This window comes from Bradyrhizobium valentinum (assembly GCF_001440405.1).
GTDB classification, from domain to species: Bacteria; Pseudomonadota; Alphaproteobacteria; order Rhizobiales; family Xanthobacteraceae; genus Bradyrhizobium; species Bradyrhizobium valentinum.
Genome location: NZ_LLXX01000239.1, coordinates 49,472 through 100,217 on the forward strand (window position 1 = coordinate 49,472; position 50,746 = coordinate 100,217).

Sequence of the window (50,746 nt, forward strand, 5' to 3'; positions counted from 1 at the left end):
TATTCGTGGTCTCGACGATCATCCGGTCGTGCATGTGGCCTTCAGCGATGCAGTCGCTTACGCGAAATGGGCTGGCAAGGATTTGCCGACCGAAGCGGAATGGGAATTTGCAGCGCGCGGCGGGCTCGACGACACCGAATTTGCGTGGGGCGATGAATTCACGCCGGCCGGCCGCCACATGGCAAACACCTGGCAGGGAGAATTCCCTCGCCAGAACGCCAATGCCGATGGCTTCGAACGTACCTCGCCGGTCACTGCATTCCCGCCGAATGGCTATGGACTTTACGACATGATCGGCAACGTCTGGGAATGGACTGACGACTGGTATTCGCCAAAGCATCAGGCGGATGCGGCGAAGGCCTGCTGCATTCCGAAGAACCCGCGCGGCGGGCGCGAGGATGGCAGCTACGACCCCCGAACGACCAACGTGAAGATTCCACAGAAGGTCATCAAAGGCGGCTCGCATTTGTGCGCGCCGAACTACTGCCGGCGATACCGGCCGGCTGCGCGTCATGCGGAGCCGATCGATACTTCCACGAGTCATCTTGGCTTTCGGTGCATCAGGCGAGAAGCCTCTGATGCATCATAAAACAGGAGAGCGTACCAATGTTGAGTTCCATATTGCCCGACAAGCCGCCCTTTACTGCAACGCCGCCACGCAAGACGTCCGGTTGGCACAAACGGTCCTGCGCCACGCTGCTCAGCGCGTCGATGATGATGCCGCTGGTTGGGCTGGCCAGCACGCAGGCAGCCGCACAGCAGCCGGCTCGGCAACCGGTTCAGCAGCCGGCTCCGCAGCCGGCTCAGCAGCCGGCCCAGAAACCCAATATCATTTTCATCATGGGCGATGACATCGGCTGGATGCAGCCGAGTATCTACCATCGCGGCCTGATGGTCGGCGAAACACCGAACATCGATCGCATCGGGCAGGAAGGTGCGATGTTCACGGACTACGTGGCGATGCAGAGCTGCACCTCCGGCCGCAATGCCTTCTTCACCGGTATGTATCCGCTGCGCACCGGCATGATCCCGCCTCAACTCCCGGGCAGCCCGTCCTACTTGCGGCCCGGCACGCCAGCGCTCGCGAAGTTCCTGCTCGATCTCGGGTACAACACCGGCGAATTCGGCAAGAACCATCTCGGCGACCACACCGATGCCCTGCCGACCGCGCACGGCTTCCAGGAATATTGGGGCTATCTCTACCACCTCGACGCAATGCAGGGGGTGAGCTTCCCCGACATCAACAAGACGCCGCTCCAGCAGACTGTTGCACCGCCTTGCAGGAACACGCCGATTCCCGGCATCCCGGAAGTGCCCGGTGCCGTGGATCCCAAGACCACGCTGTGCCTCACGCCCCCGCGCAATGTTCTGTCGTGCAAGTCCTCGGACGGCACGAGCAAGAACCAGATGTGCGCTGACGAGGGCCCGCTGACGCTGGATCGCTCGAAAACGGTGGACGAAGAGATCTCGACGAAGGTCATCGAGTTCCTCGACCGCAACGACCCGAAGAAGACCAACAAGCCATTCTTCGTCTGGTACAACCCGGCGCGCATGCACGTCGTCACCGTGCTGCCGCCGAAGTACGAGGCCATGCTGGGCGAGCGCGGCGGCAAGGACTGGGGTACCAACGAAGCCGGCATGAAGCAGATGGACGACAACATCGGTCTCGTCCTCAAGAAACTGGACGATATGGGCCAGGCCAACAATACGATCGTTGTGTTCACCACCGACAACGGTGCCGAGGCGATCTCATTCCCGGACGGCGGCGTGACCCCGTTCAAGGGCCAGAAGGGCGAAGCCTGGGAAGGCGGCTACCGCGCGCCGATGGTAATCAAATGGCCGGGCGTCATCAAACCGGGCACGGTGCACAACCAGTTGTTCGCCGCTCTCGACTGGGTACCCACGCTGACCGACATCGGCGGCGGGCCCAAGGGTGACGAACTGAAGCAGCAGATCGAGGCGGGCCGGTATCCCGGCATCGTCAAGACGACGTTGGACGGCGTCAACCAGCGTGACTTCCTGGAAGGCAAGTCGGCCAAATCGGCACGCGATTACTTCTTCTATTTCTCGGGTTCAACGCCGTCGGCGGTGCGCTACAAGAACTGGAAGATGTACTACACCATGTCGCAGCCCGGGCCGGCCGGCTGGATCATGCCGCTGATCCCCTTCCACTTCACCTTGGTCCAGAACATCAAGCGTGATCCCTTCGAGCAGAACGTCGGCGTCGACCAGAAGTCGGCTATGAGCATGGGCGGTGCGCTGGGCGCCCCGGCGACCGCTTTCCAGTACGACTGGAACATGCTGCCGATCGGCCAGCGGTTGTGGCTGGAGCACCTGCTGTCATACGAGAAGTATCCGCCGCTGCAGGCCCCTGAGTCCTACAACCTCTCTAGCATCCTGGAGCAGGTCAAGAACGGCAGCCGCCACGCCAGCGACTAGCTGCGCAAGGCAGGCGCAAGGTGACCAAGCGGACGCCCCACGGGGCGTCCGCCCACACACACGACAGGTAAGCGATAAATGCGCTGAATGTGCTGAGTGAATGGGGAGGTTACTTATCATGAGTATCGTCAGGAACGCTTGTGTCGGTCTTCTCTCATCGCTCGCTGCCGCGACGGCGCTGGTCTCGCCGCTGTGTGCGCAGCAACAGCAAAAACCCAACATCCTCGTCATCATGGGCGATGACGTCGGCTACTGGAACATTAGCGCCTACAATCGCGGCATGATGGGCTACCGCACGCCCAACATCGACCGCATCGCGAACGAAGGCGCAATCTTTACCGACTATTATGGACAGCAGTCCTGCACCGCAGGCCGTGCAGCGTTCATCACCGGCCAGAGTCCATTGCGGACTGGACTCTTGAAGGTGGGCCTGCCGGGAGCGAAGGAAGGCCTGTCGGGACAGGATCCGACCATTGCCGATCTGCTCAAGCCGCAGGGCTATGCGACCGGGCAATTCGGCAAGAACCATCTCGGAGATCGCAACGAGTTCCTGCCTACCGTGCACGGCTTCGACGAGTTCTTCGGCAACCTCTATCATTTGAATGCCGAGGATGAACCGGAGCACCCGGACTATCCGAAAAATCCTGCATTCAGGGCGCAGTTTGGTCCGCGTGGCGTCATGAAATGCGTTGCGACCACTATCGATACTCCGGGCGACGATCCGCGCTTCGGCCCGTGGGGCAAACAGAAGTGCGAGGATACCGGACCGCTCACCAAGAAGCGCATGGAGACAGTCGACGAGGAATTCCTCACCGCCTCAGTGGACTTCATCGACCGCGCGAATCGCGACAAGAAGCCTTTCTTTGTTTGGTTCAATTCGAGCCGCATGCACATCTGGACGCGTCTCAAGCCTGAGTCCCAGGGAAAAACCGGTCTTGGTATCTATCCTGACGGCATGGTGGAGCACGACGGGCAAGTCGGACAATTGCTGAAAAAGCTCGACGATCTCGGCATCGCCAACAACACGATCGTGATCTACACGACCGATAACGGTGCTGAAACATTCTCCTGGCCCGACGGCGGCACAACGCCTTTCCGAGGCGAGAAAAACACCAACTGGGAGGGTGGCTATCGCGTCCCGGCGATGGTGCGCTGGCCCGGACTGGTGCCGGCACGGACCGAAATCAACGACGTGTTTTCAGCGGAGGATTGGGCGACAACGCTGGTTGCGGCGGCGGGCGAGCCCGACGTCAAGGCAAAGCTGCTGGTGGGCTACGATGCCGGTGGCAAGAACTTCAAAGTCCACCTCGACGGCTACGACCAGCGCGACCTTCTCGCCCGCAAGGGCGCCAACAAGCGCCGCGAATTCTTCTACTGGACCGACGACGGCAATCTCGCCGGCCTTCGCTACGACCAATGGAAGGCGGTATTCATGGAACAGAAGGCCCATGGGTTCGACGTGTGGGCGCAGCCGATGATTCAACTTCGCTTGCCATCGCTGTTCAACCTCCGGTCCGATCCGTTCGAGCGAGCCCAGCACGAAGCCGGCGACTATGTCAGGTGGTTCGTCGAGCATGCATTTGTGCTCGTCCCGGCACAGGCGATCGTGGGGCAGCACCTCATGAGTTTCCAGCAGTTTCCGCCGCGGCAGCGGCCCGGCTCGTTCTCGGTCGAGCAGGCCATGGAGAAGCTAAGGAATCCACCGTCCAGCAATTGAATTCGACTTATTCCGATTGGAAGCGAGTAGCGAAATCCAAGGAGCCCATCATGACTATCAAGAGTCGAACTGGCTGCATGATTATCGCCCTCCTGCTCTGCGGGACAGCGCCGGCGCTGGCCCAGACCACGCCTTCGACGCCGCAGCACGCGCCGCTGCAGAAGACGATCGGCCAAGCCAGGCCGGAGATTGTGCCGTCGCTCATCGTCATGAACGCCCGCGGCGCCAGCCTGCAGGGCGGAAAATTGACACTCACCGGCGTGGCGCCCAACTCGATCGTTTTCGCGGACCGCCCGGTGCGGGCGGCAGGGCATTCGCTCACGACCCACCTGCTGGAGGAATGGTCGCCAAACAATGCCAGCGATGAGAGCTTTACCAAGGACCCGCCGAACGCCACCGTCTCGGTGTTCAGTACGGACGGCTCAAAAATCCGCGATGCCGTTGTGGTGCTAAAGACGGCGAAGCTCGAGGGCGACCGGCTGACCTTCGACGTGGATGTGCTCGAAGGTGATCTTTCCGGCGGCGACGGGCCGGCGGCGCTCTTCATCGACCGCTTCGGCTTCGGCGGCTTTCACGGTGGTGGCTTCCACGCGGGCGGCATGGGTGGCTTCCACGCGGCGGGCTTCCGCGGCGGCTACGCGCGGGTCGGGGGTCGTCCCTACGTCGCTCGTGGTGCCTGGTATCGCGGGGGCTACGGTGCTGCAGCAGTCGGTGCCGCCGCGGTGGGTGGAGCTGCGCTGGGTGCGGCGGCTGCAAATGCCGCCTATCCCTACTGCGGCTATTACCCTTATCCGCCGTGCTACTGAGGACTGCACGAGCCATGCATACGCCTTTGCACGCAGCATGATGATTGAAAACTGGCTCCGGGGAACGAACCTAAGGGGATCAACCATGAAACCGATCGTGCGATTTCCGTTTATCGACCGCCGCGTCCTGCTCTCGTCGTTGGCGCTGCTTCCGATCCTGTCCGCCCCGCTTCGCTCTAGTTCGGCCGTGGCACAGGCGCAGCGCGATCCACTCCCGTCCTGGAACGACGGCGCGACGAAAGCCTCGATCCTCGATTTCGTCGCGCGGGTCACGACGCAAGGCGGGCCCTTCTTCGTCCCAGTGGAGCAACGCATCGCGACGTTCGACAATGACGGCACGCTCTGGATCGAGCAGCCGATGTATATCCAATTGGCCTTCGCCCTCGACCGGGTCAAGGCGCTTGCGCCCATGCATCCGGAATGGAAGACCAAGCAGCCATTCGCGGCGGTGCTGGACAACGACCTGAAGGGGCTTGCGGCGTCAGGCGAGAAAGGATTGGTCGAAATCATCGCGGTGACGCATGCCGGGATGACCACGGCGGAGTTTGAGAAGATCGTCACTGATTGGCTCGCGACCGCGCGCGACCACCGCTTCAAGCGGCCTTATACCGAACTGGTCTACCAGCCGATGCTGGAATTGCTGGCTTGTCTGCGCGCCAATGGCTTCAAGACCTTCATCGCATCAGGCGGTGGTATCGAGTTCATGCGGCCCTGGACCGAGCGGATCTACGGAATACCTCCGGAGCAGGTCATCGGATCGTCGATCAAGACCCGATTCGAAATGAAAGACGGCGCGCCGACGCTTTTCCGGCTGCCCGAAATCAACTTCATCGACGACAAGACGGGAAAGCCGATCGGCATCAACGAGCACATTGGCCGCCGTCCGATTGCGGCCTTCGGCAATTCCGACGGCGATCTCGAAATGCTGCAATGGGCGACGCTCGGCGCCAGTGGCGCGCGGTTCGGCCTGATCGTCCACCACACCGATGCAGAGCGCGAATACGCCTACGACCGCCATTCGCATTTCGGCAAGCTCGACGCAGCGCTGGACGCGGCAGCGGTTAACAAGTGGACCGTGGTCGACATGAAGAAGGACTGGAAGCGGATCTTTGCCTTCGAATAAAGGGGCAATATAGCGATTGATTGAACCTTGGCGCACAGGCCATTTCCGGCGGTGGAATCCCTGGTGCAGGGACTCCGCGCATATGCGCCTTCGCCGACGAAGGAATGTGTGTGCACAACTCAACATCGAGGCGCAATGCACGCTAGATGGAATTCAGATTTGCCAGTTTTTGAGTAGCCTGTGGCCGCACAACCACAGACTTTAGACTTCGATTCTGATCTGCTCTGGTTGGTGTTGGCGCGTTTTGGGAGGTTAAGATGAAAATCGCTTCCTCGAATATTTGCCGGATCGCATTTACCGCCGCAGCGGCGTTGGCGCTTCATTCTCAGGCAGCCCAGGCGGACGAGAACGGTGTGTCTCTTTGGCTTCCCGGGTTTTTCGGAAGCCTGGCTGCCGCCCCGGCGGTTCCGGGATGGTCGCTTGGCACGGTGGCCTATCACACCAGCGTGGACGCTTCCGGCAACGTTGCGGCAGCACGACAAATCTCGATAGGCCAGGTGCCGGTGACGGCAAACGTCAATCTCAACGCCAATCTGGATGCCCGTGGCGATATGTTGTTTATTGCGCCAACCTACACCTTCCCGACGCCCGTGCTCGGCGGCCAGCTTGCTGTCGGCGTAATTGGTGTCGTCGGCAACCTTGACACCAGCATAGCCGGGACGCTGACCGCCCAGGTCGGTCCCATCGTCGCGACACGCAGTGGGTTCTTGTCGGATTCGTTTACCGGCGTCGGCGATCTCTATCCGTTGGTGACGCTGAAATGGAATCAGGGCGTCCACAATTACATGGTCTACGGGTACGGCGACATCCCGGTCGGAGCCTACGACTCCAGACGCCTATCCAACATAGGCATCGGGCATGGCGGCATCGACTTCGGCGCGGGCTATACCTACCTCAACCCGACGACGGGAATCGAATTTTCCGGCGTCGGCGGCTTCACCTACAATTTCGAGAATCCATCCACGCAATATCAAAACGGCATCGACTTCCATTTTGACTGGGGCGCATCGCACTGGCTGTCCAAACAGCTCTTCGTCGGCATGGTCGGATATGCCTACCAGCAGGTCACTGACGATATTGGCGCAGCAGCATTCCTCAACGGATTCAAATCGCGCGTTTTCAGCGTTGGCCCCCAAATCGGCTACCTATTCCCAATTGGCGACAAGCAGGGATATCTCAATCTCAAGGGTTACAAGGAATTTGCCGCAGAAAATCGACCCGAGGGTTGGAACGTCTGGTTAACCTTCGCCATCTCGAATGCCGCGCCGACATCAACGGTGACGCCGACAAGGCATGCGATCACGAAGTAGAGCCTTGAAACCGGTCGATGTAGCCTTGGGCCAGCTCCACACTCGGCGCGCAAAGCTGGTACCAACCTGTTTCAAAAAGCGGCCGTTCAAAAGAAACGACCCCAGCCTGGGGGCTGAGGTCCGCTGGGGTCGTTCTATGCCGGGCCGCGCCGATCCCCATGCCGTCCCGGCATGTGCGCAAACTAAAATCTGATTCCAGCCGCTGTCTGTAGGGAACCCGACGGTGACCTGATCTCAAAACGGTGCGGCCAGTACCCGTCAGGCCAGATGGCAGGCCACGAAATGCCCATCGCTGCCTTGCTTCAGTTCTGGCGCGCTTTCCCGGCAGCGCGCCTCGGCGATCGGGCAGCGGGTGTGAAAGTGACAGCCGCGCGGTGGGTTCATCGGGCTCGGCACATCGCCCTGCAGGCGGATCCGCTTGCGCTTGACCTTCGGGTCCGGCACCGGCACTGCGGAGAGCAGCGCCTGTGTATAGGGATGCCGCGGATGGCGGTAGAGGTCGCGCGCGCTCGCCAGTTCGACGATGCGGCCGAGATACATCACCGCCACATGGTCGGAAATATGCTCCACCACTGAAAGATCGTGAGCAACGAACAAATAGGTGAGGTTGAGGTCGGCTTGCAGATCCTCCAGCAGATTGATCACCTGCGCCTGAATGGACACGTCGAGCGCGGAAACCGGCTCGTCGCATACGATGAATTTGGGCTCCACCGCGAGCGCACGCGCAATTACGATGCGCTGGCGCTGGCCGCCGGAAAATTCATGCGGGTAGCGGCGCATGTGCTCGGCCTTCAGTCCCACCTTGACGAGCAGGCTCGCCACGCGGTCCTCCCGCTCGCTTGCCGAGGAAGCGAGTTCGTGGATGGTGAAGGCTTCGCCAAGGATCGCGCCGACCGTCATGCGTGGATTGAGCGAGGCAAAAGGATCCTGGAACACGATCTGCATGTTGCGACGCATGGCGCGCAGGTCTCCGCCGGAAAGGCCAAGCACATCGTGTCCGTCAAAGACGATCTTGCCCTCGCTGGGTTCGAGTAGGCGCAGCACGCAGCGTGCCGCGGTGGACTTGCCACAACCGGACTCGCCAACCAGGCCGAGCGTTTCGCCGCGATTGACCGCAAAGGAAACGCCGTCCACCGCGTGAACGCGCCCGACCTCGCGCGAAAGGAGTCCGCCCTTGACGGAAAAATGCTTCTTCAGACCGGTGACGCGCAGCAGGGGCTCGCTCATCGTGTCTCTCCCCGCGTGTCTCCAAGGTGACAGGCCATGCGATGGCCCGGTGCGACCTCGCGCAGAACCGGTTCCTGTTTGGAGCAAAGACCAAAGGCGTGGCGGCAGCGCGGTGCGAAGCGGCAGCCGGGCGCCGGATTGATCAGCATCGGCACGGTGCCGCCGATGGCTTCCAGCCGGGTCTTGTGCATGCTGTCGAGGTCGATGCGCGGGATCGAGCGGATCAGGCCCTGCGTGTAGGGGTGGCGCGGGCTTTCGAACAGGCTGTCGACATCGGCCTCTTCCACCACCTTGCCGGCGTACATCACCACGACTCGCTGCGCGGTTTCCGCCACCACGCCCATAGCGTGGGTGATCAGCATGACAGCCATGCCGAAGCGTTCCTTCATGTCCTGCAGCAGGTCGAGAATTTGCGCCTGAATGGTCACGTCGAGCGCGGTGGTCGGCTCGTCGGCGATGACGAGCTTGGGCTTGCAGGCAAGTGCCATGGCGATCATGACGCGTTGGCGCATGCCGCCCGAGAACTGGTGCGGGTAATCATGCACGCGGCCCTCGGCATTGGGAATCTGCACCAGCTTCAGCATCTCTACCGTGCGGGCAAGCGCGTCCTTCCGCGAGAGGCCCTCGTGACGGCGCAGGCTTTCGGCGATCTGCTCACCAACCGACAGCACCGGGTTGAGCGAGGTCATCGGTTCCTGGAAGATGAAGCCGATCTCCTTGGCCCTGATGTCGTCCAGGTCGCTGCTGGAGAGCGGCACGAGATCGCGGCCTTCGAAGATGATCTGGCCCTCGACGATGCGGCCTGGCGGCATTGCGATCAGCTTCAGGATCGACATCGCCGTGACGGTCTTGCCGCAGCCGGATTCCCCGACCACGCAGAGTGTCTCGCCCTTGTTGAGAACGATGTCGACGCCGTCGACGGCCTGAAGCATGCCGTCGTCGGTGGCGAAGTGGGTTTTCAGCCCCTTGATTTCGAGCAGCGGCGCCATCAGATCACCCGCCGCGCGTCGAGCGCGTCGCGCAACCCGTCGCCGATGAAATTGATGGCCACCACGGCGATGAAGATGGCGCCGCCTGGAAACATCGCCCAGTGCGCGGCAATGTCGAGATAGTCCTTGGCGTCGAACAATAGCCGTCCCCAGGTCGGGGTATCCGGCGGAAAGCCGAGGCCGAGAAACGACAGCGTCGATTCCGCGATGATCGCCGCCGCCACGTCGATGGTGCCCGCGATGATCACCGGCCCGACGGCGTTGGGCAGGATGTGGCGCACCACCTGCCGCATCGGGCTGGCGCCGAGCGCGCGCGCCGCCTCGACGAATTCCTTCTCGCGCAACGACAGGAATTGCGCGCGCACCAGGCGGGCGACCGGCATCCAGCGCAGCCCGCCGATGACGAGCACGATCAGGATGAAGATGCCGCCTTCGGGGCCGAACACGGCCTTCAGCCCATCGCGGAACAGATAGATGAGCAACAGCAGCAATGGCAGTTGCGGCAGCGAGAGGAACAGATCGGTCAGCCACATCAGCGCATGCCCAAGCGCGCCGCGCGACATGCCGGCGAGCGCCCCGATCAGCGTGCCGACGATGACGGCGACCGCCATGGCCGCAAGGCCGACCGCAAGCGATATCCGTCCGCCGTAGATCATGCGGGCGAGAATGTCCTGCCCGAGATCGTCGGTGCCGAAGGGATGGGCGAGCGAGGGGCCCTCGAGGCGGGCAGTGAAATCGATTTCGTTGATGCTGACGCGCCAGACGAGGGGGCCAAACACCACCACCGCGATCAGGGCGAGCAGCAGCAATGCGCTGACCACGGCAAGCCGGTGGCGGCGATAGCGCCGCCAGGTCTCGCGCCAGGGCGAATAGCCACGCCGCTCAGCGGAGGGAAATGCGAGGGTCGAGCCAGCCATACAGGACATCCGCGATCAGGTTGAAGAGCACCACGAGACAGGCGAACACGAAGGTCACGGCCATCACGACCGGCGTATCGTTGGAGAGAATCGATGAGATCAGCAGCGAGCCGATGCCCGGAATGCGAAAGATCTGTTCGGTGACGATGGCGCCGCCGAACACGGCCGGCATCTGCAGCGCGACCAGGGTGACGACCGGGATCATCGCGTTGCGCATCGCGTGCTTGACGATCACCCTTGTCTGCCCGAGGCCCTTGGCGCGGGCGGTGGTGACGTAGTCGAGGCGGATCACGTCCAGCATGGCCGAGCGCACGAAGCGCGTCATGGATGCCGCCTGGAACAGCCCAAGTACCATCACCGGCATGATGGCCTGCCGGACCTGTTCGATCACCCAGTGGATGCCGGTCGCCTTGATGTCGGTCGTATAGACAAACGGCAGCCAGTCCAGCTTGATCGAAAACACCAGGATGAACAAAAGGCCGGTAAAGAAGGTCGGCAGCGAGAAGCCGATGAAGGCGAGCGTGTTGGCGATCTGGTCGAAGATCGAATAGGGCCGGGTGGCGGCGAAGACGCCGACCGGGATCGCAATCAGCAGCGCCAGCACCTGCGCGGAGCCGATCACATACAGCGTCGTCGGCAGGCGCTGCAGGATGAGCGTATCGACGTTCATCCGGCTGACGAAGGAAAAGCCCCAGTCGCCCTGCGTCATGGCGGCGAGCCAACGCAGGTAGCGGACATGGACCGGATCGTCGAGGCCGAATTTGGTCCGAAGCGCTTGCGCCACTTCGGGCGGCACGTTTGGATTGGTCACGAGCTCTGCGAACGGATCGCCGGGCGCCAGCGCAAGCACCGTGAACAGAACGAGCGAAATGCCGAGCAGGCTCGGCACGGCGATCAGCAGGCGACGCAGGATATACTGCCGCATGAGGGACGATCTATGCCGGCTTCAGGCCTCTCGATACCAGTCCTGGATATTGTCGGTGTCGTTGGTCCAGCCGCTGAGCACCGGGCGCAGCGAGTTGACCGCCGCGCCGACCTTCAGGCGGTGCATCACCGGGATGACCACCGTGTCCTCCCACATGATGTCGTTGGCCCTGATGTAGAACGCGGCCCGCTTGACCGGATCGACTTCGGCCTCCGCCGCGTCGATCGCAGCGTCAAACTCCTTGTTGACCCAGCGCGGGAAATTCCTGCCCTGCCACTTGTTTTCCTTGGTAGCCACGAAGCGCGAATGGAAGCGCCGCATATGCTGAGCCGGGTCGGGCTGGGTCATCGGAATCTGGAACATCTCGATGTCGGCGTAGAACTTGGAGTAGGTGTCGGGATTGGCGACATCCGAAGAGAAAAACACCGAGGCGACGACCGATTTCAGTTCGACGTCGATGCCGGCCTTCTGACAGGCCTGTTTGATGATCGCCTGGGTCTTCTGGCGCGGGCCGTTGATCGAGGTTTGGTACAGGAGTTTCAGTTTCCTTCCGTCCTTCTCACGGATCCCGTCAGCCCCGGCTTTCCATCCGGCCTCTTCCAATAGCTGGGTCGCCTTCTCGATGCTGAATTCCCATTTCGTGTTCTTGGAGACGAATTGTTCGGGCCCGTTGAGGAAGCTGGCCGTGGTGCGTCCGGCGCGACCGTAGATGTGCTTCTGAACGGCATCGCGGTCGACGAGCAGCGCGAGCGCCTTGCGTACGGCCGGATCGGAGAACAGGGGATGCTTGGTCTTGATCGACGAGCGTTCGCCGTCGATCTCGGTGTTGGGGTCCGTGAAGTTCAGCGCAATGAATTCGATGTCGCCGCCGGTCGTATAGACGGTCTTGCCCTTGCCGCCCTTCTCCAGGCGCAGCAGGACCTCGTCTTCCACCTGCATGTTCCAGGCATAGTCAAATTCGCCGGTCTGAATCACCGCGCGCGCCGCCGAGACGGCATCGCCGCCGCCCTTGATCTCGATCGTATCGAAGTAGGGTCGGTTCGGCATGTGATAGTCGGGATTGATTTCCCCGCGCACAAGGTCGCCCGGCTTGAACTCGACGAATTTGTAGGGACCGGTGCCGACGGGCTTGAGGTTGTTGGGAGCCTCGCGGGATTTGGCACCCTTGTAGTCCGCGAACAGATGCTTGGGCAGGATGCAGCCGACCACCGCGACAAAGGCATCGGCCCAGAACGGGGTGGGACCCTTGAACAGGACGCGGACGGTGAGGTCGTCGACCTTTTCGACGGTGATGTCCTGGTAGACGCCGATGGTCAACGCTGCGGTAGCGGGATCGCGGGCATATTCCCAGTTGAATACGACGTCGTCGGCGGTGAACGGTTTGCCGTCATGCCATTTGACGCCTGGCTTGAGCTTCCACGTCACCGACTTGCCGTCGGCAGCGAGGCCGCCGTTCTGCGTCGACGGAATTTCCGCCGCCAGAATCGGGCAGAGGTTGCCGGCCGCGTCCCAGCTCGCCAGCGGTTCATAGAACAGGCGCGAGCCGTCCTGGTCCTTGGTGCCGGTGGCAAAATGCGGATTGAGCAGGGTCGCCCCCTGCCACCACAGCAGCTTCAGCGGGCCGCCGCCGCCACGCTTGGTCGGCTTGTAGGGAGCCTTGCTCTGCGCCATCGCTACCCCGCCGACGGCGAGGATCTGCGTGGCCATCGGCGCGGTGAGGCCGAGTGCGATCAGGTGCTGAACGAAGGCGCGGCGATCCATGCGGCCGTCCTTCACCTCGTCGATCATGGTTCGCAGTTCATTGTCCAGCATCGTTGTCCCCGTCTGCTTCCGGCGTGGTTACGGCGTGCCGCTGGGCGGTCGCCTTTCGCTGGGTCGTAAGATGGCACATCAAATGCCCCCGAGGTCAACGGCTTGTGATCGACAATTCGAAGGGTGGCGGAGCGGCCAATGATTTTTGCTTGGGCAGAATCACGCTGCGCCGCACATCGCTTTGGCAATCCGGCGGCCGCGGCACGTCAAAGCGCGCCGAATCGTGCTTTGCACTGCAAAAAATTTGTTCGCCAGACCGGCCGGTCAGATCAGCGACATGTCCAGCGGTGGGGCGACGCTGTCCGGTAGCGGGCTGACATAGGGGGTGCGGGTCGTGCGCTTCTTTAGGTCGGCCCTCGCGGCGGCGATCAGGTCCGGCTCCGTCAGCGCCTTGATGCCAAGGCCGGCCATGGCCTTGGCCGCCTGCACCATGGCCTTGTGGGCGGCCGGACTCTTGCCCTGCGCCACCACTTGCCAGGTGTGGAACGGGGTGCCGATCGCAACCGTCGGGGCATGAACCTGAACGGTCGGGACGACCCAGCTCACATCGCCGACATCGGTCGAGCCGATTTGCGGGTTGCGTTTGGCATCGAGCGGGACGATGAAATCGGCCAGCGGCCGGTCGGTCGGCTCCATGCCGATCGAGTGATAGACGGTCGCGATATCCTTCTCCGTCAGCGTGGAGCGGATCTGCTGCGCGAAATCCTTGTCCGTCTTGTCGAAATGCGGCGGACCGAGTTCTTCCATAATGTCATGGAGGGCGGCCTCGAGCGGGGTGTTGGGCAGCAGGTTGGAGACGGCCGAAATGATCTTCATCTCCACCTTGGTTTCGGTCATCAATGCCGCGCCCTGCGCGATCTTGTGGACCCGCCCCACCAGTTCGTTCATGCCGGGCAGGTCGCGGTCGCGGATCGAATAGCGCACCCGGGCATGGGCCTGCACCACGTTGGGGGCGATGCCGCCGGTGTCGAGCAGGGCATAGTGGACGCGGGCGTCGCTTGGCATGTGCTCGCGCATGTAGTTCACGCCGACATTCATCAGTTCCACCGCATCGAGCGCGCTGCGGCCGAGATGCGGCGAAGCAGCGGCATGCGAGGTTCGCCCGGTGAAGATGAAATCGGCGCGCGTGTTGGCAAGCGAAGGCGTCACCACGACTTCCCAGAAGCTGGACGGATGCCAGGTGATGGCGATGTCGGCATCGTCGAACGCGCCCGATCGCACCATGAAGGCTTTCGCCGCGCCGCCTTCTTCCGCAGGACAGCCATAATAGCGCACGCGCCCCGGCACCTTGTGTTCGGCGAGCCAGTCCTTCACCGCTGTGGCTGCAAGGAGCGCGGCGGAACCGAGCAGATTGTGGCCGCAACCATGGCCATGGCCTCCAGCCTCCAGCGGGCGAGGTTCGGCCACGCCGGCCTCCTGGCTGAGACCGGGCAGGGCGTCATATTCGCCAAGGAAGGCGATGACGGGTCCGCCGTCGCCCCATTCGCCCATCACGGCGGTGGGAATGCCGGCGACCTGCTCGGTGATGCGGAAACCCTGATGGCGCAGTTCGGCCAGATGCTCCGCTGACGAGCGCGCTTCGGTGTAGCAGACCTCGGGCATCGCCCAGACCCGGTCGGCCAAGGCGACAAAGCGCGGTTTGATCGTATCGACGCCACGCCAGATGTTACTGCGGTTATCCATCTTCCGATTTCCAATTCTGAAGCGATGAGGGCTGAGGAATTGTAATCAGCTTCGCAAAACGACGCCAGCGCCGGGGCAGGCATCTGCCATGCCCATCACACCTTCACGCCATGCGGCCTGAACAGCCGGCCTTTCTCCACCACCAGCACCACGGCGAGCGCGGCCAGCGTGCAGAGCAGGAAGCCGGTCGCGAACGGCACCAGCGTGCCGTCGTAATCCTGGCCGATGGTGGCGCCGATGCCGATGGCGAGCAGGGTGGTGATAGAGCCGTACAGCGACGCGGCGGTGCCGGCGATATGGCCCTGCGGCTCCATGGCGAGCGCGGTGAAATTGGCGATCATCAAGCCGAACGCAAACATCATCGATACCGAAAGCACCATGAACAGTGGCAGGGGCAGCGTCTGCATCTTCGCCGCCACCAGCATGGTCGCGGCGATGACCACGAAGCCGATCAGCGCGCTGTGGGAGAGCACGCGCATGCCGAGGCGGCCGACGAGCCTGGAATTGACGAACCCGGCGATCGCGGTTCCGACGGCGACACCGGCAAACGCAACCGGAAAATAATGCCCGAGCTGGTAGATGCCGGTGAACACCTGCTGCGAGATGAATACGAAGGCGAACAGCGAACCCAATACGCCGCCGGCCGCCAGCGCATAACCCAGCGTCTGGCGATTGGTCACGGTCTGGCGGAACGCATCGAACACCGCGCCGATGGCGAGTGACCTCCGTTTGGCGACAGGCAGTGTCTCTGGCATGCGCAGTGCGCTCCAGACCAGCGCCACCACGCCATACAGCATCAGCACGATGAAGATGCCGCGCCATTGCGTCAGCATCAGCACGGCCTGGCCGAATGCCGGGGCAACGACGGGAACGGCAATGAACACCATCATCGCCAGTGACATCACGCTCGCCATGCGCCGACCGGCGTAGCAGTCGCGGACGATCGAGGTCGCGATCACGCGCGTAGCCGAGGTGCAGAGGCCCTGCAGCGCGCGCGCCAGCAGCAAGGTTTCAAAAGAAGGAGCCGCGATCGCCAGCAGGCTGGCGATACAATAGACGGCCATGCCGCCGAGCAGGACCGGCCGCCGCCCGAACCGGTCGGATAGCGGGCCCATGACGAACTGGCCGACGCCGAAGCCGACCAGGAAGATCGACAGCACCATTTGCGGGCGGTTGACTGAGGTGATGTGGAAGGCGGACGCGATGTTCGGCAGCGCCGGCAGCATCATGTCCATCGCGAGCGGATTGAGCGCCATGATGGAGGCGATCACGATCACGAATTCGGGAAAGCCCATCGGGCGGTGGCCTGAAGCGGCCAAGGCATCGGCACTGGTATTGGACAACGAAAAATCCTTTTTCAGGCGGCACCTTATGGAGTTTGGTGCGCCGCACAATCGGTGTTTTCGGAATGGCAGACCATCGGTAAGGGGGTCTTGAACGCGCAACACTCTTATTTGCCGGCGAGTGCCTCATTGCACCTCTTTGCAAACGCCAGAAGATAGGCACCCATCTCGGCGGACAGCCGTGAGGTGGGTTGCACATTCTGCGTGCTCATATTGAGCGCGTACACCGGCAGGCCCTTGACGATGATTGGTGTCGCAACAGCCAGAACGCCGCGCTGCCACGAGGCGGCGCAATAACCATCGCGCTTGACGGATCGGATCGATCTTTGCACCTCGGCGAGCAAGTTCTGCGTTGCGCCGGCACCGCGCCGCTTGAAGGTCGCAAATAGTTTGGCTCGTTCCTGTTCGGTTATGCCCGCCAGATAGGCGCGCCCGAGCGAGGTCGATTCCATCGGCACCTGCTGCCCCGCAACAACATTGCGTAGCGCTACACGCGGGTTGAAGCGGACCGATTCCAGGTAGACCATCATTGAACGGTCCGCGGTGGCCAATCCAACATTCATCTTCCGCCGCATGGATTCAACGCGCATCATCGGGCCCAAGGCGTTGAGGATTGGCGAGCTCATGCGCATCGCGTGCCCGAAGCTGATCACCGCTGCGGCCAGCCTGTAGGCGCGTTCGCTGCGAACATCGTCCAGCATGCCGGTTTGGACGAGCGTGCGAGTGAGCCGGCTGACCGTCGCTCGCGGAATCCCGGTTCGCTCTGCGATCTCTCCATTTCCGAGAACATCGATTCCCTGCCGGAACGCCCGCAAGATCTCGACGCCCCTCTGCAACGAACGATTGCCGTCAGCAGAGTTCATCCGTGGCTCCTCCTCGGCTCGTCTAACGGATAGGCGGAATACAAGGCAGGACGCAAGCGGCCACCGGTCTTGGACCAACTCAGCCGCGTCGCGGACGCCAAACCGCTCGGCCGCCAATTCCACTAGGTGGAAATAGGCCCAGGGAAGGCGGGCTTGCGTGTGCTACCGCATAGCGCGGCCCCGATAGCAGGAAGCCGCCGTGACAGAAGGCATTTTCAAAATGCTCGAACAACAGCCAAAGGGAGGTACGCATGCAGAAGAGCAATGTCACCCGTCCTTCGGGACCCGCAGCACGCCGGGGCCTGCAGATCAGTCTTGCCGCTTTATCGCTGGTAGCGGCATTGGCCGCCACCCCGGTTCGAGCCGAATACCCCGCCAAGATCATCAAGATCGTGGTTCCCTTCGCATCCGGCGGCGGTACCGACATCATCGCGCGCACGCTGGCTCAGGAAATCTCGCCGGATCTGGGCAAGTCGGTCATCATCGAAAACAAGCCGGGGGCCGGCACCATCATCGGAACGAAGACTGTCGCCACCAGCGAGCCTGATGGCTACACGCTGCTGCTGGCAAGCTTCTCCCATGCGGTCAATCCGAGTTTGAACGACAAGCTTCCATTTGATCCGCACAAGGATTTCGCGGCGGTCTCGCTGATCGCGCGATCCCTCAACATCGTTGTGGTGAATCCGGCATCGAAGATCAAATCGATCCCCGACCTGATCGCGGAAGCCAAGGCCAAACCCGCGAAGCTCAACTACGGCACGTTCGGGACTGGAACTTCGGCCCATTTGGCTGGAGAACTGTTCAAATCGATGGCGAATGTGAACCTGACAACGGTGTCCTACAGGGGCGCTGCGCCGGCGATCACCGATCTCCTGGGCGGCCAGATCGATGTCATTTTCACCACGGTGGCAAGCGCAGCCTCGCTTGTCGGAGCTGGGCAACTCCGGGCACTGGCTGTCACGACTGCCGAGCGCTCGCCCGCGTTCCCCGATTTGCCGACGGTCGCCGAGGGTGGGGTACCAGGCTACGCCGCAGAGAGTTGGTACGGATTGTACGCGCCGGCCAAGACGCCCGCGCCGATCATCGAGCGTCTGAACAAGGCCGTCGCAAAGGCCGTTCAGTCCGCCGCTTTCAAGCGACTCGAGAGCAACGAAGGCCTGATCATGGTCGGCAGCTCTCCCGAAGCCCTCGATCGCTATGTTCGGGACGAGGAAGCCCGATGGCGCGAGCTGATCAAGGACGCGAATATCAAGGCGGAATAGCGTTCTGCGACGTTGCGCCAACGTCCTTGCGTTTTGGCGAAGTCACGCCGCGCCGCGAGCGTACTAGATTCCTTCACCGGTTTGAGAGGTAACCATGACGAGCCTGGTCGAGTTGTCAGTTGAGGATTCAGTCGCGATCGTGAGGTTAAACAGGCCGGATGTGCGCAACGCTATCAATGACGAGATGCGCGCTCAGTTCATCGCCGCCCTCGATCGAGCAGGTAACGACGAGGCTGTGCGCGCCGTCGTTTTGACCGGAAATGGCAAGTCGTTTTGTTCGGGGGGCGACATTTCCGGCATGCGCGATCGGTTGCAGGCGCCGTCCGGAAAGGTGGCATTCAACGGCTGGCGGAGGCAGCAGCAGACTCACAGGAGCGTTGCGGCGCTTCACGGCATGGGAAAGGTGACTGTGGCCGCCGTGAACGGCGCTGCGGCGGGTCTCGGATGCGACATGGCGCTCGCGTGCGATTTCATCGTGGCCTCCGATGAGGCCATGTTCAGCATGAGTTTTGTTCGTCGTGGATTGGTTTCCGATGGCGGAGGAATGTACTTCTTGCCGCGTCGGGTAGGCTTGTCGCGCGCGAAAGAGATGATCTTCACCGGCCGTGCCGTGGGTTCAACCGAAGCGCTCGCGATTGGACTGGCGGATCGTGTGCGTCCGGCGGCGACCCTGGTGCATGACGCGACAGCATGGGCGCGCGATCTCAGTCGGGGTTCTATCGCGGCGATCGCTCTCACCAAGGGCATCATGGACCGCACATTTGAAACTGCCGAAGAGCAGGTCTTTGCGCTCGGCCGGGAAGCCCAGGCCATCTGCTACACGACCTCCGAACACCGGGAATCCGTCGCGGCATTCCTCGACAAATCCGCGCGCTAGGAGGACCGGTATGGATGCGCTGGAACGTTTGATCCGACCGAAGAGCGTGGCAATTATCGGCGCTTCAGCCGATGCCGGCAAACTGACCGGCCGTCCGCTGGCCTTTCTGGAGAAGTATGGCTACGGGCATGAAGTCTTCCCGGTCAACCCGCGCTATCAATCGATTGGACGCTATCCGTGTTTTCCGGATATCCGGTCGCTGCCGCATGCTCCCGATGTCGCGATCGTCCTGGTCGGCTCCAGCCGTGTTCTCGACGCGGTCAAGGATCTGGGAGCCATCGGAACCGGGGCGGCGGTCGTTCTTGCCGGCGGATTTGGTGAAAGCGGCGCGGAAGGAATGGCGCGACAGCAACGGCTGAAAAGCGCAGCCGGCAATATGCGGCTTCTTGGACCGAATACGATCGGCCTCGTCAATGTCACCGACGGCATCGCCCTCTCCGCGAGTGCGGCGCTTCAGGTCAACGAACTGGTGCCCGGCTCCATCGCGCTGGTTTCTCAAAGCGGCGGCATCCTTGGGTCGCTGCTGTCGCGAGCCGATGCCCAGGGCGTCGGGTTTTCCAAACTGGTCGCGACGGGCAACGAATCCGACATCGACGTGTCCGATCTGATCAACTACCTGGTCGATGATCCCGCCACGAAGGTGATTGCGCTCTATCTGGAGGGCCTTCGCAAGCCGGCACAGTTTCGGCGGGCGGCACTGCGGGCAGCGGAAGCTGGCAAGCCAATTGTCGCCTTTAAAGTCGGGCGATCGGAGTCTGGTATCCAGTCAGCAAGTTCGCATACCGGAGCGTTGGCGGGATCGGATGTCGTCTACGATGCATTGTTCAGGCAACTCGGCATCATCAGAGCACTGTACTTCTCTGATCTGCTCGATATCCCGCTCGCGCTGAGTTCTGGGCGCCGACTGAAAGGCCGCCGCGTCGCCGTGGTAACATCAACTGGCGGCGCGGCGAGTTTGGTCGCCGATGCAGCCGGCCTGGCGGGGTTCGAAACCCCGGCACCAGACCCGATGACTGCTGGCCGCCTGAAGGCTTTAAACATTCCCGATGCGGTGCTGGATCGAAACCCCATCGACGTCACGCTCGCGGGCGTGAAATCCGAGTATTTTCGAGATGTGCTCGACAGCGTGCTCGAAAGTCCTTCCTACGATGCAGTTGCCGTCATTTTGGGTTCGTCTTCGATCACAGAACCGGAGACTGTCGGCGCGCCGTTGCGCGATTGTTTCGCCCGGACCGACAAGCCCGTTGTGGTATTTGCCAGCCCCCACGCGCCGCACGCGGTCAGGCATCTCAATCTCGCGGGCATACCAACCTTTGCAGCGCCTGAGGCCTGCGCCGCGGCATTTTCCGCAATGTGGCGCATTCACCGAAAGACCTCACCGCAAACCGGTGATCCGGCTATGCCCGTGGCGGTCGGGGCTGACATCCGGCGCATGCTGCGTCCCGGTCCTCTCAACGAGTATGAGAGCAAGGCGCTATTTGCGAAATTCGGCGTTCCGGTCACCCGTGAGATCTGTGCTGCCACGCCCGAGGAAGCTGCGTCTGCAGCGGCACGCTTCCAGGGCAACGTCGTCATCAAGGCGCTTTCACGCGACGTGCTTCACAAATCCGATGTCGGCGGAGTTGCAGTCAACATCTCTTCCAGCGATGTCGCGGCCACTTGCACGCGGATTGCGGAAACATTCTCGTTGGCGACGAATCGAAAGGCCGAAGGATTCCTGGTCCAGGAACTGGTGACCGGCGCGATCGAATTGATCCTGGGCCTTAAGCATGACAATCAGCTTGGACCTTCGATCCTGTTGGGCATGGGCGGCATCACAGCCGAACTTTACAAGGACACCGTCGTGAGGCTGGCGCCGCTTTCGCGAAAGGATGCGGAGGAAATGATCGGCGAGTTGAAGTCCGCCCCGCTGCTGAGCGGCTTTCGCGGCCGCCCGGTTGCGGATGTCGAGGCCCTTATCGACGCCATGCTTGCATTTTCAAGCATGGTATCTTCGATCGGGACAAACCTGCTGGAGGCGGAGATCAATCCCTTGTTTGTCTTGCCGCGGGGGAGCGGAGTGAGGGCGGCGGACGGCGTCGCGGTGGTGGCGGCAGACAAAGCGGAGATCGGAGGTTAAAAACCTGGCGAAACAGGCTGTTGCGGTGCACAATGAGCACTCCAAAACGAACGGCCCGCCGTAACCCAAAGAGTTGTTCTGGTGGGCCGCTTGCTTTATCCCCCTACGCACGAAACAGCAGCTTGATCGCTTTCGAACGGAGACCTTGTGTCGGGACAGACCTTGAAGATCGGCACGCGCAAGAGCGCGATGGCGCTGGCGCAGACGGAAGCGATCGCGCGGCTGCTCTGCGCCGCCGATTCCGCGCTCGATGTCGAGATCGTCAAGTTCGAAACCCGCGGCGATCAGGACCAGACCAGCAAACTGCTTCGCCATGGCGGCAAGGGCGGCGCCTTCGTCGCCGAAATTCGCGAAGCCATGCGCGGCGGCGAATTGCAGGCGGCGATGCATTCGCTGAAGGACGTTCCCGGTAACGAAGAGACGCCGGGCCTGATCATCGCGGCGACGCTGCCGCGCGACGCCGCCAACGACGCACTGGTGCTGCGGTCCGGCGTCTCGCTGGAGGATTTCCGCGCATCGAAGGGCAGGGGCTTCAAGATCGGGACCAATGCGGTGCGCCGTGCCGCCTATCTGCGCCGGCTGTTTCCCGAGGCGACCGTGATCCACTTTCGCGGCGCGGCCGATACCCGGGTGGCAAAACTCGATCGCGGTGACAAGCAACGGCTTCCCGATGGCGGCGAGGTCGGTCCTGCGGACGCGCTGGTGATGGCGCGATCAGGGCTCGAGCGCATCGGAATGGCTTCACGTATTGTCCATGACTTTTCGGTTCGCGAGATGCTGCCAGCGGTAGGGCAGGGCATCGTCGCGGTCGAGTGCGTCGAGAGGGACTGGCTCACGCGCGGACGCCTCGCAAAGATCGAGGACGCCTCGTCGCGGCGCTGCGCCGAGGCCGAGCGCGAGGTGCTGTGGGTGTTGAACGGCCATTGCAACTCGCCGATCGCCGGCCATGCCACGCTGGCGGGCCGCGAGATGACGCTGACGGCCGCCGTGCTCGACGAAGCCGGCGACCGCTTCATCGAGGTCTCGCAGCGTGGCCCTGCGGATCGGCCCCGCGAACTCGGCCGCGCCGTCGGTCTCGACCTGCTTGACAAGGGCGCCGCCGAAATCATCGCGCGCACACGGCCGGAGGAAACGTCGCTGCTTTCATGAGGCTGCCGATATCGCGCCGAGCGTCATTGCGAGCCAACGGGTCGCGCGAATGCGCGTCCGATGACAGGCTCCGCGAAGCAATCCATCTATCCCCGAGCCGAACGTGGATTGCTTCGCGGAGCCTGTCATCCGGCGGCGCTTAGCGCCGACCGGGTGGCTCGCAATGACGTGGATAGGCCGCGGCGTACGCGCGGTGGCGCAATGACGGCGGTGAGTGTCACAGCCAAATCACGCCGCCAGATCCTGCAACAGCAGCGATGAGCCGCGAATCAGCACCTTGCGTCCCTTCGCCGTGATGGCGGGCGCATCGCCGTTCATGGTGGCAAGTTCGAGCGCGATGAGGCCGTCGATCGTGAAGCGGCTCATGCGCGGCAGCTTTGATGCTGGCGTCCGCAATGCCTTCAGCGTTTCCCACTGGGCCGGCGTCAGCTCGTAGTCGACTTCTTCGTTCATGGTACCTCGGCTTCCCACAATTCCTGTGGCGCCTCATAGCGAGCGCACATGAAATTCGTGCGACCGCAACGAGTCGGTATTTCGACAAGCGACGATGCGCTGTCACATCATCGTGTCATTGGAATCCATCGATTTCGTCGAATCACGCGGGCAGCCAAAAACAAACAACGCTGGCGCAGGTCGCATGAGCAGGGGCGCGTCAAAAAGACCGCCCAATCGCCGCAACCCTTAAGAGAAAGTTACTAACCAAAGGTAAATTTTAGGACTGTCAGGACACGGTTTCCGCGTCCACTTCTGCCAAACCTCATCCTGAGGAGCCGCGTAGCGGCGTCTCGAAGGATGAATGGCGCCGGCGGGGCCGCATGGTTCGAGACGGCGCTAAAGCGCCTCCTCACCATGAGGGTCTGATAGCTTCTTGTGCGGTTTTGCCTTCTATCCCCGCCGTACGCTTGCACCGCCATCGACCGGCAGCGTCACGCCGGTGATGAAACTCGCTTCGTCCGACGCAAGAAACAGCGCAGCGTTGGCGACGTCCCAGCCGGTGCCCATCTTCTGGCGCAGCGGAACTTTCGCGTCGCGTTCGGCCTCGACTTCGGCGCGGCTTTTCTTGAACTCGCGCGCGCGGGTATCGACGGCCATCGGCGTGTTCATCAGCCCGGGCAGGATGACGTTGGCGCGGATGCCGTATTGCGCGTTCTGATAGGCGAGCTGTTCGGTGAAGGCGATCATCGCCGACTTGGTCGCCTTGTATGCCACGTAAGGATAGGTCGTGATCGCGGCCATCGAGGAGATGTTGATGATCGCGCCGCTTTTCTGCGCCCGCATGATCGGGATCACATGCTTGGCGGCCCACACGCAGCTCTTCAGGTTGATCGCTACGCAGCGGTCGAACGCTTCCTCTGATATCTCAAGCAACTCGGCGTCGCCGCCGGAAAGGCTGACGCCAACATTGTTGTGCAGCACGTCGATGCGACCCCAGCGTCCTTTCGCATCCTCCGCCATCGCCTCGAGCTCGGCATTTTTGGTGACGTCGGCCTTGAACGCCGCCGAGGAGCCGCCGCTGGCGGCGATCATGTCGACGGTCTCCTGAGCAGAGGCCAGATTGTGATCGACGCACAAGACCTTCGCGCCTTCGCGCGCAAAGGTGAGCGCTGTGGCGCGGCCGTTGCCGATGCCTTCACCGGGGCTTTGGCCGGCGCCGACGACGATGGCGACACGATCTTTCAGGCGCATCTCACTCCACTCCCGGGATCGGGTACTGTTTCAGTACCTCTTTGGTGTTTCGCTTGAGCGTGTCGCGGTATTCGGGGGCGACCTGATCGGTTTCCGGACAGGCTCAGCTAGCCGTAGAGCGCTTTGTGCTCCCGCTCGTAGGTGGCGTAGGAATCCTTGATGCTCGCCATGTTCAAGAGCATGGTTGCAACCAGTGCGTCGTCGGCGCCGAACACGGTGGTGCGCATCCATACGCTCTCGGTGCGGCGGCTGCCGCTAAGCGCAACCACTTCGCGCTCGGTCGTGTAGCTCTCGCCGGCGAATAGCGGGCCGCGCAGCAGGCGGATTTCCTGATCCGCAAACAGCCCGACCGCGGGCCCGCGCACCGGCAGCTTGTCTTCGCGCGCGCGGTATTGAAACAGCACGCTCAGCATCTCGATCGGAATAATGGCGCGGCCCCAGGGGTTGAGCTCCTGCGAATAATACGCCGAAGGCTCGGTGATGACCTTCAGCTTCTGCTCAAGCGAAAACGGATAGAGGTCGCCCATGTGCTGGTCGAAATCCATTCTAACCGTCTGGCGGGGTGTCTTCATGCCGACCTTGAGGTCGACGAGAATAACAGGATCGGCAAGCGGCTTCAGTTCGCCGAGCCGCCGCGCCAGCGCCGTGTCCGTTCCGTCGCCGCCGACCGACGCGGTGCCGCGCAAAATCTCGGTGCCGTCGCGCTTGGTCATGCCGATCGCGCAGATCGTCTGACCTGGCTTCGGCCTTTCGATGTTGGCCTGCACTTCCTCGCCCTCGAAGGCGGGGTTGCGGTAATGGGCGGATAGGCAGCCGGTTTCGAACCAGGCTTGGCCCCAGATGCGTTCGCATAGCGGCGCGAACTGGCTGAAATGGGTCGGCCCCTCGATGGTGCCGCCCTGAAACCCGAGCTTTTGCGCGGTCGCATCGTCGTGGATCGAGGCGTGAGAATCATACACCTGCGCATGGAGCATCTGCTTCGGGCTCCGCCACGGCCCAACGAGCAGATTGCCGCTCTCCAGTATCTCGGTCCTGAACGCCGCTTCTGTCATCCCTGGTGTCTCCCTTTGCCCGCAGCGTTTCAAAGAAGGCAGGGTTCGGCAAGAGGCCGGCTGATCCACAAGACAGTGAGATATGTCCTGCGGCCATGAATCCACGCTGGGCACGCATAGCAAAATCAGTGCATTCTGTTCCCAATTAGACCGGTTCAAATAACCGGCGGAACGCGCGACGGGGAGCGAACGAATGGCGTTGATGGAAGTTGGGCTGGACGACAAGTACCGTCTGGATGCGAAGCGGATTTTTCTGTCAGGTACGCAGGCGCTGGTCCGCCTTCCGATGTTGCAGCGCGAACGCGACCGCGCAGCCGGGCTCAACACCGCAGGCTTCATCTCCGGATACCGCGGCTCGCCGCTCGGCATGTACGACCACGCGCTGTGGCGCGCGAAAACTTTCCTCAAGCAGCATGACATCGAATTCTCCCCCGGCCTCAATGAGGATCTGGCAGCGACCGCCGTGTGGGGCAGCCAGCAGGTCGGCATGTTTCCCGGCGCCAAGGTCGATGGCGTGTTCGGTATCTGGTATGGCAAGGGGCCCGGCGTCGACCGTTCTGTCGACGCGCTCAAGCATGCCAATTCGGCAGGCACCTCGCCGAACGGCGGCGTGATTGCGCTGGCCGGCGATGACCATGGCTGCCAGTCCTCGACGCTGGCCCATCAGAGCGAGCAGGTGTTCGCCGCGGCACTGATGCCGGTGGTCAATCCGGCGACGCTGCAGGATTATCTCGATCTCGGCATTTTGGGCTTTGCGCTGTCGCGCTACTCAAGTTGCTGGGTCGGCTTCAAGGCGATTTCCGAGACGGTCGAAAGCTCCGGCTCGATCGTCAGCGATCCCGACCGCATCAGGATCATTCTTCCCACCGATTTCGAGATGCCGCCGGGCGGGCTTTCGATCCGCTGGCCGGATGGACCGCTGGAGCAGGAGCGGCGGCTGCACGGCCCGAAGATGCAGGCGGTGGCGGCGTTCACCCGCGTCAACAGCTTCGATCGCATCGTGCTGGATTCCAAACCGGCGCGACTCGGCATCATGGCAACTGGCAAGGCCTATCTCGATCTCCGTCAGGCGTTGGCCGATCTCGGCATTACGGACGCGGAAGCGCAGGCGCTGGGCTTGCGCATCTACAAGGTGGCGCTGACCTGGCCGCTGGAGGAATCCGGAGCAAAGGCGTTCGCGGAAGGTTTGCAGGACGTGCTCGTGGTCGAGGAGAAGCGCGGCTTCATCGAAGATCAGCTCCTGCGCATTCTTTATAATGTCGATGCCTCCAAGCGGCCATCAGTAGTCGGTAAGCGCGACGAGAGCGGCGCGCTGCTACTGCCGAGCGAAGGTGAACTAACGCCGACCATGGTCGCGGCGGCCGTCGTCGCGCGGCTGCGCAGGCTTGGTCATCGCAGCCCGGCGCTGGAGCAGCGCCTGGCAAAGCTCGAGGCCTTTGACCGTCCGGCGGAAGCCACTGGCGCAGCAAAACTGCAGCGGACGCCGTATTTCTGTTCGGGCTGTCCGCACAACACCTCGACCAAGATCCCCGAGGGCAGCCGCGCGATGGCCGGCATCGGCTGTCACGGCATGGCGCTGTCTGTGCCGAACCGCCGGACGCAGACGATCTCGCATATGGGCGCGGAAGGTGTCACCTGGATCGGGCAGGCGCCGTTCACCAATGAAGCGCACGTGTTCCAGAATCTCGGCGACGGCACCTATACCCATTCCGGGCTGCTGGCGATCCGCGCGGCGGCAGCTTCCGGCGTCAACATCACCTACAAGATCCTCTATAACGACGCGGTGGCGATGACCGGCGGCCAGCCGGCCGAAGGCGGTTTAAGCGTGTCGCAAATCGCGCACCAGGTTTCGGCGGAAGGCGCCAAGCGCCTCGCCATCGTCTCCGACGATCCCCAGAAGTATCCATCGAACTATTTCCCATCAGGTGCGACCGTCCATCATCGCCGCGAACTCGACGCAGTGCAGAAGGAGCTGCGCGAGGTCAAAGGTCTCACCGTCCTGATCTACGACCAGACGTGCGCAGCGGAGAAGCGCCGCCGCCGCAAGCGCGGGCTCTATCCGGATCCGCCGAAACGCGTCTTCATCAACGAGCGGGTCTGCGAGGGCTGCGGCGACTGCTCGGCTGTTTCGAACTGCGTTTCGGTGCAGCCGCTGGAGACGGAATTCGGCCGCAAGCGGCGGATCGACCAATCGAACTGCAACAAGGATTTTTCCTGCATCGAGGGCTTTTGCCCGAGCTTTGTCACCGTGCATGGCGGCAAGCTGCGTAAGGCCGATCGCGCGGCGGCCGATCCGTCCGCGCTGTTCGCCGATTTGCCAATGCCGGCCACACCGGCGCTTGATGGCGCCTACAACATCCTTGTCACCGGCATCGGCGGCACCGGCGTCATCACCATCGGCGCGCTGCTCGGCATGGCCGCCCATGTCGAGGGCCTGGCGTGCTCGACGCTCGACTTCACGGGGCTGTCGCAGAAGAACGGCGCTGTGATGAGTCACGTCCGCATCGCGCCCGGGGTGGACGATCTCTCCACCGTCCGTATCGCGCCCGGCGGCGCCAACCTCATCCTCGGCTGCGACATCGTGGTCGCCACCAGCATCCCCGCGCTGAGCCGGGCCGAGCGCGGCGTGACGCGCGCGGTCGTCAATGCGGACCTCTTGCCGACCGCGAGCTTCGTCATCGACCCCGACATCGATTTCGAGGCGGGAACGATGCGGGAATCGCTCAACGAGGCCGTCAGTGCCTCCGATCTCGACATCCTCGATGCCACCGGGCTTGCTACCGCGCTGATGGGCGACAGCATCGCCACCAACGCCTTCATGCTCGGCTTTGCATTCCAGCGCGGCACGATCCCGCTGTCGCTGGAGGCGATCATGAAGGCGATCGACCTCAATGGTGCTGCGGTCGAGATGAACAGGCTGGCGTTCTCCTGGGGCCGGCTCGCGGCGCACGATCTGCAGCGCGTCGTCAGCGCCGCGCGCTTCAAGAGTTCGGGCGCGGCACCGGTCCGGCGAACGCTCGACGAGAGCATCGCCTTCCGCGCCAAATTCCTGGCCGATTACCAGGACGCGGCCTATTCGAAGCGTTACCTCACTGAGGTCGAGCGCGTCCGCACAGGGGAGGCCAAGGCCGCGCCGGGCTCGCATGAACTCACCGAAGCCTTCGCAAAGGGCATGTTCAAGCTGATGGCCTATAAGGATGAGTACGAAGTCGCCCGGCTTTACTCCGACGGCGAGTTTGCGAAAGCGCTGAAGGAGCAGTTCGACGGCGGCCCCGGCGTCAAAGTCAGCCTCGCACCGCCGCTGCTTGCTTCCCGCGACAGGGCGACCGGGCATCTGCGCAAGCGCGAGTTCGGTTCGTGGATCTTCCGCGCCTTCGAACACTTGACGCGGTTCAAGTTCCTGCGCGGCACCGCCTTCGATCCTTTCGGCTACACGGCCGAGCGGCGGATGGAGCGGGCGCTACCGGGCGAATATTCCGCGATGATCTTCCGCCATCTCGACAAGGCGAAGCCGCATGATTGGCCGCGTCTGGTAGCGCTGGCAAAATCCGCGGAACTCGTTCGCGGCTACGGCCACGTCAAGGAAGCCAATGTCGCGAAATACCGCGCGGAGTGCGCGCGGCTGGAAGCCGCGATTGGCCAGCCGGTGGCGCAGGCAGCCGAATAGAGGGTATTCATCCGGCTCGTGAAGTTCTTCACGGCCGGGATCACTCACCGGCAACCCTGAGGGCGGAACCGGCTGGAATTGTCCGGCCGGCTTCCTACATGAGGATCGTTCTTCAAACCTTTGGTTGATTTCAGGAGGCCTGCGATGGTCCTGAAAAGCGCTATTGCGGTAGCACTTTGCACGGTGTTCCTGATGTCGGGCAGCGCCGCGCTGGCGGATGAATACCGTGCAGGCGAGATCCTTGGTCTCGATCTTCCCCAGGCCCTGCTTTCGCCGAAGCGGCTCGGCCCGCCGACGCAGTTCGCCCCGGTCCGGATCGAGGCCAGAACCGACCGCAAGCCGGTGAAGACGGAGCGCGTGGTTGTGCCTAAGGCTGCCGAGCGGAACGTGGTTCCGAGGACCGCCGAGCGGAAGACGCGCGTTGTGCAGGAGCGTGTGGAGAAGCCGCGCGCTGCGGCTCGCGCCAAACTTGCGCGCCGCCCTACCAATCCGCTCGACGCGCAGGCGCGCGACACGCGGATCCAGACCTGGCCGTGCAGGTCCGGCGGCATCTGCGACTGGCAGCGGTGACGTTCTCGTTGCGCGGCAACCATCAACCCTCATGGTGAGGAGGCGCCAACGGGTCCGCGCGAAGCGCGGCCCGATGACAGGCTCCGCGCCGTCTCCGGACGATGCTACGCATCGCCGGGAGAACCACGAGGCCCCGCTGGTGCCATTCATCCTTCGAGACGCCGCTGCGCGGCTCCTCAGGATGAGGTCTGACAGCGAGAATTGATGGGTATCGCTGCGCTCCACCCATCCTACGGCTCCACCATCACGTCATCCACCTGTCGCAAAACCTTCGGCCAGCATTCAAATTGCTCAGGCACACCTTTGTCGTGATTCGACGAGGGTGCTTCGATGCCGATTGCGATACGCGCCGGGCAAGCTATGAGCCGGCGTCAATTGCTGGTCCGCTCCGCCGCAACATGCGCCGTCGCCGGTCTCGGCAGTCTCGCCAGACCTTACCTCAGCCGCGCCGCGGATCGGCCTCTCATCACGAGCGGCATTCAATCGGGCGACGTCTCGGCCAACTCCGCGGTGATCTGGGCGCGCGCCGATCGCGCCGCCCGCATGCAGGTCGAGTGTTCTACGCTCGAGAGCTTCAAGACCATCATCGGCTCGGCGACCGCCGATGCCTTGCCGGACAGCGATTTCACCTCAAAGGTGCTGCTCGACGGCCTGCCGCCCGGGCAGGACATTTTCTATCGCGTGCGGTTTGAAAGCGTCGACGGGCAGGGGCTCGCCGGCGAGACGCAGGTTGGGCACTTCCGCACCGCCCCGACGTCGCGAAGTTCGATATCGTTCGCCTGGTCGGGCGATACGACGGGCCAGGGTTGGGGCATCGATGAAAGCCGCGGCGGCATGCGGACTTACCGCACGATGCTCGACAACCGTCCGGACTTCTTCATCCATTCCGGCGATCACATCTATGCGGATTGCCCGGTGGAGCGGGAGTTGAAGCTGCCCGACGGCGGGGTCTGGCGAAACATCGTCACCGAGGAAAAATCCGTCGTCGCCCAAAGTCTCGCTGAGTTCCGCGGCAACTACAAATACAATTGGCTCGACGAAAACTATCGCGCCTTCCATGCCGCCGTCCCGTTGTTCGCGCAATGGGACGATCACGAGGTCACCAACGACTGGGCGCCGATCGGCACGGCCGACGAGACCGGCTATGCCGAGGACGGCTCCTCACTTCTGGTGGCGCGGGCGCGCCGCGCGTTCCATGAGTTCATGCCGATGCGCTCTTTGCCCACGCAGGAGGACGGCCGCATCTATCGCAAGATCGCCTACGGCCCGCTGCTCGACGTCTTCATGATCGACATGCGCAGCTACCGCGATTCCACCTGGAATAAGCGCGACGACCACGGCGACACCTGCATTCTGGGCGCGGCGCAACTGGCGTGGCTGAAGCGCGAACTGGTGGCGTCGGACGCCACCTGGAAAGTGATCGCCGCCGACATGCCGATCGGGTTGGTCAGTGAGGACGCCATTGCGCTCGGCGACGGTCCGCCGGAGCGGCGCGAGCACGAGATTGCCGATCTGTTGTCGTTCATGAAGCGCGCCGGCATCCGCAACACGGTGTGGCTGACCGCCGACATGCATTACACCGCCGCACACCATTACGATCCGAACCGCGCGGCCTATCAGGATTTCGAACCGTTCTGGGAGTTCGTTTCCGGCCCGCTGCATGCCGGCACCTGGGCGCCGGCCCCGCTCGACAATACGTTCGGCCCCACAGTGATGTTCCAGAAGGGCTGCAGCGGCGAGAACCTCGCCCCCTGTTACGGCATGCAGTTCTTTGGTCGCGTCCACATCGACGGCAAGTCCGGTGTGATGACCGTGACACTTAAAGACGTCGACAACCGCGACCTGTGGTCGGTCGATATCGAGCCCCGCCCGGATGCGCGGCCCGGCCAGATCATGGCGCAGCATATCTAACGTGTTCGATCGGGAGACTGTCGGCACGGAATCCCTCCATGTTCGCGCCTCATAGTTTGGATAGGTTTGCCTTGCCGACGAGCAGGGTGCAAAATCGCATCTGGAAGTTGCGTATTATTACTTGAAGGAGGTGTTGCGGTGGCGCACAATTCGCCTGTCCCTCCGACCGGAGCGCTGCCATGTTTGTCGCCGAGAGCAAGCGGCGGTGTCGGCGTGAGCGGTGGTGATTGGGAGACCGATTTGCGGATCGCCAAGATGGGCGTCGAGTCGATCGGCGTGAATTGGGAATGACATAGCAGGGGCCGAAGCCAGCCGACCAAACTCGGCCTTGGGAAGAGAGAGTATTGGGGAGGGCAAAGTGACGAGTGCCGATCCGCTCCGCGTGGCCTGTATCGGGATGGGATGGTGGTCCGACGTTCTGGCCGATGCCATCCAGCGCTCGGGCAAGCTCGAGATCCGTAGCTGCTACACCCGGTCCGATGAAAAACGCAAAAGTTTCGCGGCAAAATACCGCTGCCGGCCGGCCGCGAGCTTTGAGGCGATACTCGCCGATGCCGAGATCGAGGCGATCATCAACACGACGCCGAACGACGTGCATCTGGCGACGACCTGCGCTGCCGCGGCCGCGGGCAAGCACGTCTTTCTGGACAAGCCGATCGCCAATAGCATCTCGGATGGCCACGCCATCACCGAGGCCTGTCGCAAGGCCGGCGTGGTTCTGGCGCTCGGCTATCAGCGGCGGCGCGAGAGCCATTTCCGCTATATCAGGCAGCAGATCGAAGCCGGCCGGTTCGGCAAGCTCGTCAATGCCGAAGCAAATATCAGCCGCGATCGCCTCGGCAAGGTCGATCTCACCTCCTGGCGCTATCAGGCCGCGGGCATGCCGGGCGGCGTGATGCTGCAGATCGGAATCCACTATATCGACGTGCTCGCATACCTGATCGGGCCGATCCATGCGGTGCGCGCGCAGTCGGTGCAACTGGTGCTGCCCGGCGACAATCCGGATGTCGCGAGCCTGATCCTGCAGCATGAGAACGGCGCGCTTTCGACGCTGAATGCGAGCTACGCCTCGGCGTCCGAATATTACCTGATGAACGTCTACGGCAAAGACCTGACGGCGTTTTATGATTTGCACAATGGGCTCCGGCTGCTCAAGCGCGGTGAAAGCCAGCCGGTTGCGGTGCCATGCGCAAGCAACGACACGCTGGTCGAGGAGCTCGAGGAGTTTGCCGCGGCGGCGCGCGGGCAGCGCCAGCACGAAGTCGGGGGCGAGGAGGCGACGAGATCGCTCGCAGTGGTACGCGCCGGCATTCTCTCGGCGCGTGAGGGACGTTCGGTCGAGGTTGCGGAAATATTGAACGGTGATGCGAAAAAATGACCGCGCAGCAGCACGGATAGGAGCGCGTTATGAAACCTGGTGTCTGGAAAGCTTGCGCGGTTGCGATGGTATTGGTCGGCATCGCCGGGGAAGTAGGCGCGCAGGACTACCCCTCCAGAGCGATCACGGTGGTCGTGCCGTTCCCTCCCGGAGGCGCAAGCGACGTCGTCGCGCGCATCGTCACCAACCAGATGTCGAAGACCCTCGGGCAATCCATCGTCATCGAGAACGTCAGCGGCGCCGGCGGCACGGTCGGCAGCGGGCGCGTCGCGGCGGCTGCACCCGACGGCTACACCCTGCTTGCCGCGGCGATGGGCTCGCATGTCGCGGCTCCGGTGCTGACGCCGAACCTCAAATACGATCCCGTTGCCGACTTTGTGCCGATCGGCTTCACCGCCCACTCTCCGGCAGTCGTTATCGCGCGGAAGGATTTCCCGGCAAAGGACCTGAAGGAGTTCGTCGTAGCCCTCCGGCAACGGGGTGATGCGGTGAAGCAGGCCCATGGCGGCATCGGCGCGTCCTCGCATATGGCGTGTCTGTTGTTCACGGCGGAAATCGGCGCGAAGCCGGCGCTTGTTGCCTATCGTGGTTCGGGCCCGGCATTGAATGATCTGGTCGGGGGGCACGTCGATTTCATGTGCGAGCAGTCGGTCAGCGTGGCGGAGTCGGTTCTGGCCGGTTCGGTCAAGGCGTTCGCGGTCTCTGCCGCGAAACGCCTCGAAACGCTGCCCAATGTTCCGACCGCCAGGGAGGCCGGCATCAACTACGAGATGAGCGTCTGGGCAGGACTGTTTGCGCCGAAGGGCGTTTCGCCCGAAATCATCGCCAGGCTTTCCGACGCGCTCGAGCGAGCGCTCGATGAGGATGTCGTGCGCGAGCGGATTGCCCAGCTCGGTGGCTCGATACCGGCAAAGGACGAACGCAACCCGGCTGCATTCGATCGCTTTGTTCGATCCGAGATCGCACGCTGGGCACCCATTCTTGCTGCCGCCGGAACCGGGAAATGAAGCGTCCGGTGCGCCACATCAAGTTGGCTCAGGGCGTCACCGCAAGATAACCGCCCACCACCAGCAGTACGGAAAGCGTCACGACCACGCCGAGCACAGCGGCGATGATCGCGGGCAGTTCATGGGTTTCCAGCCATTGTCGCAACGCCCTTACCATCGCACCCCCTGACCTGGTCCTGATCGCTCCGCACCCTTGCACGCGGGTGATCTCAATAGCGGTCAATTTCGCTTAGTGAAATAGCCGATCCATGCGTCTTTCGTCGCGCGTCGCGGCGCGCGGCTGCAAAAGCCGGAACGCCAGCACGGCCTTGCCGAAGGACAGGCGTTGTGTAAATCCCCGCTCCGGGCCGGGCTGCGGGCAATTCTTTTCCGCGGGCCGGAATTCGGGTTTTAGCTACACACCGGCGCGGCTCCAGTCCATACTGGATCGCATCAAAGGGAGGTCTTCAAAATGCGTGAAGCTGTCATCGTTTCCTATGCACGTACGGGGCTGGCAAAGTCCGGCCGCGGCGGGTTCAACATCACCCCGCCGATGTCGATGGCGGCTCACGCCATCAAGCACGCCGTCGAGCGCGCCGGCGTCGAAAAGGAATATGTCGAGGACTGCTATCTCGGCAATTGCGCGCATGGCGCGCCCAATATCGGCCGCCAGGCCGCGCTGCTCGCGGGCCTGCCGAAATCGACGGCCGGCGTCTCCGTCAACCGGTTCTGCTCCTCCGGCCTGCAGACCATCGCGATGGCCGCCAACTCGATCCGCTCTGACGGCGCGGATTGCATCGTGGCCGGCGGCGTCGAGAGCATCTCGATCCCGGGCGGCGGCTCGCCCAAGGAATCGATCGATCCCGATCTGCTCAAGGCTGCCCCCGACATCTTCATGGCGATGATCGACACCGCCGATATCGTCGCCGAGCGCTACAAGCTCAGCCGCGAATACCAGGACGAATACTCGCTGGAATCGCAGCGCCGCATGGCGGCCGCCCAGCAGGCCAACAAGTTCAAGGACGAAATCGTCCCGATGAAGACCAAGATGAAGGTGGTCGACAAGGCGACCAAGGCGGAAAGCATCGTCGACTACACCGTCGATCGCGACGAGTGCAACCGCCCCGAGACCACCATGGAAGGCCTCGCCAAGCTTGAGCCTGTCAAGGGTCCGGGCAAATACGTCACCGCCGGCAACGCCAGCCAGCTCTCGGACGGTGCTGCGGCGGTCGTGCTCATGGAAGCCAAGGACGCCGAGAAGCGCGGCCTCAATCCGATGGGCCGCTTTGTCGCCTGGGCGGCCGCGGGCTGCGAGCCGGACGAGATGGGCATCGGCCCGATCTACGCCGTGCCGAAACTGTTGAAGCGCCACGGCCTGAAGATCGATGACATCGATCTCTGGGAGCTCAACGAGGCCTTCGCCAGCCAGTGCCTCTATTCGCGCGACAAGCTCGGCATCGATCCGGAAAAGTACAACGTCAACGGCGGCTCGATTGCGATCGGCCACCCCTTCGGCATGACCGGTGCGCGTCTCACCGGCCACATCCTGCAGGAAGGTCGCCGGCGCAAGGCCAAGTGGGGCGTCGTCACGATGTGTATCGGCGGCGGCCAGGGCGGCGCAGGTCTGTTCGAAATCTATAGCTAAGATTTTCAGGCGCTCGTAAGAGAACGCGCGCAACAAAGAAGATGGCTCCGCAAGGAGCCATTTTCCGTTTGAGGCCTCGTTCCGTTTGAGGCCCTCGGGCCTCAGTAGCGATGCTTCTTGATGATCACGACCTTGTCGCGATGACCATGCCGCCATCCGCGATGGTAGCCGCGGCCGCGGTGCCCTCGAAATTCGGCGCGCGCGCCGTAGCCGTGGTGATGGCCGTGATAACCGCCACGCTTGATCACGACGGTCTCAGCGCTCGCAATCGACGGCGCCGCGATGATGATCGCGCCAAGCGCGGCGATAACGTATCCAAGCTTCTTCATTCCAACTCTCCTCAATTGAGCGAGGATGAAACATCACGTAGCAGGGGACGTTCCCGCGGAACTTCAAGAGAATTCTGAACGCTTGTTCAGATGCGTGCGTCGCGTTGGCCGTTCGACTTTTTTGGATAGATTCGTAGGATGGGTGGAGCGAAGCGATACCCATCAACGCCAGCGTTCGTGGGGCGATGGGTATCGCTTCGCTCCACCCATCCTACGAAAACGCACTGGCCTGCCCACTCGGGGATCATCGGCACCACCGTGGGCTTTGCGTGGGAGATGCACGCCTTGCTTGCGGAACGCCGACGCCCGGCGCATCATCCTCAGATAAAATCATATCGGGGGGAGCGCTGCGATGACCGGGTTTTCACGCCGTGATTTTCTGAGCCTGACGGGGACGGCCGCCATTACCGCCATGTCCGGCCGCGCCAACGCCGCGATGGGGCCGAACGACAAGTTCGATCTCGTGATCAAGGGCGGCGAGGTGCTCGATCCCAGCCAGTCGCTTAGGGGCAAGCGTGACATCGGCATTCGCTGGGGCTTGATCGAGGCGGTCGAGAACGAGATTCCGGCCGCCCGTGCGGCGAAGACCATCGACGCATCAGGCAAGCTGGTAACGCCTGGCCTGATCGATCTGCATTCCCACGTTTACCCCTACGGCTCGGCGATCGGCATTCCCGCCGACGAGCTGGTGCAGGCGCAGGCCACCACCACGGTGGTGTCGGCGGGCGATGCCGGCGTCAACAACCTCGCCGCGCTGCGCCGCTACATCGTGGCGCAGTCGCGGGCGCGGATTTACGCCTTCGTCCACATTGCCAACAACGGCCTGTCCGGATTCCCGGTCGCCGAGCTCTACAACATCGATTACGCGCAGGTGGATGCCTGCGCGATGGCGCTGGCCGAAAATCCGGATTTCCTGCTCGGCGTGAAGGTCAGGATGTCGGAGAACGTGATCGCCAAGCACGGCCTGGAGCCGCTCATGCGTTCGATCAAGGCCTGCGAAATGTGCGGCTGGCCGGCCAAGATGATGGTCCACATCGGCGGCGTCGAGACCAAGGAGCTGATGTCGCAGATTCTCGACCTGATGCGGCCGGGCGACGTGTTGACGCACGCCTATTCCGGCGCGCCGAACATCGGCGGCGCCTTCACCAACATCGTGCAGGACGGCAAGCTGTTGCCGGCGGCGCTATCCGCCAAGCAGCGCGGGGTGATGTTCGATGTCGGCCATGGCGGCGGCAGCTTCGACTTCACGGTGGCGGAGGTGGCGCTTCCCGGCGGCTGCACGCCTGATACGATCTCCTCCGACATCCACGTCTTCTCCGGCAATTCGCCGGGCATGCCCTATCTGCCGAACGTCATGAGCAAGTTCATCGCGCTCGGGCTTTCGCTGGAGCAGGCGGTGGCGGCGGCGACGATAACGCCCGCCAAGATCATCAACCGCGCGCCGAAGATCGGCACGGTGCAGATCGGCGCGCCCGGCGACGTCGCGATCCTGGAGCTCGTGGAGGGGCAGACCTCGTTTGTCGACACCCGCAACAACAAGCGCGAGGGCAAGCTGCTGCTCAAGCCGGTGCAGACCGTGATTAACGGCGTGCCGTTCGGCCGGCCCTACCAGGCACCGTTCGCGGTACGGTGAACGATCGCACCGCTAGATCATGATAAGATCAGTTCGCACGGCGACCGCGAAGAGATTGGGCTCGCTCTCCCGCTGCGCTGATCACATCCAACGTAAGGTGAGCACACCGGCTAGGCTCCCTCCCCCCTTGCGGGGGAGGGTTGGGGAGAGGGGTAAGCCCCGGGCGAGATAATCGATGCGCGCATCACCTTCTCAATCCCGGTCGCTCGTGGTGGGACCCGCACTGAGAGAGCACGTCGTGTGGCACCCCTCTCCCTAACCCTCCCGGAGGGAACCCTGCCGCCGCTGCGTCCCTCACAGCATGAGATGCGATGGATCGCCTTGTCTCAGGCGGGAGCGGAGGCGGGCGCGCCGGCTCGCCCGAGCAGCTTGCCGACGAGCGGGGCGGGATCGTCCGGGATCGCATCGCCCCGCCAGGCGACGTGCTGATCGGTGCGCGCAAGGATGAGCTTGTGGCCCGCGGCCTGGACTTCACCGGCTGGTATGTCGACAACCGCGAACGGGACGCCATTGGCGCGCATCGCCTCAGCCAAGGGCTCAACCGCAATGTCAGGATCGTAGCGCAACAGGGTGTAGCCCGGGCCAAGCGCATCATAGACCGGCCGTCCGTCGGACAATTTCGCGAACGGAAGCCGGCAGCCCGGTGTCGAGGACGGCGTGAACTCCGCCATCGTAAAGCCCGGCTGCTCGGCGCCGTCATAGGCGATGATCGGGGAGCGATCGTAGAAATAACCGAAGTTGAGGCCGGCGCAGCAATATTGCTGCACGTTCAAATCATAGGCCGCTTGCCCCACTTGCTTGCGGACGGCGTCGCCCTCCGGCCCCGGCTGCTCGATCGCATCGGGAACGGTACGGCGCTGGCTCAACACCTTACCCGCCATCTCCATCGCAAAGCGGGACACTTGCTCGGTGATCGGAAGGCGTTCGGCTTCATAGGCATCGAGGATGGCGACGTCGGCCCATCCCTGCAAATAGGCGGCCAGCAGCCAGGCGAGGTTGGTCGCATCAGCGATGCCGGCATTCATGCCGTAGCCGGCATAGGGCATCCACAAATGCGCGGCGTCCCCGCAGATGAACGCGCGCCCCTTGCGAAACCGGTCGGCGACAAGGCGGCGGCCGACCCAGTCCTCCTTGCTCAGGACTTTGTATTCGAAGTCAGGGCCGACGCCGAGGATGGCGCGGATCGAGGCGTCGCGATCGACCGACTCGAAGGTCTCGTCCTCGCGATTGAGGTGGTTGTGGATCAACCATTTCTCCCGGCCATCGATCGCGACCACCGTGCCGCAGCGCCGCGGATTGAGCGCCAGCGTCATCCAGGCGGGCCGGTCCATGAGATCGATTAGGCCGGGCGCATGTATGTACGTCGATTGCACGCGCTGGATGATCGGTGTTCCCTGCAAATTCGCATCGATGGCCTTGCGAACGAGCGAACGCGCCCCATCGCAGCCGACGATGAAATCGGCATGAATCTGCGAGGCAGTTCCGGTATCGAGGTTCCGGACGGTCGCAACGATGCCGTCATTGCCTTCGCTGAAATCCTCGAACGCGGTGCGGTTCAGAATCTGAAGGCCGTTGATTGCTGCTGCGTGCTCGAACAGCGCGGGTTCCATGTAGATCTGGTTGATGCGGTGCGGCGGCTCGGCCGTCGGCCAATCGGTATCGGGTCCGCCGGTGGCGGTATAGCGATCGCGCCGGCAGGGAATCAGGATGCGCGAAAGCTCAATGCCCGTTGCTGTGGTGCGGTAAGAGCAATCGTTCGGGTAGTCGGCCGGCAGTCCGGTGTCGCGCAACTTCTGCGCCAGCCCGAGCCGGCGGAAGATCTCCATCGAACGCGACGAGACGTGGTTGCACTTCACGCTCGGCGGCTCGCCGGCCGAGCGCGTTTCCACTATCGTGACGGATATTCCCCGCAGCGCGAGGTCCATGGCGAGCGTTAGTCCGACCGGGCCGGCGCCGACCACGAGAACCGAAGAGGTCTTCACCTTGTCGCTCACTGCCTTGTCGCTTGCTGCGTTGGGACGATCATGCATAACTGATAGCCACAAAAAATTCATCGGGGGAGACGTGGATGTTTCGATCGATGCGGCAGGGCGTAGCCTTGGGTCCTGTTGTCTTGGGCCTTGTTGTCGTGTTCTCGCTGCTGTCGCCATCTGCGGCCAGTATAGCAAACGCATATCCCGACCAGCCGATCAAGATCATCGTGTCGTTTCCGCCCGGCGGCAGTGCCGATATCGTGATCCGTGCCCTGCAGCCGGCGCTGGCGGAGGATCTCCGTCAGCCGATCGTCATCGAAAATCGGGCGGGAGCGGGCGGCAACATCGGAATTGGCGCCGTGGCGCAGGCCGCGCCGGACGGTTATACGGTCGGCGTCGCCGCAGCGGGCGTGCTGACGGTCAATCCTCACCTCAATCGTGCGGCGATGCCGTTCGATCCGCTGAAGGATCTTGTGCCCGTCACCCTGCTGGCGGAAATCCCGTTCGTGTTGGTTGCATCGCAAAAATCAGAAATTTCTTCGGTCGCGGACCTCATTGCGAGGGCCAAGGCCCAACCGCAAAATCTGTCGGTCGGCCATGGCGGCAGCGGCACCGCCATGCACCTGACCTCGGCGCTCTTCGCGCAAAAGGCGGATATCAGAATTCAATTGATCGCCTATCGCGGCACCGCGCCGGCCGCGGTGGACGTTCTTGCCGGCCACATTCCGCTAGCCGTGCTGGATATCCCGGCGTCCCAGCAATTGATCCGGGAGGGCAAGCTCAGGGCGCTCGGGGTCTCTGCCGCCAAGCGCGTCGTATTCCTGCCGGACGTTGCGCCGCTGGCGGAGTTGGGCCTGAGCGGATTTGAATCCGTCGGCTGGTTTGGAATCGTTGCGCCCGCGGGCACGCCGCCCGACATCGTCGGTAAACTGAACGCGGCTTTCGTGAAGGCATTGAGCGATCCCGCGGCTATCGAGAAGATCCGCGTGCTCGGCGCTGAACCGGCGCCCTCGTCGCCCGACGCCTTCGCCAGATTCATTCAGAGCGAAAGCGCGAAATGGGGGAAGCTGATCGCAGAGGCGGGAATCAAGAGCGAATAAGACGGGTCTCGATCGTGCGGCTATTGCGGATCGCGCTGGTGCTTCGCTGCGAATAGCGTGGCGCTGTTCTGGCCATCAAGCCGCCAGTTTCCGTGCACGGTTATCGCCGATGATGTCGGCGATGACGGCCGCCATCACTAGCGCGCCGCCGATGAGTGCCCGCGAACCTGGCACGTCGTGGAACGCCAGCCACACCCAGAAGGGCATCAGCGGTGTTTCCAGCGTTGAGATCAGTGCGGCCTGGCCGGATGGCAACAGGCGCAAGGCGAGGAAAAACAGGGTCAGCCCGAGGGCGACCTGAAAGAACCCGAACATCGCGAGAATAAGCAGGTCGTGGCCGGTGACATCAGCCAAGCCATGAGCAAAGGGAAAGCTGACGATGCTGCCCAGGATATTGGAGACGGCTGCGGCGGCGACCATCGACCTGCTCTTGTATCGCCTGACCGCGACCGTCATGACGGCGATGGCCACGGTGGTGAGGCAGGCCAGCGCAATCCCAAGGATGTCGGAATCGATTCTTGCATGGCCGACGATGATCACGACGCCGCCGAGCGCGGTCAGGATGGCCAGAACGGTGCGCAGCGCAATCGCCTCCCGCAGCCATATCCACGCGATCGCAGCGGTGACCAGCGGGCCCGTTGCAATGATGACGGCGACGTTGGAAACGTTCGTCAATTGCAATGACGGGATGAACGCCACCATCGCCAGCGTCGAAAGCGCCGCGACCAGCCAACCGCCTTTGCCCATCTCGGCCAGATCGCGCAGCCCGGCGCGGCCCTGCAGGAGCAGCATGATCGCAGCGATCATTGCGCCGCCGAACAAGCCCCGCCAGAACAGGATGGTCCAGGAATCATAGGGAAGCAGCCGGGTGAAGAACGGCGCGGTGCTCCAGGCGATGGAAGCGCCCACCACGAGCGCAATCCCGACGCGATACTGCGAATGTGTCCCGGTCATCTCTGGATTCATCTCCGTGTATGACCGGGGTGGTCACTCAGCTCCGCGCCCGCTTCTCCACATTCGCGATTCTGGCGGGTACGCCGAATTCCTTGCGGCAGACTTCGGCGAGGACGGCGACGCCCTCGCGGATCTGCTCATGCGAGGGGCTGGCAAAGCACAGCCGTAAGCGGCTGCCGGCATAGGCCTTGTCGGTCGACCACTCCGGGCCGGGATTGATGGCGACGCCCGCGGCAAGCGCGGCCTGGTAGAGTTTCAGCGTGTCGACATTGTCGGGAAGTTTCACCCACAGGAAGATGCCTCCCTTGGGATCTTCGAATTCGGCCGCGGTGCCGAACTGCTCGTTCAGCGCTTCCATCAGCGTGTCGAGCTTGGCGCGCAGGCCGCGCGTCAGCTTCGGCACATGGGTGGAAAAATGCGGCGCGCAATATTCCGCCAGCACCATCTGCTCCAGCGCGCCGCTTCCGGCGTCGGTCTTCAGCGCCAGCATCCGCGACATCATTTCCCAGGGCGCGACGATGAAGCCGACCCGCAATGCGGGCGCGATCGATTTCGAGAACGAGCCGATGTGAATGACGCCGCCGTGCCGGCTCGTGGCGTAGATCGCGGGCGGGCGCTCGCCGTTCCAGATCAGATCGGCGTAGCAATCGTCTTCGAAGATCGGCACGCCGTATTCCTGCGACAGCTTCAGCATCTCCGCGCGCCGGCTCTCCGGCAGGATGGTGCCGGTCGGGTTCTGCACGGTCGGGATGGTGTAGATGTATTTCGGCGTGACGCCGCGCCGCTTGTGGTCGGCGAGCGCGGCCGCCAGCGCGTCCATCCGCATGCCCTGATCGTCCAGGGGAATGCCGACCGCCTTGACGCCGAGCCGCGTCAGCCGGTTCAACGCGCCCTGATAGGTCTCCTGTTCGACCAGCACGGTATCGCCGCGCGCCAGTAGTGTCTGATTGACGAGATCGAGTGCCTGCAGCGAGCCTGAAACGATCAGGATGTCGTCGGCGCTGCAGGCGATGGCGGCGTCGCGCTTGAGTTTGGCGGTGAGGAATTCGCGCAATGGGCGATAGCCCTGCGGCCCGCTGGCAAGCCCGTAGGTCGCAAGCGTCTTGCCCTCGCGCCTGAGCACGGCATTGACCGCCTCGATCAGGCCGTCGACCGGCACCTGCTCGGGATCGTTGTTGCCGCCGACGAAGCTGTATTTGGCGAGACCTGTCCACCGCGCTGCCGGCGCCGGCAATCCGGCTGGCAGCAAGGGCGCAAAGTCGAAGGGGGTTGCGGTAGACATGGATATTCACTCCCGTTTTGTTTTTCGTTGAGAAGGCCGCCCGCGGCCTTCCGGCAGGCTAGTTCGTGATGATCCTGATCGGCCGTCCCTGGCTGATGAAGGCATGCTGCCCGGCGCCGACGCCGCCGAACATCAGCGCCTCGGCCGTGGGTTCGGCGATTTCGCCGGAGGCGGCGAAGTTCAGTTCGACGGTCCCGGTCTGCGCACCGGCTGCCGCGCAGTTCAGGATCGACAGCGCGGCCAGAATCGCGAAAAGAAGGCTTCTACCGCCGCTGTGACACATTGCTTGTTTGACCCCTGCACCGGGACCTCTAGGTTGGGGCAGGGGGAAGTCCGGAACCATGCACGAGCTTATTCGCGATATCACCTTATCCATCCTGTTCGCCTGGGTGCTCGGCCTGTTGGCGCATTTTTCCCGGCAGCCGCTGATCCTGGCGTACCTTATCGCCGGGTTCTTGATTGGTCCATTCGGCATGGGCTGGGTCAAGTCCCAGGAATCGATAACCGTCATCTCCGAACTCGGCCTGATCTTCATGCTGTTCATGATCGGGCTCGAAATCGACCTGAAGAAGATCGTGCGCGCCGGCAAGGTCATCCTGTTTGCCGCCGGCGGCCAATTGATCGGCGGCGTTTTGCTCGGGATATTGTTCTTTGTCGGGATCGGGCTGTCGATGGGCAACGGCCATTTCGACGCGCTGTATCTGTGCGTCGCCTGCGCGCTGTCGAGCACGGTCATCATCGTCAAGGTGCTGTACGAGAAGCGCGAGCTCGACACGCTGCCGGGTCGGATCACGCTCGGCGTGCTGGTGCTGCAGGACATCTTCGCGATCCTGTTCCTGGCGGTGCAGCCGAGCCTCGACAATCTGCAGGTGAGCGTGATCCTGATCTCGATCGGCCGGGTCGGCGTGCTGGTGGCGACCGCTCTGGTGCTGAGCCGCTATGTGCTGCCGTGGCTGTTTCACCACATCGCGCGCCGGCCGGAACTGGTCCTGCTCGGCGCACTGGCCTGGTGCTTCCTGATCGGCGAGATCGCCGAGAAGCTGCATCTGTCGCGCGAGATGGGCTCGCTGGTGGCGGGCGTTTCGCTGTCGACGTTCCCCTATGCGCTCGACGTCACCGCCAAGGTGACCACGCTGCGCGACTTCTTCATCACGCTGTTCTTCGTCTCGCTCGGCATGACGATCCCGATCCCCGGAGCCTCGGTGATCGGGCTGGCGCTGATGATTGCCGCCTTCACGGTCGTCAGCCGCGTGGTGACGACGTTCGCGCCGCTCTACCTGATGAAGCAGGGCCTGCGGGCGAGCCTCTTGCCGGCGATCAACCTGGCGCAGATCTCGGAATTCTCGCTGGTCGTGATCCAGACCGGAGTTGCCGCGCGACATATCAGCACCGAGACGTCGAGTGCGGCGTCGTTCGCCTTCGTGGTGCTGGCGGTCCTGAGCACCTTCGTCATGGCCCGCAGCGACCAGGTCACGCGCGGACTGATCGGTCCCTTGAAGCGGATCGGCTTGCGCGATCTCGATCACAAGCATGAGGCTGACGCCGGACATGAGGGCGGGCACGGGGAGGCGCGCCGGATCGTCATTCTCGGCTTCTTCCGCGCTGCCAGCGCCCTGTTGAGCGAGATCGAGCGGCGCAGTCCGGCGGTTCTCGAACAGATCACCGTGATCGATTTCAATCCGCTGGTGTTCCGGACCTTGACCGACCGCGGCATGCACGTAGTCTATGGCGACATCAGTAGCGTCGATACGCTGGTGCATGCCGGCGTCGGCAAGGCCGAACTGATCATCCTCAGCATCCCGGACTCGCTGTTGAAGGGCGCCGACAACGAAAAGCTGGTCCGGCATGTCCGCTCGCTCAACCCGACCGCCAAGATCGTCGCCACCGCGGAGATCCTGGCCAACGTCAACGACCTCTACGAGGCCGGGGCTGACTACGTGACGGTGACCAGGCTCAGCGACGCCGACGAGCTCTATAAGGTCATCGAGGCGGCCCAGGCCGGGCTTTTGGAAGACAAGCGCGCCGAGACCGACGCACTGCTCAGCGAGCGCCGCGAGGTGCTGCCGTAAAAATGGGCCCTGCGTAGCCCGGATTGCGCTGCGCTCCATCCGGGTTACGGGCTCCATCCTGGCCCGCCCATTGACGCCGTTCTGCCCTGCGTATTGACGCTGGCGCTGACCATTGAGTCCGGCTAATGCACTGGCTGTAGATAGCGAGATTTTGGGAAAAATGGCCGATACCATCCAGGAAGTTCTGCAAGCCTTTGCCAAGGGTGAGCTCGTCGTCGTCACCGACGATGACGACCGGGAGGGTGAGGGCGATCTGATCGTTGCGGCCTCGCTCTGTACCGCCGAGAAGATGGCATTCATTATCCGCCACACCTCCGGCATCGTCTGCGCGCCGATCACCACCGACGATGCGCGCCGGCTGCGGCTCGATCCGATGGTGGCGCATAACGAGTCCAACCACACCACCGCCTTTACGGTCTCGATCGACTACAAGCCCGATGGCGGCACCGGCATTTCGGCGGACGAACGCGCCTCCTGCTGCCGCGCGCTCGCCAACCCCAACGCCGGCGCCAACGACTTTGCCCGGCCCGGCCACATCTTCCCGCTGATTGCGCGCGACGGTGGCGTGCTCTTGCGCTCCGGCCATACCGAGGCGGCCGTCGACCTCTGCAAGCTTTCCGGCCTGCCGCCGGTCGGCGTCATCTCTGAACTGATGAACGACGACGGCACCGTGATGAAGGGCGAGCAGGTCGCGCGCTTCGCCGCCGCCCACAAGCTCAAGCACGTCACGATCGCTGACATGATCGCCTACCGCCAGGCGCGCGAGAAACTGATCGAGCGGGTCGCGACCTTCACCACCGACAGCCCGATCGGCCCGCTGCAGGGCTATGCCTATCGCTCGCCGTTCGACGAGATTGCGCATGCCGCCTTTGTCTATAACGGCGTCGGCGACGGCAAGAACGTGCTGACGCGGCTGCACAAGCCCAACATCGTCAAGGACCTCTTCACCGGCCAGGCACGCATGCAGATCGTGCTGGATCATTTCAAGAAGGCCGGCCGCGGCGTGCTGGTCTATCTGCGCGACGGCGCCGCCGGGGTTCCCGTCGAGCCGGTCGGCGAACAGAAAACCGCGGAAGCCGATCGCCATCGGCAATGGCGTGAAGTCGGCGTCGGCGCCCAGATCCTGCGCGACCTCGGCGTCACCTCGATCGTCAACCTCACGTCGTCGGTGCACGACTACAAGGGACTGTCCGGTTTCGGCATCGAGATCGTTTCCAACGAAAAGTTGGAAGGATAGACATCGTCATTCCGGGGCGCGCGATAGCGCGAACCCGGAATCTCGAGATTCCGGGTCTGGTGCTTGCGCACCATCCCGGAATGACGATCACTCCAATCCAATTGCGCTTCGGCCGATAGCGCATTAATTTAGCAACAATTTCCAACAGGACAGTGATGCGAAAGGGATTTTCATGAGCGTGCGGCCTCAGACCAAGGACAAGCCGACTGCTGCGGGTTTCCAGTGGGACGATCCGTTCCTGCTCGACGATCAGCTTACCGAAGACGAGCGCATGATCCGCGACACCGCGCGCGCCTACGCGCAGGACAAGCTGCTACCGCGTATCGTCAAGGCCTATATGGAAGAGAAGACTGACCGCGAGATCTTCAACGAGATGGGCGAGCTCGGCCTTATCGGGATAACGCTGCCCGAGGAATATGGCTGCGCGAACGCGAGCTACGTTGCCTATGGCCTGGTGGCGCGCGAGATCGAGCGTGTCGATTCCGGCTATCGTTCGATGAACTCGGTGCAGTCGTCACTGGTGATGTATCCGATCTACGCCTATGGCGACGAGAACCAGCGCAAGAAATACCTGCCGAAGCTCGCGACCGGCGAGTGGGTCGGCTGCTTCGGCCTGACCGAGCCGGATGCCGGTTCCGATCCCGGTGGCATGAAGACCCGCGCCGAAAAGGTATCGGACGGTTATCGCATCAGCGGTAGCAAGATGTGGATTTCCAACGCCCCGATCGCCGACGTCTTCGTGGTCTGGGCGAAATCGGCTGCCCATGACAACCAGATCCGCGGCTTCATTCTCGAAAAGGGCATGAAGGGCCTGTCGGCGCCGAAGGTCGGCGGCAAGCTTTCGTTGCGGGCCTCGATCACCGGCGAGATCGTGATGGACGGCGTGGTGGTGCCGGAGAGCGCGCTGTTGCCCAACGTAAGCGGCCTCAAGGGCCCGTTCGGCTGCCTCAACCGTGCCCGCTACGGCATCTCCTGGGGCGCGATGGGCGCAGCTGAAGACTGCATGCATCGCGCGCGGCAATACACGCTCGATCGCAAGCAGTTCAACCGGCCGCTGGCGGCAACGCAGCTCGTGCAGAAGAAGCTCGCCGACATGGAGACCGAAATCGCGCTCGGGCTGCAGGCCTCGCTTCGCGTCGGCCGCCTGATGGACGAGGGCAAGATGGCGCCTGAGATGATCTCGATCGTCAAGCGCAACAATTGCGGCAAGGCGCTCGACATCGCGCGGGTGTCCCGCGACATGCACGGCGGCAACGGCATCCAGATCGAGTATCACGTGATGCGCCACACCGCGAATTTGGAAACCGTCAACACCTACGAGGGCACCCACGACGTCCACGCTTTGATCCTCGGCCGGGCAATCACCGGCATTCAGGCGTTTTCGTAACATTGGCTGACGAAAGCGCGGCCGGGGCCACGCCTACGCTGTCATCGTCCGCGAAGGCGGACGATCCAGTATCCCAGAGGCCTCTCGATTGATGTCGAACGCCGGCGATTACTGGATACCCCGCCTTCGCGGGGTATGACGACTGAGGCTGGTTCGCGAGGCCGCTACATAGGAACTCCCCATGGCCGACAACGCCGACATCCCGTTCAACCGCGACTTCCCGCTCAAGCCCGGTATCGTCGACGAAGCCCGTCCCGGCGTGCGGCGTGTTCTCTGCAATAATCCGAGCCCGTTCACCTTCACCGGCACGGTCAGCTACATCGTGGGCAAGGGCAACGTTGCGGTCATCGATCCGGGTCCCGATGACGAGGCGCATGCCAAGGCGCTGCTGGACGCGGTGCGCGGCGAGACGGTGACGCATATTCTCGTCACCCATACCCATCGCGATCACTCGCCGAACACCGCGCGGATCAAGGCCGCCACCGGCGCGCCCGTCTATGCCGAGGGGCCGCATCGCGCCTCGCGGCCGCGCTTCGAGAGCGAGAAGCACAATCCGGAGTCGGGCGCCGACCGCGATTTCAGGCCCGACATTAAGGTCAAGAACGGCGACGTCATCGAAGGGCAGGGCTGGGCGCTGGAGGCGATCGCAACGCCCGGCCACACCGCCAATCATCTGGCGTTCGCGTGGCCCGAGCGAAAGATCAATTTCGTGGGCGATCACGTGATGGGCTGGTCGACCTCGATCGTGGCGCCGCCGGACGGATCGATGATCGACTACATGGCTTCGCTGGCGCGGCTGGAAGTCCGCGAGGAGGACCTGTATTTTTCGGGCCACGGGCCGGAAATTCCGGAAGGGCCGCGTTACGTCCGTTTCCTGACCCGGCACCGTCAGGCGCGCGAAGCCTCGATCCTGCACCGGCTCGCCAAGGGCGAGGCCGACATCCCGACCATGGTGCGCGCGATCTATATCGGCATCGACCCCCGCCTGACCAACGCCGCCGGCTATTCCGTGCTGGCCCATCTGGAAGATCTGGTCGCCCGCGGCATCGTTGCGACCGACGGCGATCCGGTGATCGGTGGAACGTACCGGATGGCTTCTTAACCTCTTCCCGTTCTCTGTGGGAACGAGAGGGAGCGCACTCTCTCCGTGCCGCGCTAGCTGCCCTTCTTCACATTCTTCGCCTGGGCTTTCGCCGGCGCCTGTGGCTTCTTCGGCGCCGCCGGTTTGGCGTTGTCGACGGCCGCGTTGATGTCTTCGATCAGCTTGGAGACGCGCGCGGCGTTGCTGCCGAGGTCGCTTTCGAAATAGCGCGAGGAGGAGCGGATATCGACGCGCGACTCGTCGCCGTCGGGCGTGATGCGGATCGAGACGTCCTCGCGGAATCCCATGATCGGCGTTCGCGCCACCGCCTCGATGCGACCGATGCGGCGCGGCGGCTGTGGCGGCCGTTCGTCGATCACGAGCCATTTGCGCTTGTTGACCAGCGCCAGCGTCACCTCATAGGCCCGCTGCGGCGGAACTTCGAGCTCCACGGTCTCGACGTCGGGGTAGGCGATCCGCTGCTGTTCGGCCGAATAGAGCCCGGCATAGACGGCAGAGTTGGCGCCTTCGCCGCTGCGCAGCCGCGCCAGCGCCTCGAAGCGCGGCGGATCGATCGGATCGGTGGTGATGTCGTGGATCGGCGGCAGCTTGCGGTATTGCAGGCCGAGATAGGCCGGATAGGCGAGGATAAGGGCGTTGATCAGGAACGCCAGCAGGATTCGGCCCATGCCGCGCGAGCCATTCTGCCAGATCGCGGCAAAGGCGGCGAGGCCGAGCAGGATCGAAAGCACGGCGCAGCCGAGCGCGCCGAAGAAGGTCGCCAGCGCCGGCTTCATCTCCAGGAAACCGAAGCGGACGATTATGATCGAGACCACCACGGCGACCACGGAGAAGATGGCGAGGTTGCGCGACCAGGTGGCGAGGCTGGACACGGGCTCCGTCTGATAGGGAGCGGAAAACCTTCGGGCCATCGATGAAATCTGCCGGGTTGAAATCTGTCTGGCCGACCGGCTGGCCGGACTGCAAACTCGCAGCTTGAGACCACGGCGGGGCGCGAATTTCAAGGTTTTGCAGGCAATACTAATCGGCCAATCGGCAGGCTGCGGCAACTTTACCGGTTAACCATCCCCGTAAATTGATTGTTAGTTGTAGATTGAAGTTGGTCCAATTTTTGTCTACCTCTCGCCGCCGGGTTGTCGTATTTGCCATTACACGGGACTGTCCTGCACGGGACACGGCGAACACCAACCCAAAGGGGAAACGGCGGGCGTCAGCCGGAAGCGCTGCAGGATGATCTCAACCTCCGGTCCTTATTACCGGGCGGAGCCGCAAGCTTGTGGTTGCGCCCATCCGGAGTTTCAGTGATCATAGGGCGCAAAAGGCATACGTCCGCGGGGTGGCGGAAGCCCCATCAGGGCGAGTGTTCAGTATGAGTGATGCAAAGCACGAAAGACAGCTCGGCCCGAACGATCCGGAATACTATGCGCCGCGCGAGTTGAGGGACCGGACGACCGGCGAGCTGCCGAGCCCGACGCTCATGCAGCAGAACGACGGATGGCGTCCGCGATCGACGACGGAAGGACCGCCCTTGCAGTCATTCGGCAAGCCCCCACGCCGCCAGGATTCGGAAATGTTCACCAAAGCTGTCGCGCAGGCCATGCAGGAGGCGCGGGAGATCGCACCTGTCGAAGCGCCATCCGTGCTCCGCGACCTGTCCGGGCGACGCGCATTGCTTCAGCAGGTCATCCGCTTCTCGATAGCGGTGGCGATTGCGGCGAGCATCGCAACGCTTCTCGTTATGGCGATTCCGTCTTCGCAACGCCCCGCAGGGCAGGACAACGCTTCGCTTTCGGCGGCCTGGCAGTCGGTGAAATCGTCGGTGACTCCGGCGCCGCAGCCGGCACCGCCACCGAAGCGCACGGCGACCCTGGCCGTGCAGGACGGCAGCGGATTCACCAACGATCCAGTGCCGCTCGGAATTCACGTCGGTTCGCCGCCGCTCGACGCGTACGTATCGATCAATGGATTGACTGCCGGAGCACGGCTGACGTCAGGCAAGCGTGTCGGTTCCAGCGAGTGGCGCGTGCCGGCAACGGAGATTTCCGGCGTTTCGGTCATTCCGCCTGAAGGGTTCACCGGCCAGATGCTGGTGACGGCGGAATTGCGTGACGGTAACGGTGTGGCGCTGACCGGCACCTCCACGCGGCTGACTTGGACGGCCCTGCCAAAGGTCACCGCGCCGCTTGCCGCGGCGGCGCCGCCGGTTGCCGCGCCCCCGGTCGCA

General features: G+C 63.1%; 39 protein-coding genes and 2 pseudogenes. 23 read left to right on the forward strand and 18 right to left on the reverse strand.

The features are described 5' to 3' along the window. From CP49_RS48515 to CP49_RS41295, 6 genes are all read left to right on the forward strand, one after another. Nucleotides 1-589, forward strand: a 589-nt coding sequence (locus CP49_RS48515) for a formylglycine-generating enzyme family protein (protein WP_245311132.1), incomplete at its 5' end; no start/stop codon positions are given. A 251-nt stretch (nucleotides 590-840) separates the two neighbouring features. Then, nucleotides 841-2,439, forward strand: coding sequence for an arylsulfatase (locus CP49_RS41275; protein WP_420807694.1), 1,599 nt, complete (start codon nucleotides 841-843; stop codon nucleotides 2,437-2,439). Between the two features lie 118 nt (nucleotides 2,440-2,557). Then, nucleotides 2,558-4,156 carry an arylsulfatase gene (locus CP49_RS41280; RefSeq protein ID WP_245311134.1) on the forward strand — a complete coding sequence of 533 codons (1,599 nt, stop codon included), beginning with the start codon at nucleotides 2,558-2,560 and terminating at the stop codon, nucleotides 4,154-4,156. Nucleotides 4,157-4,206: 50 nt separating this feature from the next. Then, nucleotides 4,207-4,962 carry a hypothetical protein gene (locus CP49_RS41285; RefSeq protein WP_057855846.1) on the forward strand — a complete coding sequence of 252 codons (756 nt, stop codon included), beginning with the start codon at nucleotides 4,207-4,209 and terminating at the stop codon, nucleotides 4,960-4,962. Between the two features lie 85 nt (nucleotides 4,963-5,047). Further along, the gene (locus CP49_RS41290) at nucleotides 5,048-6,085 is read left to right on the forward strand and encodes an HAD family hydrolase (RefSeq protein WP_057855807.1); all 1,038 of its coding nucleotides are present in this window, start codon (nucleotides 5,048-5,050) and stop codon (nucleotides 6,083-6,085) included. 257 nt (nucleotides 6,086-6,342) lie between these two features. After that, the gene (locus CP49_RS41295; protein WP_057855808.1) at nucleotides 6,343-7,395 is read left to right on the forward strand and encodes a SphA family protein; all 1,053 of its coding nucleotides are present in this window, start codon (nucleotides 6,343-6,345) and stop codon (nucleotides 7,393-7,395) included. A 258-nt stretch (nucleotides 7,396-7,653) separates the two neighbouring features. On the opposite strand, the gene CP49_RS41300 is transcribed toward CP49_RS41295, so the two are convergent. The 8 genes from CP49_RS41300 to CP49_RS41335 form a co-directional block, all read right to left on the reverse strand. Then, on the reverse strand, nucleotides 7,654-8,622 hold the full coding sequence (locus CP49_RS41300; protein WP_057855809.1) for an ABC transporter ATP-binding protein: 969 nt from the start codon (nucleotides 8,620-8,622) through the stop codon (nucleotides 7,654-7,656). Beyond that, a complete protein-coding gene (locus CP49_RS41305; RefSeq protein ID WP_057855810.1) occupies nucleotides 8,619-9,611 on the reverse strand; it encodes an ABC transporter ATP-binding protein in 993 nt (330 codons plus the stop codon). The genes CP49_RS41300 and CP49_RS41305 overlap by 4 nt, the downstream gene beginning before the upstream one ends. Beyond that, nucleotides 9,611-10,528, reverse strand: a complete 918-nt coding sequence (locus CP49_RS41310; protein WP_057855811.1) for an ABC transporter permease — start codon at nucleotides 10,526-10,528, stop codon at nucleotides 9,611-9,613. Before CP49_RS41310 ends, CP49_RS41305 begins: the two co-directional genes overlap by 1 nt. Beyond that, the gene (locus CP49_RS41315; RefSeq protein ID WP_057855812.1) at nucleotides 10,494-11,453 is read right to left on the reverse strand and encodes an ABC transporter permease; all 960 of its coding nucleotides are present in this window, start codon (nucleotides 11,451-11,453) and stop codon (nucleotides 10,494-10,496) included. The genes CP49_RS41310 and CP49_RS41315 overlap by 35 nt, the downstream gene beginning before the upstream one ends. A gap of 21 nt (nucleotides 11,454-11,474) precedes the next feature. Further along, a complete protein-coding gene (locus CP49_RS41320) occupies nucleotides 11,475-13,265 on the reverse strand; it encodes a peptide ABC transporter substrate-binding protein (RefSeq protein WP_057855813.1) in 1,791 nt (596 codons plus the stop codon). A gap of 264 nt (nucleotides 13,266-13,529) precedes the next feature. Further along, nucleotides 13,530-14,948 (reverse strand): M20 family metallopeptidase, encoded by a 1,419-nt coding sequence (locus tag CP49_RS41325; protein ID WP_057855814.1) that lies wholly within the window; start codon nucleotides 14,946-14,948, stop codon nucleotides 13,530-13,532. A gap of 95 nt (nucleotides 14,949-15,043) precedes the next feature. Continuing rightward, entirely contained in the window at nucleotides 15,044-16,291 is a 1,248-nt protein-coding gene (locus CP49_RS41330; protein ID WP_057855815.1) for a multidrug effflux MFS transporter, read from the reverse strand. Nucleotides 16,292-16,398: 107 nt separating this feature from the next. Continuing rightward, nucleotides 16,399-17,154 (reverse strand): IclR family transcriptional regulator, encoded by a 756-nt coding sequence (locus tag CP49_RS41335; protein ID WP_057855816.1) that lies wholly within the window; start codon nucleotides 17,152-17,154, stop codon nucleotides 16,399-16,401. A 251-nt stretch (nucleotides 17,155-17,405) separates the two neighbouring features. Here CP49_RS41335 and CP49_RS41340 point away from each other — a divergent pair, with 251 nt between their 5' ends. The 4 genes from CP49_RS41340 to hemC all read left to right on the forward strand — a co-directional run bounded on the left by CP49_RS41340 (nucleotide 17,406) and on the right by hemC (nucleotide 22,561). Beyond that, nucleotides 17,406-18,416: a tripartite tricarboxylate transporter substrate binding protein gene (locus CP49_RS41340; RefSeq protein ID WP_057855817.1), complete on the forward strand. Its 1,011-nt coding sequence runs from the start codon at nucleotides 17,406-17,408 to the stop codon at nucleotides 18,414-18,416. 94 nt (nucleotides 18,417-18,510) lie between these two features. Then, the gene (locus CP49_RS41345; RefSeq protein WP_057855818.1) at nucleotides 18,511-19,293 is read left to right on the forward strand and encodes an enoyl-CoA hydratase/isomerase family protein; all 783 of its coding nucleotides are present in this window, start codon (nucleotides 18,511-18,513) and stop codon (nucleotides 19,291-19,293) included. Nucleotides 19,294-19,303: 10 nt separating this feature from the next. Then, nucleotides 19,304-21,412, forward strand: a complete 2,109-nt coding sequence (locus CP49_RS41350; protein WP_057855819.1) for an acetate--CoA ligase family protein — start codon at nucleotides 19,304-19,306, stop codon at nucleotides 21,410-21,412. Between the two features lie 162 nt (nucleotides 21,413-21,574). Then, a complete protein-coding gene (gene hemC, locus CP49_RS41355) occupies nucleotides 21,575-22,561 on the forward strand; it encodes a hydroxymethylbilane synthase (RefSeq protein WP_082646503.1) in 987 nt (328 codons plus the stop codon). A gap of 228 nt (nucleotides 22,562-22,789) precedes the next feature. On the opposite strand, the gene CP49_RS41360 is transcribed toward hemC, so the two are convergent. The 3 genes from CP49_RS41360 to CP49_RS41370 form a co-directional block, all read right to left on the reverse strand. Continuing rightward, nucleotides 22,790-23,014: a hypothetical protein gene (locus CP49_RS41360; protein ID WP_057855820.1), complete on the reverse strand. Its 225-nt coding sequence runs from the start codon at nucleotides 23,012-23,014 to the stop codon at nucleotides 22,790-22,792. Between the two features lie 432 nt (nucleotides 23,015-23,446). Then, nucleotides 23,447-24,247 carry an SDR family NAD(P)-dependent oxidoreductase gene (locus tag CP49_RS41365; protein ID WP_057855821.1) on the reverse strand — a complete coding sequence of 267 codons (801 nt, stop codon included), beginning with the start codon at nucleotides 24,245-24,247 and terminating at the stop codon, nucleotides 23,447-23,449. A gap of 107 nt (nucleotides 24,248-24,354) precedes the next feature. Then, nucleotides 24,355-25,299 carry a hypothetical protein gene (locus CP49_RS41370; protein ID WP_057855822.1) on the reverse strand — a complete coding sequence of 315 codons (945 nt, stop codon included), beginning with the start codon at nucleotides 25,297-25,299 and terminating at the stop codon, nucleotides 24,355-24,357. Nucleotides 25,300-25,489: 190 nt separating this feature from the next. Here CP49_RS41370 and CP49_RS41375 point away from each other — a divergent pair. The 5 genes and pseudogenes from CP49_RS41375 to CP49_RS41395 all read left to right on the forward strand — a co-directional run. Further along, nucleotides 25,490-28,966 (forward strand): annotated as a pseudogene (locus CP49_RS41375) (indolepyruvate ferredoxin oxidoreductase family protein); the annotation flags it as partial. 144 nt (nucleotides 28,967-29,110) lie between these two features. Beyond that, entirely contained in the window at nucleotides 29,111-29,536 is a 426-nt protein-coding gene (locus CP49_RS41380) for a hypothetical protein (RefSeq protein WP_057855824.1), read from the forward strand. A 330-nt stretch (nucleotides 29,537-29,866) separates the two neighbouring features. Continuing rightward, nucleotides 29,867-31,447, forward strand: coding sequence for an alkaline phosphatase D family protein (locus CP49_RS41385; protein WP_057855825.1), 1,581 nt, complete (start codon nucleotides 29,867-29,869; stop codon nucleotides 31,445-31,447). A gap of 358 nt (nucleotides 31,448-31,805) precedes the next feature. Next, a complete protein-coding gene (locus tag CP49_RS41390; RefSeq protein ID WP_156438934.1) occupies nucleotides 31,806-32,825 on the forward strand; it encodes a Gfo/Idh/MocA family protein in 1,020 nt (339 codons plus the stop codon). A gap of 29 nt (nucleotides 32,826-32,854) precedes the next feature. Then, nucleotides 32,855-33,832 carry a Bug family tripartite tricarboxylate transporter substrate binding protein gene (locus tag CP49_RS41395; RefSeq protein WP_063791853.1) on the forward strand — a complete coding sequence of 326 codons (978 nt, stop codon included), beginning with the start codon at nucleotides 32,855-32,857 and terminating at the stop codon, nucleotides 33,830-33,832. A gap of 28 nt (nucleotides 33,833-33,860) precedes the next feature. Here CP49_RS41395 and CP49_RS48855 read toward each other — a convergent pair whose 3' ends face one another. Next, a complete protein-coding gene (locus CP49_RS48855; RefSeq protein ID WP_276326551.1) occupies nucleotides 33,861-33,989 on the reverse strand; it encodes a hypothetical protein in 129 nt (42 codons plus the stop codon). A gap of 294 nt (nucleotides 33,990-34,283) precedes the next feature. On the opposite strand from CP49_RS48855, the gene CP49_RS41400 reads away from it, so the two are divergent. Then, a complete protein-coding gene (locus CP49_RS41400; RefSeq protein ID WP_057855828.1) occupies nucleotides 34,284-35,456 on the forward strand; it encodes a thiolase family protein in 1,173 nt (390 codons plus the stop codon). 101 nt (nucleotides 35,457-35,557) lie between these two features. On the opposite strand, the gene CP49_RS41405 is transcribed toward CP49_RS41400, so the two are convergent. Then, complete coding sequence (locus tag CP49_RS41405) at nucleotides 35,558-35,785, reverse strand: hypothetical protein (RefSeq protein ID WP_057855829.1); 228 nt, start codon at nucleotides 35,783-35,785, stop codon at nucleotides 35,558-35,560. A gap of 352 nt (nucleotides 35,786-36,137) precedes the next feature. Between CP49_RS41405 and CP49_RS41410 the strand changes: the two genes are divergently transcribed. Beyond that, complete coding sequence (locus tag CP49_RS41410) at nucleotides 36,138-37,418, forward strand: amidohydrolase family protein (protein ID WP_057855830.1); 1,281 nt, start codon at nucleotides 36,138-36,140, stop codon at nucleotides 37,416-37,418. A gap of 326 nt (nucleotides 37,419-37,744) precedes the next feature. Here CP49_RS41410 and CP49_RS41415 read toward each other — a convergent pair whose 3' ends face one another. Next, a complete protein-coding gene (locus tag CP49_RS41415) occupies nucleotides 37,745-39,448 on the reverse strand; it encodes an FAD-dependent oxidoreductase (protein ID WP_057855831.1) in 1,704 nt (567 codons plus the stop codon). 38 nt (nucleotides 39,449-39,486) lie between these two features. Here CP49_RS41415 and CP49_RS41420 point away from each other — a divergent pair, with 38 nt between their 5' ends. Further along, a complete protein-coding gene (locus CP49_RS41420) occupies nucleotides 39,487-40,491 on the forward strand; it encodes a Bug family tripartite tricarboxylate transporter substrate binding protein (protein WP_245311137.1) in 1,005 nt (334 codons plus the stop codon). Nucleotides 40,492-40,566: 75 nt separating this feature from the next. On the opposite strand, the gene CP49_RS41425 is transcribed toward CP49_RS41420, so the two are convergent. The 3 genes from CP49_RS41425 to CP49_RS41435 are packed head-to-tail and all read right to left on the reverse strand — an operon-like array spanning nucleotide 40,567 to nucleotide 43,070. Then, nucleotides 40,567-41,445 carry a DMT family transporter gene (locus CP49_RS41425; protein ID WP_057855833.1) on the reverse strand — a complete coding sequence of 293 codons (879 nt, stop codon included), beginning with the start codon at nucleotides 41,443-41,445 and terminating at the stop codon, nucleotides 40,567-40,569. A gap of 37 nt (nucleotides 41,446-41,482) precedes the next feature. Beyond that, entirely contained in the window at nucleotides 41,483-42,727 is a 1,245-nt protein-coding gene (locus CP49_RS41430; RefSeq protein ID WP_057855834.1) for an aminotransferase-like domain-containing protein, read from the reverse strand. A 58-nt stretch (nucleotides 42,728-42,785) separates the two neighbouring features. Then, on the reverse strand, nucleotides 42,786-43,070 hold the full coding sequence (locus CP49_RS41435; protein WP_156438935.1) for a hypothetical protein: 285 nt from the start codon (nucleotides 43,068-43,070) through the stop codon (nucleotides 42,786-42,788). Here CP49_RS41435 and CP49_RS41440 point away from each other — a divergent pair. The 4 genes from CP49_RS41440 to CP49_RS41455 all read left to right on the forward strand — a co-directional run bounded on the left by CP49_RS41440 (nucleotide 43,069) and on the right by CP49_RS41455 (nucleotide 48,522). Next, nucleotides 43,069-44,796 (forward strand): cation:proton antiporter, encoded by a 1,728-nt coding sequence (locus CP49_RS41440; RefSeq protein ID WP_057855836.1) that lies wholly within the window; start codon nucleotides 43,069-43,071, stop codon nucleotides 44,794-44,796. The two genes, CP49_RS41435 and CP49_RS41440, sit on opposite strands and share 2 nt — an antisense overlap. 160 nt (nucleotides 44,797-44,956) lie before the next feature. Further along, entirely contained in the window at nucleotides 44,957-46,033 is a 1,077-nt protein-coding gene (gene ribB / locus CP49_RS41445) for a 3,4-dihydroxy-2-butanone-4-phosphate synthase (RefSeq protein ID WP_057855837.1), read from the forward strand. Nucleotides 46,034-46,205: 172 nt separating this feature from the next. Then, nucleotides 46,206-47,420 carry an acyl-CoA dehydrogenase gene (locus tag CP49_RS41450; protein WP_057855838.1) on the forward strand — a complete coding sequence of 405 codons (1,215 nt, stop codon included), beginning with the start codon at nucleotides 46,206-46,208 and terminating at the stop codon, nucleotides 47,418-47,420. A gap of 181 nt (nucleotides 47,421-47,601) precedes the next feature. Beyond that, nucleotides 47,602-48,522: an MBL fold metallo-hydrolase gene (locus CP49_RS41455; RefSeq protein WP_057855839.1), complete on the forward strand. Its 921-nt coding sequence runs from the start codon at nucleotides 47,602-47,604 to the stop codon at nucleotides 48,520-48,522. Nucleotides 48,523-48,575: 53 nt separating this feature from the next. Here the strand turns inward: CP49_RS41455 and CP49_RS41460 are convergent, their stop codons facing one another. Further along, entirely contained in the window at nucleotides 48,576-49,433 is an 858-nt protein-coding gene (locus CP49_RS41460; protein WP_057855840.1) for a DUF1499 domain-containing protein, read from the reverse strand. Nucleotides 49,434-49,891: 458 nt separating this feature from the next. Between CP49_RS41460 and CP49_RS41465 the strand changes: the two are divergent. Beyond that, a pseudogene (locus CP49_RS41465) lies at nucleotides 49,892-50,746 on the forward strand (hypothetical protein); the annotation flags it as partial.

Bases quoted from the DNA above. Each gene is read 5' to 3' on its own strand.
- CP49_RS41420 (WP_245311137.1), top strand. From the start codon at position 39,487: ATGTTTCGATCGATGCGGCAGGGCGTAGCCTTGGGTCCTGTTGTCTTG.
- CP49_RS48855 (WP_276326551.1), bottom strand. From the start codon at position 33,989: ATGGTAAGGGCGTTGCGACAATGGCTGGAAACCCATGAACTGCCCGCG.
- CP49_RS41300 (WP_057855809.1), bottom strand. From the start codon at position 8,622: ATGAGCGAGCCCCTGCTGCGCGTCACCGGTCTGAAGAAGCATTTTTCC.
- CP49_RS41320 (WP_057855813.1), bottom strand. From the start codon at position 13,265: ATGCTGGACAATGAACTGCGAACCATGATCGACGAGGTGAAGGACGGC.
- CP49_RS41395 (WP_063791853.1), top strand. From the start codon at position 32,855: ATGAAACCTGGTGTCTGGAAAGCTTGCGCGGTTGCGATGGTATTGGTC.
- CP49_RS41415 (WP_057855831.1), bottom strand. From the start codon at position 39,448: ATGCATGATCGTCCCAACGCAGCAAGCGACAAGGCAGTGAGCGACAAG.
- CP49_RS41380 (WP_057855824.1), top strand. From the start codon at position 29,111: ATGGTCCTGAAAAGCGCTATTGCGGTAGCACTTTGCACGGTGTTCCTG.
- CP49_RS41275 (WP_420807694.1), top strand. From the start codon at position 841: ATGGGCGATGACATCGGCTGGATGCAGCCGAGTATCTACCATCGCGGC.
- CP49_RS41280 (WP_245311134.1), top strand. From the start codon at position 2,558: ATGAGTATCGTCAGGAACGCTTGTGTCGGTCTTCTCTCATCGCTCGCT.
- CP49_RS41310 (WP_057855811.1), bottom strand. From the start codon at position 10,528: ATGGCTGGCTCGACCCTCGCATTTCCCTCCGCTGAGCGGCGTGGCTAT.
- CP49_RS41340 (WP_057855817.1), top strand. From the start codon at position 17,406: ATGCAGAAGAGCAATGTCACCCGTCCTTCGGGACCCGCAGCACGCCGG.
- CP49_RS41440 (WP_057855836.1), top strand. From the start codon at position 43,069: ATGCACGAGCTTATTCGCGATATCACCTTATCCATCCTGTTCGCCTGG.
- ribB (WP_057855837.1), top strand. From the start codon at position 44,957: ATGGCCGATACCATCCAGGAAGTTCTGCAAGCCTTTGCCAAGGGTGAG.
- CP49_RS41350 (WP_057855819.1), top strand. From the start codon at position 19,304: ATGGATGCGCTGGAACGTTTGATCCGACCGAAGAGCGTGGCAATTATC.
- CP49_RS41455 (WP_057855839.1), top strand. From the start codon at position 47,602: ATGGCCGACAACGCCGACATCCCGTTCAACCGCGACTTCCCGCTCAAG.
- CP49_RS41290 (WP_057855807.1), top strand. From the start codon at position 5,048: ATGAAACCGATCGTGCGATTTCCGTTTATCGACCGCCGCGTCCTGCTC.
- CP49_RS41405 (WP_057855829.1), bottom strand. From the start codon at position 35,785: ATGAAGAAGCTTGGATACGTTATCGCCGCGCTTGGCGCGATCATCATC.
- CP49_RS41365 (WP_057855821.1), bottom strand. From the start codon at position 24,247: ATGCGCCTGAAAGATCGTGTCGCCATCGTCGTCGGCGCCGGCCAAAGC.
- CP49_RS41335 (WP_057855816.1), bottom strand. From the start codon at position 17,154: ATGAACTCTGCTGACGGCAATCGTTCGTTGCAGAGGGGCGTCGAGATC.
- CP49_RS41450 (WP_057855838.1), top strand. From the start codon at position 46,206: ATGAGCGTGCGGCCTCAGACCAAGGACAAGCCGACTGCTGCGGGTTTC.
- CP49_RS41370 (WP_057855822.1), bottom strand. From the start codon at position 25,299: ATGACAGAAGCGGCGTTCAGGACCGAGATACTGGAGAGCGGCAATCTG.
- CP49_RS41315 (WP_057855812.1), bottom strand. From the start codon at position 11,453: ATGCGGCAGTATATCCTGCGTCGCCTGCTGATCGCCGTGCCGAGCCTG.
- CP49_RS41400 (WP_057855828.1), top strand. From the start codon at position 34,284: ATGCGTGAAGCTGTCATCGTTTCCTATGCACGTACGGGGCTGGCAAAG.
- CP49_RS41460 (WP_057855840.1), bottom strand. From the start codon at position 49,433: ATGGCCCGAAGGTTTTCCGCTCCCTATCAGACGGAGCCCGTGTCCAGC.
- CP49_RS41385 (WP_057855825.1), top strand. From the start codon at position 29,867: ATGCCGATTGCGATACGCGCCGGGCAAGCTATGAGCCGGCGTCAATTG.
- CP49_RS41435 (WP_156438935.1), bottom strand. From the start codon at position 43,070: ATGGTTCCGGACTTCCCCCTGCCCCAACCTAGAGGTCCCGGTGCAGGG.
- CP49_RS41285 (WP_057855846.1), top strand. From the start codon at position 4,207: ATGACTATCAAGAGTCGAACTGGCTGCATGATTATCGCCCTCCTGCTC.
- CP49_RS41345 (WP_057855818.1), top strand. From the start codon at position 18,511: ATGACGAGCCTGGTCGAGTTGTCAGTTGAGGATTCAGTCGCGATCGTG.
- CP49_RS41425 (WP_057855833.1), bottom strand. From the start codon at position 41,445: ATGACCGGGACACATTCGCAGTATCGCGTCGGGATTGCGCTCGTGGTG.
- CP49_RS41430 (WP_057855834.1), bottom strand. From the start codon at position 42,727: ATGTCTACCGCAACCCCCTTCGACTTTGCGCCCTTGCTGCCAGCCGGA.
- CP49_RS41360 (WP_057855820.1), bottom strand. From the start codon at position 23,014: ATGAACGAAGAAGTCGACTACGAGCTGACGCCGGCCCAGTGGGAAACG.
- CP49_RS41295 (WP_057855808.1), top strand. From the start codon at position 6,343: ATGAAAATCGCTTCCTCGAATATTTGCCGGATCGCATTTACCGCCGCA.
- CP49_RS41325 (WP_057855814.1), bottom strand. From the start codon at position 14,948: ATGGATAACCGCAGTAACATCTGGCGTGGCGTCGATACGATCAAACCG.
- CP49_RS41305 (WP_057855810.1), bottom strand. From the start codon at position 9,611: ATGGCGCCGCTGCTCGAAATCAAGGGGCTGAAAACCCACTTCGCCACC.
- CP49_RS41410 (WP_057855830.1), top strand. From the start codon at position 36,138: ATGACCGGGTTTTCACGCCGTGATTTTCTGAGCCTGACGGGGACGGCC.